A 57,671-nucleotide genomic window follows, 5' to 3' on the forward strand; every position below is an offset into this window, starting at 1 on the left:
TAATATCGGGGGCCCACAGCTTGTGGGCGCCCTCCCCCCCCGCCCCGAGAGCCCCCATTTTGGTGTACTGCCACTTAAGCGGGCGCGGATCAGGGGCATCTACTCACTTCTCGGCGGAGGGTGCCGCGCTAGGCGAGCCCCGCGTCCCGCGCGACGATCGCGGCCTGCATGCGCGTCGTGACCTGGACCTTCGCGAGCACGCGCGACACATGGGTCTTGGCCGTGGCCTCGCTGATGAACAGCTCGTCGGCGATGCCCTGGTTCGACAGCCCGCGCCCGAGGGCCGCGAGCACGTCGACCTCGCGCGGTGTCAGCTCGGCCAGCCTCGCATCGCTCGGCCGCCCGCCCCCAGGGTGCCTGCTGCCCGCCCGTCCCGTGCCCGACGGCGCCGCTCGCCCCGCGAGGTGAGCGGCGCCGTCGGGCCGGGGGCCGGACGCGAACGCCGCCAGCAGGCGGCGCGTGACCTCGGGGGCCAGGACCCCGTCGCCCGCCGCGACCCGGCAGACCGCGTCGATGAGCGCGGCAGGCTCCGCGGTCTTGAGCAGGAACCCTGCGGCCCCGGCGCGCAGGGCCTCGTCGACGTACTCGTCGAGGTCGAACGTCGTGAGGACCAGGACCTCGGCGAGCTTCTCGGAGACGATCGTGCGCGTGGCCTCGATGCCGTCGACGCCGGGCATGCGCAGGTCCATGAGGACGACCTCGGGGCGCAGCGCGCGGGCGTTGGTGATCGCGGCCGCGCCGTCGCCGGCCTCGCCGACGACCTCGATGTCCGGGGCGGAGTCGAGCAGGAACCGGAGCCCGGCGCGGATCGCGGCGTGGTCGTCGGCGAGGAGGACGCGGATCATGCGGGCGCTCCGGGGCGATCGGCGGGACAGGGGGATGCCGGCGCGGCCGAGCGGCCCAGCGGCAGCGTGGCCCGGACCGACCAGGAGTCGCCCGCGGCGTCGGGGCCCGCCGCGAACGTGCCGCCCAGCGCCTCGGCGCGCTCACGCATCGTGAGCAGCCCGGTCCGGGTGCTCAGGCTCGGCGGGAGCGGCCGGGGCTCGTCGGTGAGGGAGCTCGCCACCTCGACCGTGAGGCGGTCGCGGCCCAGCCCGAGCACGACCTTCACGCGCGCACCCGGTGCGTGCTTGGCCGCGTTGGTCAGCGCTTCCTGCACGATCCGGTGCGCAGCCTGGTCGACGGCCGCGGGGAGCGTCGCCGAGCGGGCGCCGTCCGGGTCCTCGACGTCGACCGTGAGCCCTTGCGCGAGCGCCGACGCGAGGACGTCGTCGAGCCGGGCGAGCCGGGCGGGCGCGGCGACGGCCTCGCCCCCGAGCACCGTGGCTCTGCCGGCGGAACCGGTCCGGCCCACGCTCCGGCCACGTCCTGACCGCTGCTCCGTGGCCGTCGAAAGGTCCGGGGCGGCCGACCGGTCCGCGCCGGGCATGCTGCCCCGCGGCGAGACGTCCCGCGGCAGGTCCGAGCGCAGCAGCAGGATCATGGCGCGCATCTCCTCGAGCGACGTGATGCTGCTCGACCGCACGAGCTCGAGCGCGGCGCGGTCCCGCGCCGCATCCGGGGGAGACGCGAGCGCGGCCCCCGAGTGGATCGCGATGGCCGACAGGTGGGACGCGATGACGTCGTGCAGGTCACGTGCCATCGCGGCCCGCTCGGCGCGCACTGCCTCGTGCTGCCCGAGCGCCGCGATCTGCTCGAGGTCGGCCGCGCGCTGGGCCTCCAGGTCTGCCCGCTGCGTCTCGAGGTCGGCCCGCTCGGCGGCGAGGTCGGCGAGGTCCGACTTCTGCCGCACGTTCGCGGCCCACCAGAGCGGGGTCGCGAGGATCGCCGCGACCTGGATGCCGCCGAGTACGAACCCTTGCACGTCCCGGTAGTGCTCGCCCGTGAGCACGGCGACCGCGACGACGAGCACGCCGACGACGACCCCCACCACGGTCCGCAGCCGCTTGCTGCCGTGCAGGCCGCTCGCGTAGAGCAGGTCCCACAGGACCAGGACCATGCCGAGGCTGCCCCCGAACGACAGGTCGACGGCGAACGCGACGGCCCCCACCACGAGAGCGACCGCGGGGTGCTCGCGCTTGGCGGCGAGCGCGACGCACCCGACGAGCAGCGGCAGCACGTGCCACCAGCGCCCGTCGACCGTGACCAGCGGGGGGACCGCCCACACCCGTACGACGTCCACGAGCAGGAGCAGGACCCCGACCACGAACACCCCGACGGCGTTGTAGGCGTCGCCGCGCCTGCTGTCGGTGCGCAGGCCCGTGGTGACGGTGCCCACCGCGCGCCGCACGCGCGAGGCGGGGCGCGACGGGTCCTCGGCCGGTCCGGCCGGTCCGGCCGCCCGGGGACCTGGAGCGTCCGGGCCGCCACCACCGGAGTCGTCGTCGGGCACCGGCGCGGTCACGCCGTCCGACGCGGGAGCGGGCAGGGGATCGGGCACGTTCCCATCTCAGCACAGGGGGCCGGGCCGCGGATCGCCCGAACGATGTACGGCGCGGCGCTGCGTCCGGCAAGGATCGCCCGTCCGCCCGACGACAGGCCGTGCCGCGCGCAAGGAACCTCGTGACATGGAACTCCTTCCCCTCCTCGGCGCGCTCGTGGTCCTGGCCCTGGTCGACTCGACGAGCTTCGGGACCTTGCTGATCCCGGTGTGGCTGCTCATGACCCCGGGCCGGGTGCGGGTCGCGCGCATGCTCGTCTACCTGGCCACGATCGCCGGGTTCTACCTCGTGGTCGGTCTGGTCGTCGCGCTGGGCGCGGGCGCGTTCGCCGACGTCCTCGGACGGGTCGTCGAGACCCGACCGGCCCGCGTCGTCGAGCTGCTGCTCGGCGTCGGCCTGGTCGCGTACAGCTTCCGGATCGATCGCCGGTCCAAGGGGCCGTCCGACGGCCAGGGGCGCGTCCTGCGGTGGCGGGCCCGCGCGATGGGGACGTCGGGCGGGGACGGTGCGGCGCCGTCGGGCCTGCTGCCCCTGCCTGACGGCGGAGCGCACCCCGTGCGCGAGACCTCGCCTCGCGCGGCCGTCGCCACCGCTCCGGAGCCGGGATCCGTGCCGGCCCTCATGGGCCTCGCGCTGGGGGCCGCGGCGATCGAGCTCGCGTCGATGCTCCCGTACCTCGCGGCGATCGGGCTGCTCACCCAGGCAGGCCTGGGGTGGCCCGCGACCGGGCTGGTGCTGGCGGGGTACTGCGTCGTCATGGTGCTGCCCGCGCTCGTCCTGCTGGCCGGTCGTGTCCTCGCCGCCAAGCAGGTGGGTCCGCTGCTCGACCGGCTCAACGCGTGGATGACCAGGAACGCGGCGTCGACCACGGCGTGGGTCGTGGGGATCGTGGGCTTCCTGCTCGCGCGGGACGCCGCGGTGTGGCTCGGCTGGATGGGCTGAATGTCCGTGGAGCTTGCCGGAACGGCAACCTGACTTGCCTCGGACCGGGGTGCGGCCGCAAGGTCGGGAGTGACGGCCGTCCCGGGCCGGCCCCGACCCGAGGAGCGAGCGTGACCCAGCAGCACCACCACGAGGACGACCCTGCCCACGAGCACGGCCACGGCCACCAGCAGCACCACCACGACCAGGCGTTCTGGGACGAGCGCTACGGCTCGGCCGAGTCGGTGTGGAGCGGCAACCCGAACCCGCAGCTCGTCGCGCAGGTCGCGGACCTGACGCCGGGTCGCGCGCTCGACGTGGGCGCGGGCGAGGGCGCCGACTCGGTGTGGCTCGCGCGCCAGGGGTGGGACGTGGTCGGGCTCGACATCTCCCCGGTCGCGCTGGGCAAGGCCGCGGCGCACGCGGTCATCTCCGGTGTCGCGGAGCGGGTCGAGTGGCGCCAGGCGGACCTGCTCGAGTGGGAGCCGGGCGACGAGCGGTTCGACCTCGTCACGGCCCACTTCATGCACCTGCCGGCAGACCTGCGCCGGCAGGTCTTCCCGCGCCTCGCGCAGGCCGTGGCGCCGGGCGGGCGCCTGCTCGTCGTCGGGCACCACCCCGAGGACCACGAGACCGTGCGCAAGGACTTCGACGAGCACTTCTTCTACACGGGCGACGGCCTGCTCGCCGAGCTCGACCTGGACGGGTGGACCGTCGAGACGAACGATGCCCCCACGCGCGACATGGCGGGCCCCGACGGGGAGCCCGTCACGATCCGCGACACGGTGCTGCGGGTGCGGCGCCCCTAGCACCCCGCCGCGTTCCCCCTAGGGTGCGACGCGGAGCGTGATCCCGTCCGGCCCCGCCTCGAGGTCGGTCACGTGGGCCGTCGAGCCGTCGGGCAGCCGCACGACGAGCCGGTCGCTGCCGTTCGAGCGCACGCGCGCGTACTGGAGCCGGGTCGTCAGGTCGTGGATGCCGAGCGGCCGGGTGCCGTCGCCGGCAGCGGCTGGGGGCGTGGCAGGTGCGTCGTGCTGCTCGACGGCGTCGCTCACCGCGGCGGTCGGGTGCGGTGCCCCCTGGAGCGGGGCCGGGGCAGGGCCGGCCTCGTAGGACTGGAGCGTGCTGACGATCGCGTCGATGAGCTCGTCGACCTCGGTGACGTCGTAGCCCTCACGCCACTTCGTGGGCGAGAACCGGACGCTTCGCGCCTCGACCGAGGTGAGCAGTCCCGGGCCGGGACGGCCGCCCGCCTCGTACGCCTTGAGCGTTGCGCTGACGTCGTCGAGGTAGATGTCGACCTGCTCGACGTCGTAGCCCTCGCGGAACTTGGTCGCGGTGAACGTCGTGTCCAGGACCTGCTGGGCGGTCAGCATGCGGGGCTCCGATGGGTGGGGTGGGACGGAGGTCGACGCCGGGCCGGGACCGAGGGCCCCGGCCCGGCGTCAGGAACGTCAGTTGGCAGAGGCTGCCGACGACGTGGACGACCCGTTCGAGGCGGGCTGGCCACCCAGGTGCCCACCGGCCAGCCCGGCGATGAGCTGGTTGATGTCGACACCCGTGAGCTGCTTGATGACCTGCTGCCCCTCGCCCAGGACCGACGCGACGTTCTTGGTGACCGCGCTCGCGCCGTCGGTCGAGATGACGGTCATGCCCTGGATCTTGCCGATGGGCTCGGCCGCGGCGCGGACGATCTCCGGCAGGCGCTCGATGAGCTCCTGGACAAGGGCCGCCTCGCCGTACTTCTTGAGCGCCTCGGCCTTGGCGTCGGTCGCGACGGCCTCAGCACGTCCCTCGGCCTCGACCGCGAACGCGCGCGCCTCACCCTCGGCCTTGATACCGACGGCCAGGGCGACCTGACGGTCACGCTCGGCCTCGCCGGCACGACGGACGGCTGCCGCAGAGGCCTCGGCGTCCTGGATCGCCGCGGTCTTGTTGGCCTCGGCGATCGTGGTGCGCTTGTACGCGTCGGCCTCGGTGGCGGCGTTCGACGAGTCACGCTGGGCGTTGGCTCGCTGGACCTCGGCGTAGGCCGCGGCCTCGGCGGGCTTGCGGATCTCGATGTCGAGGCGCTCCTGCGTCACGCGAGCCTGCTCGGACAGCGCCTCGCGCTCCTCGACCGCGACGAGTCGCTCCTGCTCGGCGCGCGCGAGCTGGCCCGCGGCCTCGGCCTCGGCGTTGGCCTTGTCGGTCTCGGCCTTGATGATGGCGCGCTTGAGGTCGAGGGCCTTCTGGCGCTCGGCGATCTGCTCGGCGGCGTCGATCGCGGCGAACTCGGACGCGCGCTGGGCCTCGGCCTCGGAGACCTCGGCGACCTGGCGGGCGCGGGCGGCCTCGGCACGACCGAGGTTGGCGAGGTAGTCGGAGCCCGGGGTCGAGATGTCCGAGATGTTGAGGAGGTCGACCTGCAGGCCCTGCTCCGAGAGGTCCGTCTTGGTGGACTCGACGACGCGGTCCGAGAGGCCCTTGCGGTCGGAGATGATCTGCTCGATCGTCATGTCGCCCACGATCGAGCGCAGCGAGCCCTCGAGGGACTCCTTGATGATCTCGGTCAGCGTGCCCTGCTGGGACAGGAAGCGCTGGGCCGCGCGACGCACGCCCTCCTCGTCGCCGCGGACCTTGAAGTTGATCGACGCCTTGATGGCGATCTTGATGCGGTTCTTGTCCACGCCCTCGACCGTGATGCCGATCTGGCGCTGCTCGAGCGAGATGGAGAAGCCCTGCTGGAGGATGGGCCACACGAACGTGCGGCCGCCCGTGACGACACGCTGGCCCGTCCCGGCGGCCTCCTTGCGGCCTGCGCCGCGCCCGACGATGATCAGGGCCTCGTTCGGGGGAACGCGGCGGATGCGCTTGGCGATGAACGTGATGATCGCGAAGAACGCGATGATCAGGGCGATCGTGGCGATGATGCCGACGACGTTGGAATCTTCGAGCATGTCGGTACGCGCCTGCGGCGCGACTCCTTTCGGTGGCGGGTCGTGCGAGCGGGTCGTGCGGGTCGTGCCGTGGTGCGGTGGTGCTGCTGGGGTTCCCCGGGGCGTCCGGGTGAGCGCCCCGGACGAACGGGTCAGTCGTTGGGGTAGTGGCGCCGGACGCGCACGCGCGTGCCGGACTGCTCGAGGACCACGACGCGCGCTCCGGTCGGGATGGGCTCGTCGGCCCAGGCGAGGCGTCGTTCGAGCTCGTGCGCTGCGTCGAGCGAGACCTCGCCGGTCGCGGTCGAGATGTCGCTGGTCGCGGTGCCCTGGACACCGACGAGGGACACGGGCACGGCGTCGTCGGACTCGCGCAGCTTCTTGGTGAGCACGTGCACGAGGAGGACCACGAGGACCGCGAGGACCGCGGAGCCGACGTAGGCGAGGACGATCGGCAGGTCGTTCGACACGACGATCGCACCGGTCGCGCCGAACACGATGGCTCCGACGCCGAGCGAGGTGCCCGACACGGCACCGTCGCCGAGCTCGATGAACTCACCGAGGATCATCGAGAACAGGACGAGAGCCAGCCCGACGATGCCGACGACGACGAACGTGATCACCGTGAACCCCCTGGGGTCGGTCACGCCCGCCGTCGAGCACTGGTCGCCCGAGCATTTGACGCGATCGTGAACTTGCCCGAACTCTATCGTGACTCGCAGAGGCCCTCCGACGAGATGGGTACTCCGCACCATGCACCGTGCGGCCCTCGTCGGTCGCCCCCTGGCCGGGGCGCGTCGCGAGTGCCGCGACGGAGTGCGGGCGGCTCGGCTCCGACGGCCGGTCCGTGGCGTCAGCGGGAGATCTGGTCGAGCAGCACGCCGAGGTTCCCCGCGGCGGTGTCCTGGTAGCCCTGGACCCATTCGCCCTGGTAGCCACGCGGGGCGACCTCGGTCACGAGCAGCGCGCTCAGGTATGCGCGGTACAGGAGCAGGCGGACGTCGCCCGCCTCGAGCGTGCTCGCCCCGGGCCTCGCCCGCCCGACGACGTCGCGCCCGTCCGGTGCGCCGCCGTCGGGCCGGATTTCACCCGGGACGGGCAGCGCGAACCACGGCTCGGCGACCGGGAGCCGGCCCCCCGCGTCGCGATAGCCCGCGAGCAGCGCGGGCGGGACCGGGCCGAGCCCGAGCTGGTCGGCTCCTGCGAGCTCGTACAGCGGGTCGCCCCACAGGCTGCGCTCGGTGTCGATCACGCCGCTCAGGCGCAGCATCGACGACGCGTCGGGGGAGAGGAAGAGGTTGCCGGGCCACAGGTCGGTGTGGACGAGCGTGGGGACCGTGACCTCGGTGAGCGCGTCGTGGTGGTCCGCGAGTGCGCCCCGCAGCGCGTCGGCGGGCAGCTCGACGCCCCACGTCTCGGCGTCGGCGAGCAGGGCCTCGACCATGAGGCCGAACGCCTCGGGCCAGGTCGGGGCGCTGAGGCCCGACGCCTGCGCCGGGTACCCGAAGGCCTCGCCCGTCACGGTGTGCAGGCGGGCCATGAAGGCCCCGAGGTCGTGCCGGACGCGGTCGGTCGCGCCGTCGTCGAGCGGGGGCAGGGTGTTCCACACCTCGCCGTCGAGGAACGACACGACGAGCGCGTCGCCGTCGACCAGGGTGCGGCTGAAGTCGCTGTGGACCACGCGCGGCATGAGCAGGTCGGGACGGTCGGCCGTGCGCCGGTAGACCTCCTCCTCGGTGCCGAGGATCCCGTGCTCGTAGCGCAGGAGCCGGGACGTGTCGGCGCTCGTGACCTTCACGACGTAGCGCTGCCCGTCCGTGAGGTCGACGCGGTAGGTCGAGGCGAACATCCCGCCGTCCAGGGGGCTGGCCGAGGCGACCTCCCCGAGCGGGGCGAGCAGGCGGGCGAGCTGGTCGTCGGTGACCGTCATCTTGGTGAGCACGCCCGAGATCGTATCGATTCGACGGGCTGGGCGGAAGGCCCCTCTGCGCGTGGCCCTCGGTGCGCGGCCGGCCGTCAGGAGCGCACCGCGGTATCGACCGGTCCAGCCCTGACGACCAATCTCTTGCCGTGCCGGCAAGTCATCCATAGACTTGCCAGCATGGAAAACGACTTCCGCGAGGACGAGCCTCCGGGTGGTGCGCCCGGGCTCTCCCCGGCGCAGGCGCGGGCAGCGCTCGAGGGGCTCGACGCCGACGGGGCGACGCTCGCGGAGCGCGCGGTCACGCCCTGGTGGTACCACCTGACGCTCGGCGCGATCGTGGCGGTGATCATCTGCACCCAGGCGCTGCCGTCGCCGGCCTCGCTCATCGCGCTGCCGGTCGCCCTGTTCGCGCTGCCGGTCCTCGTCCTCGTCTACCGCCGTCGCTACGGCCTGTGGTTCAGCCAGCCGGCGGGACCGCGGTCGAAGCGCATCTACCAGGCCCTGCTGGCGACCATCGTGCTCTGCTTCGGGGCCATGCTGCTCATCAGGTTCACCGAGATCGAGTACGCGTGGGTGCTGGTGCCGGCGTCTGTCGGGTTCGTCGCGGCGGTCGTGCTCGGCCCGCTGTACGACAAGGCCTTCCGGCGCGAGCTGGCCGGGCAGGGGCGCGAGGACCGGTGAGTACCGCCCCAGCGTTCAACGAGCTCATCCACTCGCCCGTGCGCCTGCGCATCTGCGGGGTGCTCCGTCGGGGGGCGGAGCTCGAGTTCGCGGTGCTGCGCGACACGCTCGGGCTGAGCGACGCGAACCTGTCCAAGAACCTCCGGGTGCTCGGCGACGCCGGGTTCGTCACGGTGCGCAAGGAGAGCTCCCCGGACCGGAGCGACGCGCGCCGCCTCACCTGGGTCACGCTCACCCCGGACGGGCGGCGCGCCGTCGAGGCCCACCTCGCCGCGCTCGCGCAGATCGCCGCCGGCTGATCCCGGGGCCGCTCGCGCGTACCGGCGCTACAGCCGGGGCACGTTCCGCAGGTTCGCCCGGGCCATCGACACGACCTCGCCCATGCCGCCGCCCAGGACCTCCTTGCTCATCGCGACCGCGAAGCCGCGCACCTGCCCGGCCGTGATGGTCGGGGGCAGCGACAGCGCGCGCGGGTCGGTCACGACGTCCACCAGGGCCGGACCCGGGCGCGAGAGGGCCCCGCGCAGCGCGCCGCGCACGTCCTTGGCGCGCTCGACGCGCACCGACGGGATCCCGATCGCGTTCGCCACCGCGGCGTAGTCGATGTGGGGCGACTCGGTGCCGAACATGGGCAGCCCGTCGACGAGCATCTCGAGGCGCACCATGCCCAGGCTCGCGTTGTCGAACAGCACGACCTTCACGGGCAGCTCGTAGGCCTTGATCGTGATGAGCTCGCCCAGGAGCATCGAGAGCCCGCCGTCGCCCGCCATCGCGACGACCTGGCGGTCGGGCTGGGCGGCCGCGACACCGATCGCGTGCGGCACCGCGTTGGCCATGGACCCGTGCAGGAACGACCCGATCACGCGGCGCTTGCCGTTGGGGCTGATGTAGCGGGCGGCCCAGACGTTGCACATGCCCGTGTCCACGGTGAAGACCGCGTCGTCCGCGGCCTCCTGGTCCAGGAGGTCGGCGACGTACTCGGGGTGGATGGGCGAGTGCTTCTCGACGTCCTTGGTGTACGCCCCCACCACGCCTGTCATCGACTTCTCGTGCTTGGCGACCATGCCGTCGAGGAACGAGCGGTTCTTGGCCGTGTTGACGAGGGGCATGAGGAGCCGCACGGTCTCGCCCACGTCGCCGACCACGGCGACGTCGAGCCGCGTCCGCCGGCCCAGGTGCGTCGGGTCGGTGTCGACCTGCGCGGTGCGCACGGACTCGGGCAGGAACTGGTCGTACGGGAAGTCGGTGCCGAGCAGGACCAGGAGGTCGGCCTCCTGCATCGCGTCGTGCGCGGCGCCGTACCCCAGGAGCCCGCTCATCCCGACGTCGAACGGGTTGTCGTACTGGATCCACTCCTTGCCGCGCAGCGAGTGGCCGATCGGTGCCGCGATCTTGTCGGCGAGCGCGATCACGTCGTCGTGCGCGCCGCGCGTCCCGGCTCCCGCGAAGATCGTGACCTTCTTGGCCTTGTTGATCGCGTCGGCCAGCGTCCGCAGTGCGTCGGGGTCCGGGACGATCCGTGGCCTGGCCGGGTGCACCGCGACGTCGATGATCTCGGCCGCGGCGTCGAGGTCGGCGACGTCGCCGGGGATCGTCAGGACCGAGACCCCCGGGGCGCCGTAGGCGTGGTGGATCGCGGAGTTGATGACGCGCGGCGCCTGCTTGGCCGACGAGATCATCTCGGAGTACACCGAGCACTCGGTGAACAGGCGGTCGGGGTGCGTCTCCTGGAAGAAGCTCGTGCCGATCTGCGCGCTGGGGATGTGGCTCGCGATCGCGAGGACGGGCACCTTCGAGCGGTTGGCGTCGTAGAGCCCGTTGATGAGGTGGAGGTTGCCCGGGCCGCACGAGCCCGCGCACACCGCGAGCTTCCCGGTGACCTCGGCCTCGGCCGCAGCGGCGAACGCCGCGGACTCCTCGTGGCGCACGTGCACCCACTCGATGCCCTTGCCCTTGCCCTTCTGGCTGCGCCGCACCGCGTCGACCACGGGGTTGAGGCTGTCGCCCACGATCCCGTAGATGCGTTCGACCCCGGCCTCGATGAGCTGGGCGACGAGCAGGTCGGCGACCGTCCTGTTCCGCTTGTCCTGGGGACGACCGAGACCGAGTGCCATGGGAGAACCTCCGCACGAGGGGAAAGGGGGACCTTTCCATCGTGCGCTCGAAATCGGCAGGATGCAGCCGCTGGGGCCGTTCCGCTCGTCACGTCCGTGCGTCACAGCGCTCGTGCGGACGGTCGCGCGGGCGCGCAGGACGGTGGCCCGACGGCGCCGCTCACCGCGAGCAGTCGGGTCGCCCGGTGCGGTCGTGGCGTCGGGCGGGACGCCCGCCGCGGACGGGGCGCGCACCGCCTGGGGCGCGCGCCGCCGTCGGGCCTGCGGACGGGCCGTCAGGCCGAGACGGGACCGTCCTCCGGGAGGTCCGCCACGCCGGTGCTGTCAGGACCTTCGGTGCTGTCCGAGCCCTCCGAGCCCTCCGAGCCTTCCGTGCCGGGCGCACCCCGGCGCAGGACGCGCGTCGAGGCGAGGACCGCGATCACCGCGACACCCGCGGCGATCATGACGACCTGGAAGCCCGCGTGCGCTCCCGCGGCGTCGATCCGCGACCCCGCGATCGACGCGCCGAACGAGACGCCGACGCCCAGCGACGTGCCGACCCAGGCGAGCCCCTCGGTGAGCTGGTGCGGGGTCACGAGGTTCTGCACCAGGGCGTTGCCGTTGATGAGCGTGGGAGCGATGGTGAAGCCCGTGACGAACATGACGACCGCGAGCACGGGCAGCGACGTGACGACGAAGAACAGGGACACGCCCAGCGCGAGCGCGACCATGCCGATCGTGAACCGCTTCCACAGCGGCGAGACCCAGTGGCGCGCGCCGTACGCGAGACCCGAGATGAGCGAGCCCATCGCGAAGACGCCCAGGATGAGCCCCGACGCCGACTTGGACCCCTGCTCCTCGGCGAACGCGATGGTCGAGACGTCGGTCGCGCCGAAGATGAGGCCCATCGCGACGAACACGACCGCGAGCACGATCATGCCGGGCGAGCGCATCGCCGAGCGGTGCTTGACCCCCGGGACCGCGGGCATGACGGGAGGTTCGGTGCGGCGCTGCGACAGGAACCAGACGCCGCCCACCAGGGCGGCGACCATGGGGACGATGATCCCGGCCGAGTCGGTGACCTCGGTCGCGAGCAGCGTCGCGAGGACCGGGCCGACGACGAAGACGAGCTCGTCGAGCGCCGACTCGAGCGAGTAGGCCGTGTGGAGCTGGCGCGGGTCGCTCACGACGTGGGTCCAGCGCGCGCGGACCATCGAGCCGTACGAGCCGATGCTCGCGCCGGCGACGATCGCGGTCACGTAGAGCCACACCTCGGGCGCCTGGTTGACGGCCGAGAGGACGAGCCCATCCGGCCCAGCGTGCTCACGACGAGCATGGGGCGCATGACCTTGGCCTGGCCCACCCGGTCGACGTAGCGGGCGATCTGCGGCGAGGCGATGGCCTGCGCGATCACGTAGGCCGCGGAGACGCGCCCGGCCAGGGCGTACGAGCCGTAGATGCCCTGGATCATCAGGACGATCCCGATCCCGACCATGGACATCGGGAGCCGGGCCACGACGGCGGCTGCCGAGAAGTTCAGCGCCCCCGGCTTGCTGAGGACGACGCGGTAGGGGTTGCGGGAGTCGTCTGCCGCTGCACGGGGGGAGTCTTGGACCACCGTCTCAGTCTCCCATCGGTTGCCGCGTCGCAGAGCGTCTGCGGGGCGTGATCCTCAGCGCAGTGCCGGCCTGGTCGAGGGCCCCTTCGTAGTGTCACCGCTCGACCGGGCGCGCGCGAACCGCACGAGGCCCGCATGATGAACGGGTGAGCGAGCAGACGCAGGCGATCACGATCGTCGACAACCCGGCGCAGGAGCGGTTCGAGGCACGCACGCCCGAGGGCGACGTGGCGGGGTTCGCGGCGTACGTGCGACAACCCGGTCAGGTCGTGTTCACGCACACCGAGGTCGACGACGTCTACGCGGGCAACGGGATCGGGTCGTCGCTCGCACGCGGCGCGCTCGACCAGGTGCGTGCGTCGGGGGACAAGGTGGTGCCGTTGTGCCCGTTCATCCGGGCGTTCGTGCAGCTCCACGAGGAGTACCAGGACCTCGTCGCGCGCTGACGCCTGCCGTCTCGTGAACGACCGAGCGGGGCAGGACGTCGTCAGTGACGACGTCCTGCCCCGCTCGAGGTCTGCCCGGGTGCTGCGCGCAGGCCCGGATCAGGCGATGGTCGCGGAGAGCGCGACCTCCTGGCGCAGGTCGTGGTTCAGGTCGCCCGCGGCGTCGGCCGGGGTCAGCGTGACCTCGAACTCGATGGGCGAGCCGGGCTGGTGCTTGAAGTTCTCGCCGTACGCGACGGACTGCCCCGGCGCGAGGATGAACGGGGCCTCGCCCGAGCCCGGGGTGATCGGGGAGTCGACGACCCCGGCAGCCTCGAAGAGCGCGCTGTCGACGATGCTGTCCATGCCCTGCATGTAGGGCCAGTCGGCGTAGCGCGCGTCGACGCCCACGATCGAGTAGGTCAGCGGCAGGTCGGCGTCGCCCGTGTTGGTCAGGACGTAGTTGACGAACACGATCGGGTCGCCCGGGTTGAGGATCGGCTTGCCCGACTCGTCGGCGAACTGGCCGGTCTTCGTCGCGACCGCGGTGCTCACCTGGTAGATGTCCACGGTGAAGCCGTCGCCCTCGGCCGTGCCGAGCTGGGTGCCGACGACCTCGTTGGTCGCGGCCCACGCGGGCTTGTCGCCCGTGGCGGCCGGCTCGGCCTCCTCCTCGGACCCGGCCTCGGTGTCCTCCGCAGGGGTCTCCTCGGTCTCCGGCTCGACGCTCGTCGAGGCCGACGTGGTCTCCTCGGGAGCGGTGTCACCCGAGCAGGCGGACAGGCCGAGGACGGCGACGAGGGCGAAGGGCAGTGCGAGGGCTGCTCGTGACGTGCGCATGGGAACTCCAGAGGATCGACGAGGGGACGCTTCGATACTAGGAGTAGAGACGTGAGGTGCACCGTGATTCTGATGGTGAGAACTGCCCATGTGAGATACCCGACGGCGAGGGTCCTGGGCACTGCGGCGTGCTACGTCGACGGGGTGGGGTGCGGGGAAGGCGAGGTGCCCGACGGCGGCGCGCGACGCCGTCGGGCACCTCGCCCCGGGCGTCAGCCGGCCAGGGCGTCCGAGACGACCTGCTTGGCCTCGTCCTGCACCTGCGTCAGGTGCTCGGCCGAGACGAACGACTCGGCATAGATCTTGTAGACGTTCTCCGTGCCCGAGGGGCGCGCCGCGAACCACGCGTTCTCCGTGGTGACCTTGAGGCCGCCGATCGCCGCGCCGTTGCCCGGCGCCGTGGTCAGCTTCGCGGTGATCTCCTCGCCCGCGAGCGTCGTCGACGTGACCTGCTCGGGGCTCAGCCTCGCGAGCGCCGACTTCTCCTCGAGCGAGGCCGGGGCGTCGACGCGGGCGTACCAGGACTCGCCGTACTGCTCGACGAGCCGGGCGTGGTGCTGGGACGGGGTCTTGCCCGTGGTCGCGAGGATCTCCGAGGCGAGCAGCGCGAGCAGCAGGCCGTCCTTGTCCGTGGTCCACACCCCGCCGTTGGTCCGCAGGAACGAGGCGCCCGCGGACTCCTCGCCGCCGAACCCGACCGAGCCGTCGAGCAGGCCCGGCACGAACCACTTGAAGCCCACCGGCACCTCCTCGACGCGGCGACCGATCCCCGCCCCCACCCGGTCGATGAGCGACGACGACACGAGCGTCTTGCCGATCGCTGCGTCCGGGCGCCAGCCGGGACGGGCCCCGCCGTACAGGTAGTCGATCGCGACCGCGAGGTAGTGGTTGGGGTTCATGAGGCCCGCGTCCGGGGTCACGATCCCGTGGCGGTCCGAGTCCGCGTCGTTGCCCGTCGCGATGTCGAACGTCGACGTCGCGTCCGGGTCCGTCATCTTCTGCACGAGCGAGGCCATGGCGTACGGCGACGAGCAGTCCATGCGGATCTTGCCGTCCCAGTCGAGCGTCATGAAGGCCCACCGCGGGTCCACCTGCGGGTTCACGACCGTCAGGTCCAGGCCGTAGCGCTCGCCGATCTCTCCCCAGTACTCGACCGAGGCCCCGCCGAGAGGGTCGGCGCCGATCGCGACGCCCGCGCCACGGATCGCCTCGAGGTCCAGGACCGAGGCCAGGTCGTCGACGTACGCCGTGAGGAAGTCGTGGCGGTGCGTGGTCTCGGCCGTCAGCGCACGCTCGAGCGGGACCCGCTCGACCTGCCCGACGCCCGCGCGCAGGATCTCGTTCGCACGGTCCGCGATCCAGCCCGTCGCCTCCGAGTCGGCGGGACCGCCGTGCGGCGGGTTGTACTTGAAACCGCCGTCGCGCGGCGGGTTGTGCGACGGCGTCACGACGATCCCGTCCGCGAGCTCGGGGCCCGAGGTGCGGACCCCGGCCTCGGTGGCCGCACCGTTGTGCAGCAGGATCGACTGGGACACGGCCGGGGTCGGGGTGTAGGAGTCGCGCGCGTCGATGTACGTCTGGACGCCAGCGGCCGTCAGGACCTCGATCGCGGTCTGCCACGCGGGCAGCGACAGCGCGTGCGTGTCGCGACCGATGAAGAGAGGGCCGTCGGTGCCCTGGGCGCGCCGGTACTCGACGATCGCCGCGGTGATCGCGAGGATGTGCGCCTCGTTGAACGCGTGGTCCAGGCTCGACCCGCGGTGGCCCGACGTCCCGAACACCACCTTCTGCGCCGGGTCGTCGACGTCGGGGGAGAGGTCGTAGTAGGCGCCGACCACGGCGTCCACGTCGATGAGGTCCTGGGGCTGGGCGAGGGTTCCGGCGCGGGGGTCCATGCGACGATCCTGCCACTGGTCAGGGCGTCGCGGGAGGTCTGTCCCGGGAGGGGAGACCGGCGCGGCGCACGACCACGATCCGACGACGGCGCGTCAGAAACGTAGGCTGGTCACCATGTTCCCGCCCCAGGTACCCACGACCGACGTGTCCGAGCTCGACGCCGAGCACCCCGTGCCCGAGGGCGTCGTGCTCCTCGACGTGCGCGAGCAGGACGAGTGGGACGCGGGCCACGCGCCCGACGCCGTCCACATCCCCCTGGGCGAGCTGCCCGTCCGCTGGGGCGAGCTCGACCCCGAGGTCCCGATCCTCGTGATCTGCCACTCGGGCGGACGCTCGGCGCGCGCCGCGGCGTGGCTCAACCAGGGCGACTTCGACGCGACCAACCTCGACGGCGGCATGGTCGCGTGGTCGCAGCGAGGGTTCCCGGTCGAGCAGTAGGCCCGCCGGCCCCGCAGCCCGCTCCCACTACACTTTCCCCATGGCCAAGAACTCGACGCCCGACTTCGTGCTGCGCCCCTTCGAGGGGCTCCCCGGCGAGACCGACTGGGTCGCCCTGCGGGAGGTCGTCCCCTCGGCCTCGGCACCTGCTCGCACCACGGAGGAGTACGGCGCTCGCGACGTCCTCGTCGTGACGATCCTCCCGGCCGGCTGGGCCGCGCTGCACCGCCAGGACGGCACCATCCTCCTGGCGCTCCAGACCCTCGCGGGCTCGGGCGACACGAGCCGCGACCTCGCGGCGGTCCTGCTCGAGGCCATCGAGGCCGAGCCGGGCACGTCGATCGAGCTGGGCGAGCTGCCCGGTCCGGGCCCGCGCCTGCAGGACGTCCTGGACCTGTCTGTGCCGTTCGAGGTCACGGTCCACGAGGACTTCTCGTTCTGGCTCGACCCCACGACGGACCTCACGCCCGAGCTCAAGGCGTCGCTCGACCAGGCGTCGGAGTCGATCGTCCCCACGGTCAAGCTCGAGTCGGTCGAGTCGGCCTACTGGTGCTCCATGAGCCGTGAGTTCCTGCGCTGGGCCTGGCCCGTGGGCGAGGAGGAGCTGATCGACGCGATCTCGCGCCTGCACGCCAAGCGCGAGTCGGGCCTGGGCGGCGGCAAGTTCGTCGGCGCGTTCCGGTCGTGCGGCCTGCTGGTCCCGGTCTGGGAGCTCCCGCGCGGCACGGAGGCCGCAGACCTCGAGGAGCCCGCCAAGGAGCTCAAGGCCAAGATCGACGCAGCGCTCGCGGTCACCGAGCCGCTCGACGCCAACGAGCGTCGTGCGCGTGCGGGCATCGTGTCCCGCCAGGTCACGCTCCGCTGACGAGCCCCTCACCACGGGCAGCACACCGGCACCACCAGCACCACAGCACCACCAGCACGACCCCGAGACCGACGGGCGGCGGCATCGCAGCCCCCGCCCGTCGGCCTCGGGCAGGTCAGGTCCGACGACGAGGAAGTACAGACGCCAGGCTGACCGAGAGATACCTCGGCAAGAACCCGAGAACACCGTTCTCTGGGACATCCCCGTGACTTTGCCACCCCGAGTGTGGCAAACTGCGGGAAACTCTTTGCACTACTAGGCTGGATTGCGTGAACGCGGACCATCGGTCGACCGAGTCAGGACTGAACACCGAAACCACCCGGGACGTGTCGGGCGTCCCCGCCAACGGGACGCACGCGCTCCCGGTGGCGAAGACCCCGCGCCCGGCCCCGCTGCACGGCGGTTCCCGGCAGAAGCAGCGCGTCGCGGTGATCATCCCCGCCAAGGACGAGGCGCGTCGCATCGCGGCCACGGTCCGTGCGGCCAAGGCCATCCCGCACGTCGACCTGGTGCTCGTGGTGGACGACGGCAGCGAGGACACCACGCAGCACGTCGCCCGTGAGGCGGGCGCCGTGGTCGTGCGCCACTCCCACAACCGCGGCAAGGCGGCGGCCATGGAGACGGGTGCCGCGGTCGTCGCGATGCGCGACGTCGCCGACCGCCCCCCGCGCCTCCTGCTCTTCATCGACGGCGACCTGGGCGAGACCGCGGTCAACACGGCCCCGCTCGTGCCCCCCGTGCTCGACGGCCTGGCCGACATGTCCATCGCCCTGCTCCCGCCGCAGCCCGGCGCGGGCGGTCGCGGGATCGTCGTGGGTGCCGCGCGGCGCGCCATCCAGTCCATGACGGGCTGGACGCCCACGCAGCCGTTGTCGGGCATGCGGTGCCTGACGCGCGAGGCGTTCGAGGCCGCGACGCCGCTGGCCCGCGGCTGGGGCGTCGAGACGGGCCTCACGATCGACCTGCTCCGCAAGGGGTACGTCGCGGTCGAGGTCCCGTGCGACCTGCGCCACCGCCCCTCGGGGTCGGACCTCAAGGGGCAGATCCACCGCGCCAACCAGTACCGCGACGTGCAGCTCGCGGTCGGGGCGCGTCGCGTCCGCAGCGCGCTCGACGCGCTCGGCGGGCACAAGCACTCCGGGAAGTAGCTCTTCGCACGAGGGGCCCGGGCGGACTCCGCCCGGGCCCCTCGTCGTCTACCTGCCGGACGCGGCGGGTTCCGCCGCGTCGTCGGGCGAGCCTCCGCGGTCGGGCAGGGAGGGCAGCGGGACGGACGGCTCGTCGTCCGTCCCGGAGGACGTCCTGCCCGACGGCGCCGCTCCCGTCCCCGAGACCGTCTCGCCCTCCGCGTCGGAGACCTCGCCCGGGCTGCCCGGTGTCGCGCGCAGCGCGGTGAGCACCACGAGCGGCACGGCCGCGACCAGGGCGATCATCGCGATCCGGACCCCGAAGTCGTTGACGAGCGAACCGCTCACGGACATGACCCAGATCGCGAGGATCGCGGGCCGGAACAGGGGCCACCCCGCCTCGGACCGCGCGAACCAGGCCGGGGTGAAGCGGCGCGGCGCGAACAGCACGAGCGCGAACCAGACCAGCACCACGAGCGTGATCCACACCGGGACCCCGCCCAGCACCGAGCGCGCCGCGTAGCCGGCCTTGCGCCAGAGCATCTCCCACGCGTCGCCGTCGACGACCTGGCCCACGAAGCGCCCCAGGTGCGAGCGTGCGGCAGGCGGGCGCAACCAGTCGAGCACGCCGATGAGCGCGACCACCCCCACGCCGGCCAGACCGATCGTGAAGAACCGCCTGAACGTCAGGCGTGCGCCCGAGGCCGCGAGCAGCAGGATCGCGAACGTCGGGACGAGGACGAGCCCGCCACCCAGGTCGGCACCGAGCGTGGGCCACACGTCGACGGCCATCGCGACCACGCCGATCACCCCGACCACGAGCGTGGCCGTGCGTCGTCGACCACGCAGCACGAGCCACTGGGCGACCCCGGCGGCGGCGAGGACCCCCGCGACCGCGAAGACCGAGAACGTCGGGTTGCCGAACCCGTAGAAGCGAGCCCCGAACGTCGGCGCCGAGCCGAGCGGGCTGGCGCGGTTGAACGGTGTGCCCAGCAGGGCGTCGAGAGTCAGCACCGCGAACGTGATGCCCGCGACCAGGGCGGGGCCCGCCCAGACGGGTCGTCGGGGCGCGAGCGCCCCGAGGCCGGCGACCACGACGGTCGAGCCGATCGACATGGCGACGGCCGCGAGCATCGGGTTCTCGAACCGCCACCACGAGGTCATCGACGAGACGAACGCCGCGGCGGGCAAGGATGCGAGGACCAGCGCGGCACCCTCGGCGACCCGGCGCCCGATCCGCCAGCCTCGTGAGTCCTTGCGGCGGGCGACGGGCGCCAGCAGCAGGCAGCCGGCCGCGAGGACCAGGCCCGCGTACCCCGCGTAGTCGACGAAGTACGGGTAGATCTGGCGCCGGACCTGGTCGCGTGAGGTCAGGTCGGCCAGGGCGTCGGCGGCGGACGCCGCGTCGAGGGGCCGGGGCGAGCCGTAGGTCATGACCGACGTGTCGATCCCTGCCGGGACCTCGACGCCCAGGGCGCCCAGGATCGTCGGAGGCACGTCGAGCAGGCGGACGATCCCGTCGGAGCGCGTCGCCGAACTCGTGAGGAACCGGGGCTGGTCCGAGTCGATCGAGGTCGAGGACCGGACCATGGTCACGCCCAGCGCAGGACGGGCGCCCGGGTTGTTGACCACGTCGACCACGAGGACCGTCGCCGAGTCCGGCACGGCGTCCAGGACCCGGCCGACCGTCGCGTCGACGTCGGCGACGAGCGCGGGCCGCTCGGTGCGGTAGCGGGCCGAGCGCTCGGCCGCCGTCTCGCCCGGGATCGTCGCCAGCGCTGCCGGGGTCGCGTCTCCCGCGTCGATCACGGTCAGCGCGCAGCCGAACGTGTCGTTGACCGGGGCCAGGGCCGCGGGCAGGTCCTGGTAGCGCGCGACCGTCCCGTCGCTGTCCGCGAGGGCGAGCGCCGCGCGCGGCCCGACGGCCGTCGCGCAGATGCCCGCGTCCGAGATCGCCTGGCCCAGGGTGCCGAGCTCGACGGTCCGGGACTGAGCGTCCACCATGTCCTGCCACCCCTGGACCTGTACCGACGTCGCGGGGGTCGCGACGCGCGACGAGGCGACCGTGTCGACGGGCTCGTCCGACGAGGCCGTCGTCCCGTCCGTCGCGACCGTGGTGACGGGGGCGCACGACGTCGTGCCGTCGTCGAGCAGGAGGGGCTCGTGGCGCACGTACTGCCCCGCCGAGAGCGCGAGCCACCCCGACGCGGGGCACCGGCTCGCGGCCCCCGTGGGGAGCGAGTCGCCCGCGGCGCCCGCCCCCTCGGTGAGGAGGGTGCGGAGCTCGGGGGCCGTCCCGGACGCGACGTCGGGCCAGCGGAGCCCAGAGGTGCCGATCACGACGAGGCTCTCGCCCTCGGGTGCGACGGGCGCACCCGTCCCGCGACGGACCTCGTCGCCCGCGACGGCCGCGCCGCTCGTCGGCACGACGGCCGCGGCGAGCAGCAGCGAGAGGAGCAGGCCGCCGCCCACCGCGAGGATCGTGGTGGGCATGCGGCGGATCGTGCCCGAGTCGGTCGAGAGCCCCGCGATGCGCGGCGCGCGGGGCTTTCGTGCGGTCGGTGACGCTGACGGGACGGGGGTGTCTGCGGGGACGGCTGCGGGGACCGCCGCCGCGACCGTGACCGACGACTCCGAGAGGAACGAGGCCACGACGGTCGCGATCGCCACGACGACGAACATGACCGCGATGATGACGCCCGAGTCGTTGAGGACCGAACCGATCCCGGCCGCGACCACGAGCGAGATCACGAGGGACCGGAGCTGGGGCCACGCGCGGTAGGCGGCGGCGACCTCGGGCAGGCGGCAGACGTCGGGGCGCAGGGCGGCGAAGGCCGTGGCCACGACGGCCACGGTCGCCAGGACGCCGGGCACGCTCGCGACCGTCGCCCACGCCCCCGCGGCCTTGGTCGCGATCATGCTGAGCGCGTCCCCGTCGAGGAACCGCTGGACGAACCCGCCCAGGTGCGAGCTGGTCCCCGGGATCGCCCAGTCGACGACCGACACGACCACGACCACGCCGATCGTCGCGGCCGCGACCGCGAGGATCCGCCGCACGGTGATGCGCACCTGGGCGACCAGCAGGGCGAGGATCGCGAACGCGGGGATCAGGGCGAGGATCCCGCCGAAGTCGGCACCGAACGCGGGCCAGCCGTCGACGACCGTCGTCACGACCCCGACGCCGACGACGACCGCGAGGCTCGCCCGCCGCCTGCCGTGCGCCGCGAGCTGGGACGCGATGCTCCCGGCGAGCAGGAGGGCGGCGGCGCCGTAGACCGCGAACGTCATGTTGTTGAAGCCGTAGAAGCGCGCCCCGAGCACGGGGGCCGGGCCCAGGAGCGAACCCTGCTGGAGCGTCGTCCCGGTCAGGCCGTCGACCGTCAGGACGAGCCAGGTGACTCCCGAGACCGCGGCGGCCAGGCGCCAGGGGCTGCGAGGCAGGACCCGGCTCACGAACCACGCGACGAGGGCGACCACGACGGTCGCCACGCTGACCGAGAGGATGAGCGCGAACGTCGGCGCGGGGGAGACCCACCACCGGGCGAGCGTGCTGAGCGACGACGCCGCAGGGGCGGAGGCGACCAGGAGCAGGACTGCCGACAGGACCCGGCGGCCTCGGGGGCTCGGGGGGAGCGGCGCCGTCGGGCCGGAAGGGGACGCTGCCACGCGCCGCTCCGCCGCGCGACGCGACCACAGCGTGGCCCCGACCGCGATCACGAGCGCACCGATGAGCAGGCCCACGAACGCCGGCATGAGGTTCGGGGCGGTGTCCGACAGGACACCGAGGTATCGACGGTTCTCGACCGTCCGCGAGATGCTCATGCGACGGTCGTCGCCCGACTCGAGCGGGGCGCCCCCCTCGAACGCGGCGGTGCTGATCCCGGCGTCGGCCGCGAGCGTCGCGGTGAGGTCCGTGAGCTGGACGAGACCCTTGAAGCGCGTCGACTCCGACTGGAGCCAGCCGTGCGCCGAGCCCGAGGCCGTCCAGTCCACGACGACCTGCAGACCAGGCTTGGCGCCCGGGGTGTCGGCGATCCCCGCCACGAGGACACGTGAGTCGCGCGGCAGGTCGGAGGTCAGGCGCTCGAGGACCTGGTCGAGCTCGCGCAGGGCCTCGGCCCGCTCGGGCGACGACTCGGGCAGCTCGCCCTGGTCGATCACGACCGTGTCGCACGCCGCGAGCTCCTGTTGCGAGAGGGCGTCGAGCGTCGGGACGTAGCGCGAGACCGCGCCGGTCGAGTCCGCGAGCGTGATCGCACCGCCCGGGCCGACAGCGGTGCTGCACACGCCCGCCGCCGCGAGCTCGGTGCCGAGCGCGCCCGGCCCGCGGGGCACCACGGCGCCCGTCTCGGGATCGACCGTGGTGTCGGCCGGCTCCTCGACCAGGTCCTCGGGACCGGTCGTGAGCGTGGACCAGCCCGGCACCGACGACGAGCTCACGCCCGTCCCCGCGTCGATCGTGGGCAGGGGCTCGCAGTCGACCGTGGACGTGACCTCGGCCGGGTCCGCCGGGTCGTCCGTGGGCACCGGCTCGACGACCGGGGGAGCGCTCGACTCGCGCTGCCCCGCGGACAGCGTGAGCCACGCGTCGAGCGAGCACGTGACCGGGCCGGCGCCCGTGCGGACGTTGATCGACCCGACCGAGCTCGACCCGATCATGCTCCACAGGTGCGGCACGGTCGTCGGGTTGACGTCCGTCCAGCGCAGCCCGGCGACACCGACCAGGACGGTCGGGCCCTCGGGTGAGGAGTCGGCGGTGGTCTCGGTGGTGGTCGTCGAGGTGGTCGCGGGAGCGGCCGCGGCGGGCAGCGCCGGGCCGACGAGCGCGCCGATCGCGAGGAGCAGCGCGGCGAACCCCCGACGACTGGTGCGACGAGGGGTCTGTGCGGGGGCCGGATTCGTCACCGGTCCAGCCTACGGGGGGTCACGTCGGCGGCCCGTCGACCGGGCTGCGCGGCCACAGATCCTCCACGAGGTCGGCGCAGCAGGGACGGAAGTGGCTCAGGTGGTCGGGCGGTCCGGCTCGTCGCCGTCGGGACCGTCCGAGGCCGCACCGGTGCTCGCCTCGACCGCCAGCGCTCTCGTGGAGGCCGCCGGCGCCTCCTCCGGGGCCTTGGCCCTCGCCGGTGCCGGCTCTGCGGGCGGCGCCCCCGACGCGTCGCCCGACAGGTAGCGCAACCAGCCCGAGTCAGGGTCCCCCTCGATGATCAGCGCCCGGGTGAGGAGCGTGAGCGGGATCGCGAGGATCGCGCCGAGCGGGCCGATCACGAGGGTCCAGAAGACGACCGAGAAGAAGCTCAGCGTGAGGCTCAGGTTCACGGCGTCGGCCACGAACTTGGGCTGCACGAGCACCTGCAGGACCACGTTGACCACGCAGTAGACCGCGACCACCCCGAGCGCGAGCGGCCAGCCGCCCACGACGAGCGCCATGACCGTGGGAGGGACCACGCCGAGCACGAACCCGATGTTCGGGATGAAGTTGGTGACGAACGCGAGGATGGCCCAGACGGCGGGCGCAGGGACCCCCATCCACCACAGGGCCACGCCGTCGATCACGGCCACGACCGCACCGAACGAGGCGTTGACGACGAAGTAGCGACGCACCCCGGAGTTGTACGCCGTGATCCGGGCGAGCGTCGCGGGGCGCGTCGCCCCGAAGCGGGCGCCCGCGTCCTGGTAGCGCCCGGCGTCCGCGGCCATGAAGATCACGTACGCGAGCACGAAGAAGAAGGCGGTGAGCACGGTCATGGCCGTACCGCCCACCGTGGCCGCGAGGCCCGCGATGGTGCTCGGGTCGAGCCACGACGACACCGCGTCCGCGACCTGCCCCTCGACGCCGAACGACTCGAGCCACGCCGTGACCTGGTCGACGGTCTTGGCGAGGTCGTCGAGGTACTGGCTCACGAGGTTCGCGAACTGGACCCCGGCGAACGCGAGGAGCGCGGCGAGCGCTCCGAGGATCAGGTAGGCGACGACGATCATCCCGGTCGTCGCGGCCCATCGTGGCCAGCCGCGGCGCTCGAGCGGACCGCGGACCGGCTGCACGATGATCACGACGACGGCCGCGAGAGCGAGCGGTCCGAACAGCCCGCGCGCGAAGTACACGCCCGCGAGGACGATCACGGCAGCGGCCAGGCTGATCAGGGTCCGGGTCGACGGCGCCAGGCCACGGTGCGGAGAAGCGTCCTGCGGTGCGGTCATCTAGGGGGTGCTCCTCGGTGGTGAAGTTCGGGCGTCAGGTCGAATGATGCCTGCCGGTCAGGCCGTGCGCACGACCAGCCCGCCCGGCTCGACCCAGGCCTCGAGCTCGACGGCCCGTCCCAGGAGGTCACCGTCGACCTGCGCCTGCTCGCCGCCCTCGACCCGGACGCGGACGCGCTTGGCGCGCGCGTGGTCGATCCGGCCGATCTTCGCGGGCAGGTCGTTGGTCACGCCGAACCCCTGCATGACGACGTCGCCGAAGAGCTGGGCCCAGCCCACGACCCCGCCCCGGGTGTCGATCGCGGCGATGTCGAGGATGCCGTCGTCGAGCACCGCGTCGGGCAGCAGCGTGATGCCGCCGGGCAGCTTGCCGCAGTTGCCGACCATGAGGGTGCGCAGCTTGGCCTGGACGGGAGGTGCGTCGTCGAGCTGGATCTGGGCGCGCAGGCGGCGGCCGTGCAGGTGCCGGATCCCCGCGACGAAGTACGCGACCCAGCCCACCTTGGCCTTGAGGGTCGCGTCGGCGTCCGCGACCATCGCGGCGTCGAACCCGAGCCCCGCGATCACGAGGAAGATGTGCGCGGTCTCGGTGTCCCGGGCCGCGAGCGTGCCCTCGGGCTGCTCGACCGAGGTGGCGGAGGTGTCCTTGCCGTCAGAGCCGGCGGCCGTGCCGGCGTCCTCGTCGCCCGTGGCGTCCGCACCCCCCGCGTCCGCGCCCGTGGCGCCGGTCCGCGCGGGGCCGCGCGCGCCGCCGTCGGGCTCCGCGTACTCCAGGACGCGCGCCCAGCCGACGTCGATCACGCGGTCCGCGCCCGCGACGACGATGCGCAGCGCCTCGTCCGGGTCGGTGATGGGCAGGTCGAGGTTGCGCGCGAGCAGGTTGCCCGTGCCGATGGGGATGAGGCCCATGGGTGTGCCCGTGCCGACCATGGCCTCGGCGACGGCCCGGACGGTCCCGTCGCCGCCGACCGCCACCACGATGTCGGCGCCGCGCGCGAGGGCCTCGCGGGTCTGTCCCACACCCGGGTCCTCGATCGTGGTCTCGAACCACAGCGGGTCGGGGAGGTCGGCCTCGGCGCACACCTGGCGGACCGTGCGCTCGAGGTTCGCGGCCGCGGGCTTGGACGGGTTGGCGACGAACGCGATGAGCTGGCCGGTGTCGTCGGAGGGTGCGTCGGCGGGGACGACGGGAGGGTCGAGGCGTCGTCGGCGTCGCTGCTGCGACCAGACGGTCATCGCGACCGTGAGCGCGACGGCGGAGATGGCGACCGCCGCGACTCCCAACCACATTTCCCAACCCATGTCGGACACGGTAGCGCTCGGGATGCCGGGGGCGACGGTCGTGCCCGCCGAAGGTGACGTACCCGACCGTCGAGGCCCGTCCGGCTCAGCGCTCGCCCGATCCCCGTTCCCACGCGGCCCACAGCCGCGCGTACTGCCCGCCGGCCGCGCGCAGCTCGTCGTGCGTCCCCGACTCGACGACCCGCCCGGCATCCATGACGACGACCCGGTCGGCTGCCGCGGCCTGGCTCAGCCGGTGCGCGATCACGACCGCGGTCCGCCCCGCCAGCGCGGCCCGGGCCGCCCGGTCGAGCGTCGCGGCGCCGTCGGTCCCGACCTCGGCCGTGGCCTCGTCGAGCACCACGACCGCGGGGTCCAGGAGCAGGATCCGAGCGAGCGCGAGCTGCTGCGCGCGGTCCGGCGAGAGGTCGAGGCCGCCCGCACCCACCGCGGTCGCGAGGCCCTCGGGCAGGTCGGCGACCCAGCGCGCCTCGACCGCGTCGAGGGCCGCGTGCAGCTCGGCGTCGCTCGCGCGGGGCGCGGCGAGCCGCAGGTCCTCGGCGAGGGTCCCGCTGAAGACGTGGACCTCCTGGCTCACCATGGCCGCGTCCGGCCGGGGGGCGGGCAGCCCCTCGTCGGCGGCGGCCCGACGGCGTCGCCCCGGCGTCGCGCCCAGGACCTGCACGGCGCCGCGCGTCGGGCGGTGGATGCCCATCGCGAGCTTCGCGACCGACGTCTTGCCGGCCCCGGACGCCCCGACGAGCGCGACGTGCTCGCCCTCCGCGACCTCGAGGTCGACGCCTGTGAGGACGTCGCGCCCGGGGGAGTAGGCGAAGGTCACGTCCCGGAGCACGACGGCGGAGCGTGGCCCCGGCACGTCGGCGGCGCTCGCGGGACGGTCGCCCTGGGCGGAGCGATGATCGGCCGGGTCGGAGGGTCCGCCACCCTCGACCGGCCACGTGGTCGCGGTCGTCACGCCCACGAGCCGTGCGAGCCCGGCCCCCGCCTTCTGGATCTCGTCGAACTCGCCCAGGACCATCCCGATGGGCCCGAACAGCCGGTGGAAGTACAGTGCCGCGGCCGTCGCGGCGCCCACGGTCACGGCGTCCCCCGAGACGAGCCAGAACCCGACCGCGAGCACGGCCCCGAGGCCGATGAGCTCGGCGATGTTGAGGCGGTTGTAGAACCGGGTGAGGAGCGCGATCCCGGTCAGCGACAGGTCGATGGCCCGGATCGAGGACTGCGCCACGAGGTCCTCGTGCCGCTCGCCGTGCCCCAGGGTCGTGACGGTCGTGGCCCCCGCGACCGTCTCGATGACCTGCTCGGTGCGCTGGGCCTCGGCGACCCGGACCTCGCGGTAGACGGGTCCCGAGCGGCGCAGGAACCAGCGCAGCGACACGACCTGCAGGGGGGCGGCGGCCACCGCGGCGAGCGCGAAGCGCCAGTCGAGGGCTCCGAGCCCCACGAGCGTCAGGGCGATCGTGAACACAGCGGACGTGACGGCGGGCAGGACGCCCGAGATCGCCTCGCTCACGGCGTCGACGTCCCCCGAGACACGCGCGACGACGTCGCCGACGCCGGCGCTCTCGACCTGCTCGAGCGGCAGGTCGAGAGCGCTCGCGAGGACGTCCTCGCGCAGGTCGGCGAGCGCGCCCTCGCAGATCCGGGCGAGCAAGGTCTGTCCCAGGTAGCCGAGCACCGCGCTCAGCACCCCTGCTCCGAGGAGCAGCAGGCCGAACCGCACGAGCTCCGACGTCCGGCCGCCCTCGACGACGACGTTGACCATGACCCCGAGCAGGGCCGGAGTGGCGAGGCCCGCGACCGAGCCGGCCAGCAGCACCGCGACGGTCCCGGCGAAGAGCCACCGGCGCCTCGTGAGCATGCGCCACAGCGCGGTGTTGGTCGCGGCGGTCGTGGCGACGGGCAGGATGGTCCGCGCCGGGACGGCGGTGGTTCTCGGGTCGTCGGCGGCCGCGGGACCGGCCTGCCCGGGGTCGGCGGTCACGACGTCGGCGCTCACGAGGCGACCAGCTCACGGTCGGTGCCGGCAGGGGTCGCCACGACCGCGACCGCCGTGACGACCTCGTCGCACACGGCCAGGAGCGTCGGGCTCGAGGTCACGAGCACGAGCGCGCGCTCCGGGAAGCCGCGCAGCGCGGCGGCGATCCTGGCCTCGGTCACGGTGTCGACCGCGGTCGTGGGGTCGTGCAGGACGAGCACGGGTTCGGGCCGGTGCAGCGCACGCCCCAGGACCAGACGTTGGCGCTGCCCGCCGGACAGGTGCTGGCCGCGGCCGACCAGCGGCGTGTCGAGCCCCTCGGCGAGGTGCCCGAGCACCTCGCCGGTCCCCGAGGCGTCGATCGCCCGGTCGTCGAGCGGCCCGTCGGGCGCAAGGTTCTCGCGCACGCTCGTGCTGAACAACGACGCGTCGTGCCGGGCCGCGAACACGAGCGCACGCCCGGCCGAGGGGTCGAGGGCGGCGAGGTCGGTACCGTTCACGACGACGGCTCCGGGCGGGGCGGGGGCGCGGCACCCGAGGACGTCGACGAGCCGGGCCGCGTCGCCGCCGTCGGGCACGACGACTCCCACGACCTGGCCCGCCCGGGCCGTGACGCGAGGCACGACGGACCCGCCGAAGACGCCCGTGATCGTCACGGTCGCGGCCCCGCCGCCGCGGGTGCCCGCGTGCGCGGCGCTCGCCGCCCCGTCCACCGGGCTGTGGACGGTCGGCTCGCCGAGCAGGAGCAGCAGACGCCGCGCGGAGGCCCGCTTCTGCGCGAGCTCGACCCCCAGGAAGCCCGTCCGGGACATGGGTTCCTGGACGAACTGCGCGAGGCCCACGACCGCGACGAGCTCACCCACGGTGATCTGCCCGGCGAGCGCCATGCGGCCCGCGAAGAGCGCGACCGCCGCGAGGAAGACGACCGAGAGCACGGTGCTCACGGCCTGGTACGCGGCCCGGGAGCGCACCGCCCGCAGCGCGGCCGCGAGGGAGTCGCGGCTCGCGCGCCGGTAGCGGTCGGCCGCGGCCTCCTCGGCGCCCAGGCCCTTGAGGACGCGCAGGCCCGTGACGAGGTCGGTCGCGAGGCCCCCGGCGCGCGCCGCGGTCTCCTGCTCGGTCTCGCTGCGGGCCTCGAGCGGCACCGAGAGCCGGTGCATCACGAGCAGCATCACGGGCGTCGCGACGAGGACCGCGATCCCGAGCGGCACCGAGACGAGCAGGAGGCTCACGGCGGTCGTGCCGATCGCGGCGAGCGCGCCGAGCTGACCCGTGACGAGCCACGAGATCCCTGCGACGCGGTTGGTGTCGGAGGACGCGATGGTCAGGGTCTCGCCCGCGGCGCGCTGCCGGGCCATGCCGAGCGGGTCCAGCACGCGCGCGACCGTGAGCTGGCGCAGGTCGTGCGCCGCGAACGAGAAGGCGCGCACGGTCGAGCGCATGCCGATCCGCCACGCCATGGTCAGGACGACGAAGACCGCGGCGAGCACACCGAGCCACAGGCCGAGCGCCGTGCCGTCGCGCGGGACGATCGCACGGTCCACGACCACGCCGATCAGCACGGGCACGAGGGCCTCGGCGACCTGGTGGACCATGAAGCCGCCCGCGCCCACGGTCAGCAGGAGCCAGCGTCGGTTGCCGGCGAGCACGAGGCGGAAGACTCCGCCGACGGTCGTCGGTACGGCGACGCCGGTCCCGTGGGCGGGGCGTGGTCGCCGGTCCGGGCGTGCAGGACGGCGGAGACGGGGAGGCATGCTTGCTAAGGTAATGCTTACCTTCATGAGACGATGTGGGATAGCCTGCCGGATCATGTCGCTCATCGGCCAGGCGCCTCCCTCCGTCCCGTTCGTCCCGATCGTCATGCCCGACGGCGTCCGCCCCGCTGACGCCCAGTGTGCGCAGCAGCACGCCGAGGACGTCGCGATCGTGGCCGCGGCCCGCGAGGTCCGGTCGGTCTCGACGTCCCACTTCCCGCCCAGCACCCCGGGCCTGTGGCCCGTGCACGTGCACGCGTTCCACGAGCTCCTGTGGGGCACGCAGGGCGTGCTCACGGTCGAGACCGAGCACGGCTTCTTCGCGGTCCCGCCGACGATCGGGCTGTGGATCCCGGCGGGCGTCGCGCACGCGGTACAGACCGCGGGCGGCACGGGGTTCTACTGCACCTACGTCGACGCGGACCTGTCGGCGCCGTCGGCCGAGCGGGCCGCCGAGCAGCCGGCCGGGCGACCCGGCGAACGGCCCGGCCCGCCCGGTGCTGCCGCCTCCGCGGAGGACACGTTCGTCGCGGTCCTCGACCGCGCGCACCGCACCACGGCGGTCTCGGTCCCTCCGGCGGCGCGCGAGCTCATGGTCCACCTGTTCAGGCACGGCATGGATCCCGCGGCCCGACGGCGCAGCGAGCGTGTCGTCGTCGACCTCCTGTCTCCCGTGGACGTCACGCCCATGGTGCTGCCCATGCCCTCGGACGCGCGTCTCGAGTCGGTCGCCCGGCGGCTGCTCGACGACCCGGCCGACACGCGTTCCCTCGAGGCGTGGGCGCGCGAGGTGTCGGTCAGCGTGCGCAACTTCTCGCGGCTGTTCCATCGCGAGACGGGCATGACGTTCGCGCAGTGGCGCATCCACGCGCGGGTCCGGGTCGCGATCGGCCTGCTCGCGGGCGGCATGCCCGTGGGGACCGTGAGCCGCCGGGTGGGGTACCGGACGCCGAGCGCGTTCGTGCAGTCCTTCCGCAGGGTCCTCGGCCACACCCCGGGCTGGTACGTCGCGTCGGTCAGGGCCGATGCGGAACATCCCCTGGCCTCTGGCAGCGACGATCGGCCAGTTTCCGCCGTCCCGACGTGGTTAGGGTAGGGATACCTAACTGCCTCTGACGGGGACCGTCGTGTCGCCGTCGCTCGACCGGGAGACCTCGTGACCCTCGTCCTGACCGCCCGCCCCGACACCCCTGCGGACCCTTCGTCCATCCCGGTCGGCGACGACCGGTGGCAACGGGTCGTCGCGGCGATCACGCGCCGCGACTTCCTGATCGGCGCCGGGGCGCTCACGGTCGCGGGGCTCCTCGCCGCGTGCGGCGACGGGTCGGGCCAGGCGGCAGGAACACCTGTCGGCGGCGAGACCATGCCGTTCGAGCACGACGGCTACCGCACGAACCTGCCCCTGCACCCCGAGCGGGTCGTCGTCCTGGAGGCCCGGGCGGGGCTCGAGTTCGCGATCCTCGCCGGGCTGCCGATCGTGGCGACCGAGTGGTCCGACGAGAGCCACCTCATGGCGCACCTGCCGCTGGGCGTCGAGCACCTGGGCGGCTCCAACATCGAGCCGAACGCCGAGTCGATCCTGTCCCACTCGCCCGACATGCTCGTGGTCGGTGCGGGGTGGTGGACGTACTACCAGGAGAACGAGCTGCTGGCCGAGGGCATCGCTCCCGTCCTGGTCGTGGGTGACGACGACCCCGACTGGAAGGCCTCGCTGCGGCGCCAGCTCGCCGCGTTCGGCCGCGAGCAGCAGGCGACCGAGGCGATCGACGCCTACGACGCCACGGTCGCGGACGTCGCCGCCGAGATCGCCCCGCTCGTGACCGGCCGCAAGGTCGTCATCGCGGGAGCCGACGAGGAGGGCTTCTGGATCCAGGAGCCCGACAGCTACTGCTCGGGCATCGCCCGCGACGTCGGCATGGACCTCGTGCTCCCGGCCGCCGGGCAGAGCAACGGCTCGGTGTCGAGGTACTCGTTCGAGAACCTCGACGTCTTCCACGAGGCCGACCTGATCATCCTCCAGAACCCCGACGACCCCGCGGCGTCCAACCCCGCGTGGCTGGCCGTGCCCGCCGTCCAGGCGGGGCGCGTGGCCGAGCTCCGCTACGACCGCAACTTCGGGCTCGCCCTGACGGCCCAGGTCTTCGCCGAGGACCTGCGCGAGGCCGCGCACCTGCTCTGAACCGGGGCCGCGGGCGCCCGGCGCCCCGACCCGGCTGCTCCCACGGCCGATCGACGCCCGCGACCGCGGGCTCCCACGACGGCTCCGTCCCCCGCCGCGACCTCGCGGCCACACGAACCAGGAAGTCCCATGACCACACGCACCACCCGCTGGTCCACCCTGCTCGCGACCGCCTCGGCCGCCACGCTCGCCCTGCTCCTGGGCGCGTGCGCGTCGGGCACCGACGCCGGGGACGGCGGCGGCACGAGCGGCGCCGACACGAAGGAGGCCGGCACCCGCACGGTCCAGAGCGCGTTCGGCGAGACCACGATCCCGGCAGACCCGCAGGCCGCGCTCGGTGTGTACACGACCGACCTCGACATGCTCATCACGCTGGGCATCCCGCTCGCCGGGTCGCAGCCCATCCGCTCGCAGGGGTACACGACCTTCCCGTCGTTCTTCGACCAGGAGGCGCTCGAGGGCATCAAGACGTTCGAGAACTTCCCCGAGTACAACTACGAGGAGATCCTCGCCGCCCAGCCCGACGTGATCCTCAACGGCCTGGGCTACGACGACGAGCTCGTGACCAAGCTTCCCGACATCGCCCCGACGTACAGCTTCAACGGGTTCGACGGCCGTGACTGGCGCGAGAGCTTCGCCGAGGTCGCGGAGGCGTTCGACAAGGTCGAGGAGCACGACGCCTGGACCGCGAAGTACCAGGCCAAGGTCGACGACGTGAAGGCCCGCCTCGCCGAGGCCGGCATCGACCCGGTCGTCGCGCCGGTCGGCTACGGCGACGGCGAGATCATCGTGTCCTGCTACGGCACGCCCTGCCTGGTCTTCAACGACCTGGGTCTGAAGATCTCGCCGCTCGTCGAGCCCGAGGAGGGCACCACGCTCGGCACCGAGCAGCTCGAGCAGCTCGCGGGCATCGACTGGGCCTTCACCTCGACCGCGCCGGACGAGAAGACGGGCGAGCTCGACGACCCGTTCGCCGAGCTCGCGGGCAACGGTCTGTGGGCCGCCCTGCCGTTCGTCACGAACCAGCACGTCGCGGTCCACGACCTCGAGATGGTCTACGGGTCGCCCAGCGGCCAGTACGCGTTCCTCGAGGTCGTCGAGAAGGCGCTGCTGCCGTGATGCGCATCCACCGGGCCGAGGTCGTGGCGGTCGAGCGCCTGACCCCCGGCATGATCCGGGTCACGCTGGGTGGCGAGGGCCTCGCCGACTTCGAGTCGACGGGCGTGGGAGACGAGTACCTGCGCGTCTTCCTGCCCGCCCCGGGCGAGACCGAGCCGGTCCTGCCCTTCGCGACCGAGACGTCGTGGGACTACCCCGAGGGCGTCGAGCCCTCGCCCATGCGGACCTACACGGTCCGGGCCGTGCCCGAGCCCGGCCAGGTCGTGATCGACTTCGTCGTGCACGAGGGCGGGGTCGCCGCGACCTGGGCCCGGCGGGCGAGGCCGGGCGACGTCGTCGGGCTCAACACGCCCCACGGGCTGTACGACCCGCCCGCGGACCTCGCGTGGCAGATCCTCCTCGCGGACGCGACGGGCCTGCCCGCGGTCGGGCGCCTGATCGAGCAGGCCCCGGCGGGCGTGCGCACGCGCGTGGTCGTCGAGGTGCCCGACGCGGGCCACCGCCAGTCCTTCCCCGTGAACCCCGACGTCGAGATCGCGTGGGTCTACGGCGGCAACGGCCACGGGCCGTGCCGGCTCGAGGAGATCCTGCGGAGCATCGAGCTGCCCGACGGCGTCGGGTACGTCTGGTTCGCAGGGGAGACCAAGGTGCTGCGTGCCGTCCGCAAGTACCTGCGCCACGAGCGCGGGCTGCCCGTCACGGCCTACAAGACCATCGGGTACTGGACCGCGAAGGCCGAGGAGTGGGAGGAGCGCTGGGAGAACCTCGACCCGAGCGTCAAGGCGTGGATCGACTCCCTGTGGGCCGACGAGGAGCGCGACGAGGAAGAGATCACCGACGCGTACTTCGACAAGCTCGAGTCGTTGGGGCTGTGAGATGACGACGACCGAACGTGCCCCCGCGGGGGCGGCCCCGAGCGGCGCGTCGCACGACGCGACCGCCGGGGGTGGTCCGGCCGCCCCCGCGCAGGCCCCGACCGCGGACAGGACGCCCGGTCTCGCCGCGACCAACGCCTCGCGGACCGCGTGGCTGCTCGTCGCCGTCGGCGTCCTGGTCCTGATGCTCTTCGTGAGCCTCGTCGTGGGCTCCAAGACGATCCCGCTGGCCTCGGTGTGGTCGGCGCTCGTCGGAGCCCCCGGCGCCGACCCGAACGACGTGGTCATCCTGCGCGACCTGCGCCTGCCCCGCACGGCCCTCGGCCTCCTGGTCGGGGTCGCGCTCGGCCTCTCGGGCGCGCTCATCCAGGCCCTGACCCGCAACCCGCTCGCCGACCCCGGCATCCTGGGCGTCAACGCGGGCGCGGGCTTCGCGGTCGTGATCGGGGTCGCGACGTTCGGCGTCGTCAACATCCAGCAGTACATCTGGTTCGCGTTCCTGGGGGCGATCGTCACGACGGTCGTCGTGTACCTCATCGGCTCGCTCGGGCGCGGGGGCGCGACGCCCGTCCGGCTCACGCTCGCGGGCATCTCGATCGGGGCGGTGCTGGGCGGGATCTCGTCCGGCATCACGCTGCTCAACCCGCAGGTCTTCGACAAGATGCGCTACTGGGGGGCGGGCACCCTCAGCAACCGCTCGTGGGAGATGGTCGGGACGGTCACGCCGTTCATCCTCGTGGGCGTCGTGCTCGCGGTCGTCGCGGCGCGCCCGCTCAACGCGGTCGCGCTGGGCGACGACCTGGCCCGGTCGCTCGGCGCCCACATCAACCGGACCCGCACGATCGTCGTGATCGCCGTGACGCTCCTGTGCGGCGCCGCGACGGCGGCCGCGGGCCCCATCGGGTTCGTGGGGCTCATGGTCCCGCACGTCGCACGCTGGATCGTCGGCCCGGACCAGCGGTGGATCCTGTCCTACACGCTCGTCCTGTCGCCCGTCCTTCTGCTGGTGTCCGACGTCGCAGCGCGCCTGGTTCTGCGGCCCGCCGAGCTGCAGGTCGGCATCGTCACGGCGTTCGTCGGCGCCCCGGTCCTCATCTGGCTCGTGCGACGCAGGCAGGTGAGCGGGCTGTGACGGCTCCTGTGCAGACCCCGGCCCCGGTCACCGACCGCGCTCAGGCCGAACGGCTCGACTTCGGTCGGCCGACCCGCGTCCTGCGCTCGCGCCGAGGACGGTTCTCCGCGCGCCTCGACGTGCGCGCCGCCGTCGTGACGCTCGTGCTGGTGCTGCTCGCCGCGGCGGTCGGCGTCGTGGCGCTCGGCGTGGGCGACTACGCCGTGGCGGTCCCCGACGTGCTGCGCGCCCTGACGGGCGAGGCCTCGGACGTGGTCCGCATGGTCGTCGTCGAGTGGCGGCTGCCACGCGTCCTGCTCGCGATCCTGCTGGGCGGCGCCCTGGGGATGAGCGGCGCGATCTTCCAGTCGCTGACCCGCAACCCCCTCGGCAGCCCCGACATCATCGGGTTCAACACGGGCGCCTACACCGGTGCGCTCGTCGTGATCCTGGTCCTCGGCGGCTCGTACGGCGCGGTCGCGGCCGGGGCCATGATCGGCGGGCTCGCGACCGCGGGCATCGTCTACCTGCTCGCGTACAAGAACGGCGTGCAGGGCTTCCGGCTCATCATCGTGGGCATCGCGATCAGCGCGATGCTCGCCTCGGTCGACACGTGGCTCATCCTCAAGGCCGAGCTCTCGCGCGCCATGGCCGCCGCGACCTGGGGAGCGGGCAGCCTCAACGGGCTGTCGTGGACCCAGGTCCTGCCGGTCGTGCTGATCCTCGCGGTCCTCGTGCCCCCGCTGTTCCTCCTGGGGCGACGCATGAACGTCCTCGAGATGGGCGACGACGCCGCGCAGGCCCTCGGGGTCCGCTCCGAGCGCACGCGGCTCTCGCTCGTCGTCGTGGGGGTCGCGCTGACCGCGCTCGTCACGGCGGCGGCCGGACCGATCGCGTTCATCTCGCTCGCGGCCCCCCAGCTCGCACGGCGTCTCACGCGCGGCGCGACCGTCGGCCTCGCGTCCTCGGCCGCCATGGGCGCGGCGCTGCTCGCCGCGAGCGACCTGGTCGCCCAGCGGGCCTTCGCACCCACCCAGCTGCCCGTCGGCGTCGTGACCGTGAGCATCGGCGGCTGCTACCTCGTGTGGCTGCTGGCCCGGGAGGCGAGGCGACAGTGAGCACCTGGACCCGACCCGCGACCCGCGGGCCCGCGACCCGCACGAGCCCGACCGCACCGGCCGCCGACGCACCCCCGACCAGCCCCACCCCTCCCGAGGAGACGGCGATGACCGCCACGACGCACCCGGTGACCACGATCCCGGCCGAGGCCGACGCGCCCGCGGCGAGCCCCGCCGTCGGGCAGGGAGCCACTCCCCAGGCCGCCCCCGCGGCCCCGGGCGAGCCCCGGCTGCGCGCCGAGGGCCTCAGCATCGGGTACCACGAGCGCATCGTGTCCCAGGGGCTCGACGTCGCGATCCCCGACCGGTCCTTCACCGTGATCGTCGGGCCCAACGCGTGCGGCAAGTCGACGCTGCTGCGCGCGCTGTCGCGGCTGCTCACCCCGAGCGCCGGGCAGGTCGTGCTCGACGGGAAGACCATCACGTCCTACAAGGCCAAGGAGGTCGCGCGCCGGCTCGGGCTCCTGCCCCAGACGTCGATCGCGCCCGACGGCATCACGGTCGCGGACCTCGTGGCGCGCGGCCGCTACCCCCACCAGAAGCTCCTGCGGCAGTGGTCGCGCGACGACGAGGACGCCGTCGTGCGGGCGCTCGCGGCCACGCAGGTCACGCCCTTGTCGGCGCGGCCCGTCGACGAGCTGTCGGGCGGGCAGCGCCAGCGCGTGTGGGTGTCCATGGTGCTCGCGCAGGAGACCGAGCTGCTGCTGCTCGACGAGCCCACGACGTTCCTCGACATCGCCCACCAGATCGAGCTGCTCGAGCTGTTCGGTGACCTCAACCGCGAGGGGCGCACGCTCGTCGCGGTGCTGCACGACCTCAACCACGCCTGCCGCTACGCGACGCACCTGGTCGCGATGAAGGACGGCGCCGTGGTCGCGCAGGGGGCTCCCGGGGAGATCGTGACGGCCGAGCTCGTCGAGGAGGTGTTCGGGCTGCGGTGCACGATCATCGACGACCCGGTCACGGGGACGCCGCTCGTGATCCCGCTGGGCCGCCGGGGGTGAACGGTCTGCCCGCCGGACGTGCCGTCGGCGGGCCCCGTGCCGCGCCCTCCCGCACGTTGGATACCCTCTAGTGGTGATCGATCTTCGACTTCTGCGCGACAACCCCGACGTCGTCCGCGCCAGCCAGGTGGCTCGCGGCGACGACCCCGCCCTCGTGGACCAGGCGCTCGACGCCGACTCCCGCCGTCGCAGCGCGCTGACGGACTTCGAGCAGATGCGGGCCGAGCAGAAGTCCCTGGGCAAGAAGGTCGCCCAGGCGCAGGGCGAGGAGAAGACCGCCCTGCTCGCGCACACCAAGCAGCTCGCCGAGGGCGTCAAGGCCCGCCAGAAGGACGCCGACGACGCCGAGGCGCAGCTCAAGGACGTCCTCTACAAGATCTCCAACGTGATCGAGGGGGCCCCTCCGGGCGGCGAGGACGACTACGTCGTGCTCCGCGAGGAGGGCACCATCCGCGACTTCGCGGCCGAGGGCTTCACGCCCCGCGACCACCTCGAGCTGGGCGAGGGCCTGCGCGCGATCGACACCGAGCGCGGCGCCAAGGTGTCGGGCGCGCGGTTCTACTACCTCACGGGCATCGGGGCGCGCCTCGAGCTCGCGCTGCTCAACGCCGCGATGGACCAGGCGTTCCAGGAGGGCTTCACGCCCGTCATCACGCCCACGCTCGTGCGTCCCGAGATCATGCAGGGCACGGGCTTCCTGGGCGCCCACGCGGACGAGATCTACCGTCTCGAGGCCGACGACCTGTACCTGGTCGGCACGAGCGAGGTCGCGCTCGCGGGCTACCACTCGGGCGAGATCCTCGACCTGTCGGACGGCCCCAAGCGCTACGCGGGCTGGAGCGCGTGCTACCGCCGCGAGGCCGGCTCGTACGGCAAGGACACGCGCGGCATCATCCGCGTGCACCAGTTCCACAAGGTCGAGATGTTCAGCTACATCGACCCGGCGGACGCCGAGGCCGAGCACCAGCGCCTCCTGGGCTGGGAGGAGGCCATGCTGCGCAAGTGCGAGCTGCCGTACCGCGTGATCGACACGGCCGCGGGCGACCTGGGGTCGAGCGCTGCCCGCAAGTTCGACTGCGAGGCCTGGCTGCCCACGCAGGAGCGCTACCTCGAGCTGACGTCGACCTCGAACTGCACCACGTTCCAGGCCCGCCGCCTGGGCGTGCGCGAGCGCGTCGAGGTGGACGGCAAGACGGAGACCCGCACGGTCGCCACGCTCAACGGCACGCTGGGCACGACGCGCTGGATCGTCGCGATCCTCGAGAACCACCAGCAGCCCGACGGCTCGGTCCGCGTCCCGGAGGGCCTGCGGCCCTACCTGGGCGGGCTCGAGGTCCTCGAGCCGGTCGCGCCGCCGGCCTCCTCGGGGGGGTCGTCGAAGGGCTCCTCGAAGGTCACGGAGTGACGGGTCCGCAGGAGGGCCTGGACGTCACCAGCACCACCCGGCCCGACGGCGCGGCGCCCTCAGGTGCGTCTCCGTCCCCGGGCGAGGTGGCGCCGTCGGGCACGGACCGTGCTCCTGGTGACGGTGCCGCGACGGCTGCCGCGACGCCGGGCCCGGGTCGGACCACCGGTCCTGACGCTGCTCCGACCGTGAACCCGGCCCGTCCGGGGGAGGGCCCGCTGCTCGTCGCGCTCGACATCGACGGGACCATCCTGAGCCACGACGACGTCCTGAGCGACGGCGTCGTCGAGGCCGTCGCGGCCGTTCGTGCGGCCGGACACCACGTGATGCTCTCGTCGGGACGCTCGCTCATCGCGGTCCTGCCCGTCGCCGAGCGCCTCGGCCTCGCCGAGGGGTACATGGTGTGCTCGAACGGTTCCGTGACGGCTCGTTTCGACGACGCGTCGCCCACGGGCTACGTGGTCGACGAGGTCATCACGTTCAACCCCGAGGGCGCGCTGCGGCTCCTGCGCGACGAGCTGCCCGACGCGCTCTTCGCGGTCGAGGACGTGGGCGTCGGCTTCCGCATGAACGACCTCTTCCCGCACGGCGAGCTCGACGGCGTGCACCGGGTCGTGGACTTCGAGGAGCTGTGGTCGGGCGAGGTCACGCGTGTCGTGGTGCGCAGCCCGGGCTCGACGAGCGAGGAGTTCAGCGAGCTCGCGCGGTCGCTCGGGCTGAGCGACGTGACGTACGCGGTCGGCTGGTCGGCGTGGATGGACATCGCGCCGCTGGGCGTGACCAAGGCGAGCGCGCTCGAGCGCGTGCGCGGTCTGCTGGGTGTGGCGCCGGGCGCGACCGTGGCCGTGGGCGACGGCAGCAACGACATCGACATGCTGCGCTGGGCCGGTCGCGGGGTGGCCATGGGCCACGCCGATCCCGAGGTCAAGGAAGCGGCCGACGAGGTCACGGGAAGCATCGACGAGGCCGGGGCGGTCGCGGTGCTGCGGAGCCTGGTCTGAGGACCTGAGGACCTGAGGACCTGAGGACCTGAGGACCTGAGGACCTGAGGTCTGCGGGCTGACTGCTGACTGCTGACTGTGGACCACCCGCCACCGACCGCGAGGTAGAACGTCCTGTGCGAGGTAGAACGCAGGGCGTTCTACCTCGCACAGGACGTTCTACCTCGGCAGCGAGCCGGCGGAGGAGCGGTCAGTCGCGCGCCGTCAGGACGAGCGGCCCGTCCTCCGTGATCGCGACCGTGTGCTCCGAGTGCGCACCGCGCGAGCCGTCGGCGCTGCGCAGCGTCCAGCCGTCGGGGTCGGTGAAGATCTCGTCGGTCGTCTCGAGGAACCACGGCTCGATCGCGATCACGAGACCCGGCTTGAGCGGGAACCCGCGGCCCTTGCGGCCGTCGTTGGGCACGTGCGGGTCGCCGTGCATGGTGCGGCCCACGCCGTGCCCGCCGAAGTCGGTGTTGATGCGGTAGCCGGCGCCGTGCCCGACGGCCGCGATCGCGGCCGAGATGTCGCCGATCTTGTTGCCCGGCTGAGCGGCCGCGATGCCCGCGGCGAGCGCGTCCTGCGTCGCCTCGATGAGCTTGCGGTCGGCGGCACCGCGGTCGCCCCCGCGCGGGTTCCCGACGACGAACGACACGGCGCTGTCGGAGACCCAGCCGTCGACCGAGGCCGCGAAGTCGAGGCTCAGCAGGTCGCCGTCCTGGAGGCGGTAGTCGAACGGCAGGCCGTGCAGGACGGCGTCGTTGACCGAGGTGCAGATGACCTTGCCGAACGGGCTCGCCCCGAACGAGGGGTGGTAGTCGATGTAGCAGGACTCGGCGCCCCGCTCCTTGATCATCCGGTGGGCCAGGGCGTCGAGCTCGAGCAGGTTGACGCCGACCTTCGCGGCGGCGGCGACCTGCGTGAGGACGTCCGCGACGAAGCGGCCGGCCGGGCGCATCTGCTCGATCTCGCGGGGGGTCCTCAGCTCGATCATGGTGTTCCTCTCGGTGCGTGCTCGGGTGTGCCGGGGCCGATGCGGGGTTCCGCGGGGCTCTCCGACCTGCTCCCAGGGTGTCACGGGAGGGCAGGCGGGGTGCAACTCCCGGGGTGCGGCGGGTGCCGGCGCAGTCCGGTCGCAAGACGGTAGGCGCCTGGGCGGGGCGCGCGCGAAGGATGCCTGCGCGGTGTGCGCATGCCGGGCGCGAATCGCTTCTGGCCCCCGCGCGGGGGAGAATCGCTCCTCGTGGCAGGAATCGACGAGGTAGCGCAGGCGGCCGGGGTCTCGACGGCGACCGTCTCGCGAGCGCTGCGCGGGCTGCCGAACGTCTCGGCGGCGACGCGCGCACGGGTCCGGGCCGTGGCCGAGGAGCTGGGGTACGTGCCGTCGCCGTCGGCGGCCTCGCTCGCGACGGGCCGGACGCGGACGATCGGTGTGATCACCCCGTGGGTCAGCCGGTGGTTCTTCGCCAACGTGATCGAGGGCGCCGAGCGCGCGCTGCGCTCGGTGGGCTACGACGTGCTGCTCTACACGTTCGAGGTGGGCGAGGACCGGCCGCGCCGCAAGGTCGACCCCACGGTGCTGCAGCGGCGGGTCGACGGGACCCTGGTCGTGGGGCTCCCGCTCGACGACGCCGAGGTCCGCTCGCTCGTCGACCTGGGCACCCCGCTCGCGTTCGTCGGCTCCGGCCCCGCGGACCAGGTCACGGTCCGGCTCGACGACGTCCGCACGGGCTCGCTCGCGACCCGGCACCTGATCGACCTGGGGCACCGGGTCGTCGGGCACGTCACCGGTATGCCGGACCTGGTCTCGTCGTGGTCGCCGCCCGTCGAGCGCTCGACGGGCTACGAGCGCGCGCTGGTCGCCGCGGGCCTGGAGGTCTCGGCCGACCTCGTGGCCAACGGGGGGTTCGACGTCGAGGGCGGCCGTTCGTCGACCAGGGAGCTGCTGCGCCGTCGACCCGATGTCACAGCGATCTTCGCGGCCTCGGACGAGATGGCGATGGGTGCGATCCTCGCGGCCCGGGACCTGGGCCTGGACGTGCCGGGAGACCTGTCGGTCATCGGGGTCGACGGACACGACCTGGGCGAGCTGGTCGGGCTCACGACGATCGGGCAGGACGCGTACCAGCAGGGTGCCGACGCCTCGATGCTGCTCATGGAGATGATCAACGGCGCGCCCGTCCCGGAGAGCCTGACGTACCCGACGCACCTGGTCCGACGGACCTCGACCGCCCGTCCTCGCTGACCCCGGTTCCGCGGCGTTCCGGGCTTTCGCAGGTCACGGTGGTGGGAGCGCGACCACTCTGGGCGGTTGCGAGGCGTCATGAGTAACGGAATCGTTACTGAAGTGACCCCTGCTTGTGCTTGCGCAACCGGGATGTAAACGCTTGCATGAGCAGTGGGGCAGTCGCGTCGTGGCCGACGTGACTGCGACACCTGCGGGCCGACCGCGATGTCAGCACCACAACGTTGTGGAGGAAAAGTCATGGCAAGAAGCACCCTGTCCATCAAGCGCCGCGCACTCGCGGCCGTCGCCGGTGGAGCCAGCCTCGCCATCGTGCTCACCGCCTGCAGCAGCAGCGGTGACGGAGGAGACGCCGGAGACACCGAGGCAGCGACCGCGGACTGTGCGGCGTACGAGGAGTACGGCGACCTCTCGGGCAAGACGGTCTCGGTCTACACGACGATCGTCGACACCGAGGCCGAGCAGCAGCAGGAGTCCTACAAGCCGTTCGAGGACTGCACGGGCGCCACCATCAAGTACGAGGGCTCCAAGGAGTTCGAGGCGCAGCTGCCCATCCGCATCCAGTCCGGCAGCGCGCCGGACATCGCCTACATCCCCCAGCCGGGCTTCCTCAAGAGCCTCGTCCAGGACTACCCGGACGCGATCCTCCCCGTCGGGGACGCCGCGTCGGCCAACGTCGACGAGTTCTACACCGAGTCGTGGCGCGACTACGGCACGGTCGACGGGACGCTCTACGCGACCCCGCTCGGCGCCAACGTGAAGTCCTTCGTCTGGTACTCCCCGGCCATGTTCGAGGACGCCGGCTACGAGATCCCGACCACCTGGGACGAGCTCATCGACCTCTCCGACCAGATCGTCGCGGACAACCCGGACGGCGAGATCAAGCCCTGGTGCGCCGGCATCGGCTCGGGTGAGGCCACGGGCTGGCCCGCGACCGACTGGATGGAGGACGTCGTCCTCCGCACGGCCGGACCCGAGGTCTACGACCAGTGGGTCAACCACGAGATCCCGTTCAACGACCCGCAGATCGCCGACGCCCTGGCCACGGTCGGCACGGTGCTCAAGAACGACGAGTACGTCAACGGTGGCATCGGCGACGTCTCGTCGATCGCGACGACCGAGTTCACCGAGGGTGGCCTGCCCATCCTGGACGGTCTCTGCTACATGCACCGCCAGGCGTCGTTCTACCAGGCCAACTGGCCCGAGGGCACCACGGTCGCGGAGGACGGCGACGTCTTCGCGTTCTACTTCCCGGGCAACGACACCGAGGCCAAGCCGGTTCTCGGCGGTGGCGAGTTCGTCGTCTCGTTCGCGGACCGTCCCGAGGTCCAGGCCTTCCAGGCGTTCCTCACGAGCCCCGAGTGGTCGAACGCCAAGGCGACCGCGACCCCTCAGGGGTGGATCAGCGCCAACAAGGAGCTCGACAAGAGCCTCCTGCAGTCCCCGATCGACCAGCTCTCGTACGGTCTGCTGACCGACGACAGCTACGTGTTCCGCTTCGACGGCTCGGACATGATGCCCGCCGCCGTGGGAGCAGGGTCGTTCTGGACCGAGATGACCGAGTGGATCGCGAGCGACAAGTCGGACACCGCGGTGCTCGACGCGATCGAGGCGTCGTGGCCGACGTCCTGACCGTTCGCTGACGCCTGACCTACGATCCACAGATGGGGGCCCGCCACCATGGCGGGCCCCCATCGCACGAAGGAGTGCTCCATGGACTGGCTACTGACGCCCGACGGTCCGGCAGGAAAGTTCGCGGTCATGCTGTTCGCGATCCTCCTGTTCGTCATCGTGATGGGCGTGATCCTCTTTCTCGCGGACCTTCCCAAGCGGGTCCCCAACTGGGTGATCGCCGCGGTCTTCGCCGGCCCGGCGCTCCTGCTCATCGGGTTCGGGCTGCTCTACCCGGGCATCAAGACCGTCCGTGACTCGTTCTTCAACCGCACCAGCACGGAGTTCGTCGGCCTCGACAACTACATCACCGCGCTGACCCGTGACGAGTTCCAGGTGGTCCTGCGCAACACCGCGATCTGGGTCATCGTGGTCCCGCTCGTCTCGACGCTGCTGGGCCTGATCTACGCCGTCGTGATCGACAGGTCGCGCTTCGAGAAGTTCGCCAAGACCCTGATCTTCCTTCCCATGGCCATCTCCATGGTCGGGGCGGGCATCATCTGGAAGTTCATGTACGAGTACAAGGCCGACATCGGGAACATCCAGCAGATCGGGCTCCTGAACCAGATCCTGGTCTGGGTGGGCCTCGAACCCCAGAAGTTCCTGCTCGACGCCCCCTGGAACACGTTCTTCCTCATCATGGTCATGATCTGGATCCAGGCCGGGTTCGCCATGACGATCCTCGCCGCGGCCATCCGCGCCATCCCCGACGACATCGTCGAGGCCGCCCGTCTCGACGGGGTCTCGGGCATGCGCATGTTCCGCTACATCACCGTCCCGAGCATCCGTCCCGCGCTCATCGTCGTCCTCACCACGATCGCGATAGGCACCCTCAAGGTCTTCGACATCGTCAGGACCATGACGGGCGGCCGGTTCGACACCTCGGTCGTCGCGAACGAGTTCTACACGCAGGCCCTGCGACAGGGCGAGAAGGGCCTCGGCGCCGCGCTCGCCGTGATCCTGTTCATCCTCGTCATCCCGATCATCATCTACAACGTGCGCCAGCTGCGGGCGTCGGAGGAGATCCGATGAGCATCCCGATCCCCGACACCACGATCGTCGACGAGACCCCCGAGGAGGGCAAGGGCGTCGGCAAGCTCGACAGGCTCGACCGTCGAGCGGGTGCCGTCCGGCGCCGCGCGAGCTCCAAGAGCGCGTCGGCCATCGCGATCGTCCTCGCGGTCCTGTGGACCATCCCGACGTTCGGCCTGCTCGTCACGTCCTTCCGCCCGGCCGCGGACATCCGCCGCACCGGCTGGTGGACCGCGTTCAGCAACCCCGAGTTCACGCTCGAGAACTACCAGGACGCGCTCTTCGGCAGCTCGACCAACTTCGCGAGCTACTTCGTGAACTCGGTCGTCATCACCCTGCCGGCCGTCATCATCCCCATCACCCTGGCGCTCCTCGCGGCGTACGCGTTCGCGTGGATCGACTTCCGGGGCCGCAACCTCCTGTTCGTCGCGGTCTTCGCGCTCCAGATCATCCCCATCCAGGTCACGCTCGTGCCGCTGCTCTCCCAGTACGTGAGCTGGGGCATCGACGGCTCGTTCTGGCCCGTCTGGCTCTCGCACACGATCTTCGCGCTGCCGCTCGCGATCTTCCTGTTCCACAACTTCATGAAGGACATCCCGCGCGAGCTCGTCGAGGCCGCACGCGTCGACGGCGCAGGGCACGTGCGGATCTTCTTCACGGTCCTCATGCCGCTCCTGGTCCCGGCCATCGCGGCGTTCGGGATCTTCCAGTTCCTGTGGGTGTGGAACGACCTGCTCGTCGCGCTGACCTTCGGCTCGGCGCTCGACGTCGCGCCCCTCACGGTCCGCATCGCCGAGCTCTCCGGGTCACGAGGAGCCAACTGGCACCTGCTGCCGGCAGGAGCGTTCATCTCGATGGTCGTGCCCGTCATCGTCTTCCTGGCGCTCCAGCGGTACTTCGTCCGAGGTCTCCTGGCGGGTTCCGTCAAGGGGTGACTCTCGGTACTCCGCCGTCGGGCGGGGCAGTTCGCACGGCCCTCCGGGAGGCCAGGCCACGGCCACGCGAACGGCCCCGCCCGACGGCGTCGCGCGTCACACCACGTCGGGTGCTGCTGGTCCCGTGGTCGGCAGGGGCCGACGTAGGGTCGTCGGGTGCTCTCTGGTCCCAGCCGCGCGCTGGCTTCCGCTGCGGGGCGGGTCCCTCCACCCGCCCTCTTCGTCGTCTCCGGGTTGACCCAGTACCTGGGCGCCGCGATCGCGGTGGGGTTGTTCGCCGTCGTCGGCGCACCCGAGGTCGCCTGGCTGCGCATCGTCGTGGCCGCCGTGCTGCTCCTCGCCTGGCGCCGACCTTGGCGGCAGCGATGGACCCGGCGCACTCTTGCCTGGGCCGCGGTGTTCGGTGTGGCGCTGGCCGCCATGAACGTCACGTTCTACGTCGCGATCGACCACCTGCCCCTCGGGTCGGCGGTCGCGATCGAGTTCATCGGCCCCGTGGCGGTCGCGGCGATCACGGGGCGAGGGTGGCGTGAGCGCGGAGGTATCGCCGTCGCCGCGGTGGGCGTCGTGCTCCTCGCCGGTGTCACGCTCACGTCCGACCTGCCGCGCGAGGACGTCGTGATCGGGTTGGTCGCGATCGGTCTCGCGGCGGCGTGCTGGGCCGCGTACATCCTGCTGGGCCGGCGCGTGGCTCTGGCCGGGTCCGGGGTCACGTCGCTCTCGGTCGCGATGGCCGCGGGGGCCCTGGTCTTCGCGCCGTTCCTCGCACCGTCCTCCGGGGCCGTGCTCGAGGACTGGAAGCTGCTCCTCGCGGTCGTGGGGATCGCGGTGTGCTCGTCGGTCGTCCCGTACGTGCTCGAGCAGCTCATCCTGCGCAGGGTCAGCGCAGCGACGTTCTCCGTGCTCCTCGCGATGCTGCCCGCGACCGCGGTGGTGATCGGCGCCGTCGTGCTCCAGCAGGTCCCCTCGTGGCTCGAGCTCGTCGGCCTGCTCCTGGTGTCCGGGGCCATCGCCATGACGGCTCAGCGCACGGACCCGCCGCCCGCCTAGCCCGTGCACGGCGGGGCAGAACGACCCCCGCGAGGTCTTGCGCGGTACGTCAGAGGTACTGGCCCGGCGAGGGGCGCCCGTCGTCGCCCTCGCGCGGAGCGCCCGGCTGCGGGGGCTGCCCGGGGTGCCCGGGCATGCCCGGGACGGGGATGGTGCCGGGCGGCAGCGCACGGCGGATCTGCGAGAGCTGGGCCTGCGCCGCCATCTGCTGGGCCACGAGGGCCGTCTGGATGCCGTGGAACAGTCCCTCGAGCCAGCCCACGAGCTGGGCCTGCGCCACGCGGAGCTCCGCATCGGACGGCACCGCGTCGTCGGTGAACGGCAACGAGATGCGGTGGAGCTCGGCGACGAGGTCGGGGGAGAGGCCCTCCTCGAGCTCCTTGAGGGACCTCTCGTGGATCTCCGCGAGGCGGCTGCGTGCCGCCTCGTCGAGCGGCGCGTCGCGGACCTCCTCGAGCAGACGCTTGATCATGCCGCCGATCCGCATGACCTTCGCGGGTTCCTCGATGACCGCGCTCGGGTTGCGGTCCTCGTCGGTCGAGTCGTCGCTCGCGACGACCGAGACCCTCGTCCCGTCCGGCCCGACGACCGTGACGCGCTGGGCCTCGCCCTCGTTCCCCGGGGTGTCCCCGGCGTCCTCACGATCCTCCGGGGGAGCCGTCCGTCCGGGCTCGGTCGGGTCGGGGTTCTGGTCGGTGCGCGGCTCGTCGCTCATCGCCCCAGTCTGACCCGAACAGGCGCCCGGCGCGAAGGTTCGGGCCCGCCCCGCGTCAGGGAAGCAGCAGGACCTTGCCGAACACCTCGCCCGACTCCAGGAGCCGGTGCGCGTCCGCAGCACGGTCCAGGGGAAGCCGGGCGTGCACGACCGGCCGGACACGCCCGCCGGCGACCAAGGGCCAGACGTGCTCGAGCACGTCGCGCACGAGCCGGGCCTTCTCCTCGGCCGGCCGCGCCCGCAGGGTCGTACCGCTCACCTGGGCGCGCTTGGCCAGCAGCATCCCCAGGTCGAGCTCCCCGCGACGTCCCTTCTGCATCCCGATCACGACCAGCCGTCCGCCCGTCGCGAGCGCCCGGAGGTTGTCGGGGAGGTACGCGGCCCCGACGACGTCGAGCACGACGTCCGCGCCCGCGCCCCCTGAGGTGTCGCGCACGGCGGCGACGAAGTCCTGGGTCCGGTGGTCGACGGCGGTCTCCGCGCCGAGCGTGAGGCAGCGCGCCGTGCGCTCGGGCCCACCTGCGGTCGCGATCACCCGGGCGCCGAGTGCGGCCCCGATCTGCGTGGCGACCGAGCCGACGCCACCGGAGCCGCCGTGCACGAGGAGGACCTCGCCGCGGGCGAGGCGCCCGACGTCGACGAGGTTGCTCCACGCGGTGCACACCGCCTCGGGCAGGGCGGCCCCGTCGACGAGTGCGACGCCGTCGGGCAGGGGGAGGACCTGGGACGCGCGGACGCGGACCTTCTCCGCGTAGCCCCCGCCGTCGAGGAGGGCGACGACCTCGTCGCCCACGTCCCACCCTGTGAGACGCGGGCCAACCGCCGAAATCACCCCAGACACCTCGAGACCCGGCCATACCGGGGCGCCGGGCGGTGGAGGGTAGTGACCGGCGCGTTGTAGCAGGTCAGCAGGGTTCACGCCACTCGAAGCGACGTCGATCACCACCTCTCCGGGACCCGGTTCGGGGTCGGGGAGTGTGGACATGGTGAGTTTCTCTGGCCCGCCCGGGGCCGCTATCGTGACGGCTCGCACACAAAAGACACTACGTCCTCGTCGACGAGGACTCGTGTCGGTCAGCGGAGAGCCGCGGCTCGACGTATCGCCTTGCCCCGGATGACCGGATTAGGTCTGTGGGGCAAGTGCACCGATAGTTAGTACGCACGTCTGGCGCGTGGGGGACGGTCGGAGGCGACCGGGACCCACGAACTTCCGCTGGTTACAGGGTTTGGAGAGAGGTTCGTATGCTCCGCAGGTTGAGCGTTCGCGGGAAGATCCTTGCGGCACTCGCGCTGCCTGTCCTCGTCCTGTTCCTGGCCGCGACGATCTTCTCGGTCCAGGCGATCAACGAGGCGCGGGTCGCCCAGCAGACGCAGGCACTGGTCAAGGCGTTCGCGACCCAGGACGTCGCGGGCAAGGCGGTCGCCGCCGAGCGAGCCGCCGAGATCCAGCGCGTCCGCGGGGTCGAGAACGGTGACGCCCTCGTCGAGGAGGCCCGCCTCGCGACGGACAAGGCCCTGGACCGGCGCGACGCGGTGTACGCAGACCTCAACATGTCGATGCTCGACCAGCGCGTGCGTAACGCGGTCGACGCGACGGTCAAGGACCGTGCGGAGCTCGCGGACATCCGCAAGAAGATCGACACTAACGCGCTCCAGGAGCTCGGGTTCACCTCGAAGTACAACACCCTGATCGACGATGCGCTCGACGTCCCGCGTGTCCTCGCGGACACGTCCGACGACCGCACCCTGGCGCAGTTCCTCGACGCGTACGTCGACACCAACGTGCTCATGAGCCAGGTCGCGCTCGAGCTGCCCGTGGCGCAGTTCCTCTTCGACGACATCCAGGCCAACCGCGAGAACCCCGGCGCCCCGAAGAACCTCGACAACGCGTCGCTCCGTGTCGCGCGACTCATCAGCGAGGGCGACACGAAGGCCGTGCAGGCGCGCAAGGCCGTCCGAGAGCTCCGGATCGACCAGGTCATCCCGTCGCCCATCGGCACCTACGTCGGTCTGCGCTCGGGCCTCGCCGCGAACGGTGCGACGGGTACCACCGCCCAGCAGGACTGGTCGTCGGCCTCGTCCAACGACCTCAAGAACATCACCCCGGTCCGCGACAAGGTCCTCGCCGAGACGGGCGAGATCGCCTCGGACAACGCGACCGCCGCCGTGACGCGAGCCGTCATCACGATCCTCGTGACCCTCCTCGCGTTCGGCGCGACGATCGCGGTGGCCGGTGCCATCGCCCGCCAGATCGTGAACCCGCTGCGTCGTCTGACCGACGCAGCCCAGGACGTGCGTGACCAGCTGCCCCGCCTCGTCGAGCAGGTGTCGATCCCCGGTCAGGGCCCCGGCATCAGCATCCAGCCGATCGAGATCGAGTCGACCGACGAGGTCGGCCAGCTCGCCAACGCGTTCAACGACGTGAACTCCACGACCATCCAGGTCGCGAGGGAGCAGGCCGCTCTCCGTGGCTCGATCGCCGAGATGTTCGTCAACGTCGCGCGCCGTGACCAGGTCCTCCTCAACCGTCAGCTCGCGTTCCTCGACGACCTCGAGCGGTCCGAGGAAGACGCGAACACGCTGTCGAACCTGTTCCGCCTCGACCACCTCGCGACGCGGATGCGTCGTAACGCCGAGTCGCTCCTGGTCCTCGCGGGCATCGACTCGGGCCGACGCGTGCGCCAGCCCATGCCGGCCTCCGACGTCATCCGTACGGCGTCGTCCGAGATCGAGCTGTACGACCGTGTCCGCCTGAACCTGGTCGTCGACCCGCTCATGCTGGGGCACAACGCCCTCAACGCGGCACACCTCATCGCCGAGCTTCTCGAGAACGCGACCATGTTCTCGGAGCCGCACACCCCGGTCGAGGTCAGCACGGGGCGCGACGAGCGCTTCGTCAAGATCATCATCCGCGACCACGGGCTCGGCATGACTCCCGAGGAGATCGGCGAGGCGAACCGCAAGGTCAACGCGCACGCCGCGTCGGACGTCGTCGGGTCGCAGCGTCTGGGCCTGTACGTGGTCGGACGCATCTCCGACCGCCTGGGTGCGCGCGTCACGTTCGAGCGCGCCCCCGAGGGTGCGGGGACGCTCGTCACGGTGAGCTTCCCGAACGTCCTGTTCGTGCCCGACTCCAACGTGCCGCTGCCGATGCCGACGGACCCGCTGGACAACCGCACGCAGGTCGCGGCGGACCAGATCTCGGCGCCCGCCCCGCAGCCGACCGCACCCGTGTACTCGGGACCGGCCACGACCTCGACCCCGCAGATCGACCACGAGGCCCCGGTCGCCGTGGCCGTCGACCTCGCCGCGCTGACCGACGGTGCCACGTCCACGGGCATGCCCCGCCGCCGTTCGCGCGGCATGGACCCCGCCGGGTCGGCACCCAGCGCCTCGTTCGTCCCCGGTCCGCAGACCGGCTCGATCATCCTGCCGCCGTTGGCCACCCCGTCGCTGCCCCTGGACCTGCCCGCGGCCCCCGACGCGTGGTCACCGCCGGAGGGTGTCGCTGCCACGGGCAACTCGCTGCCGAGCCGCGCTCGCGCCTCGAGCCCCGCAGATTCGACCGGCGTCATGCCGCCCGTCCAGCCTGCTTCCGCCGAGATCCCCGTCCTGGACGTGAGCACGCGGTCCGCGATGTTCTCGAGCTTCCGGGCCCTGGGCACGACCGACCCGAGCACCGCCGAGCAGCAGGCCGTCGAGCTCGACGCAGCCCCGGACGTCTCGGCGACCGACATCTCCGTCCCGGACTTCGTGCCCGACGACGGCACCTGGGCCCCGCAGTTCGCGATCGAGCCGCTCGGTGCGTCCGAGGCCGACGCGGCGCCCGCGGAACAGCCGATCGCCGTAGCACCGGTCGCGCCGGTCGCGGAGGCTCCCGTCGCCGACGCTCCTGCCGCTGCGCGGGAGGTCCAGGCCGTGGAGCCGCAGGCTCCCGTACCCGACCTTCCGCAGCGCAACGCGCCGGCGGCGGCCGAGGCCCCGGTCCAGCAGTTCGCCCCGCCCGTCGTGGCGTACGAGGCTCCGGTCGCGGCTCCTGCGGCGAGCTTCGAGCCCCCGGTCGTGCAGGCGGCTCCGCCCGTCGTGGCGTACGAGGCTCCGGTCGCGGCTCCTGCGGCGAGCTTCGAGCCCCCGGTCGTGCAGGCGGCTCCGCCGTTCGCGGCTCCCGCCGCGCAGGCCGCTCCCGTCGCGCCGCTGCACCGGGAGGAGATCCCCGAGGAGCTCTCGTTCGAGGCTCTGCCGAAGTTCGAGGACCTCATGGCCGACCTGCCGACGCGCCGGTCGCTGCGTGAGAGCCAGGCGCGCAAGCGCGGGATCTTCAACCGTCGCCCGCGGACGGGCACCCTGCCCGTCATCCGGCCGTCGTCGGCAGCGCTCGCCTCGCAGCCCGCCGGCACGGACCAGCAGGCTCCCGCGGCCACGTACCAGCAGCCGCAGGCTCCTGCCGTGCAGCAGCCCGCTGCCGTCGGGTACCAGCAGCCGCAGGCTGCGCCGGTGGCCTACCAGCAGCCGCAGTCCGCACCGCAGCCCGTCGCCTTCGCTGCCCCGGCCGCGCCGACCTCGTTCGCGCCGCCGACCGCGGCGCAGCCGCAGGTCGCCGCGCCCGCGCCCGTGGCCTCGGCACCGCTGGTCCGCCGACCGGCCCAGGAGCCGATCGAGCCCCTCGACCCGACCTACGTGTCGGACTCGGTCGAGGCGCGGTCCGACTGGATCGCCTCGGCCGTGCTCTACGAGGAGATGTCCACGCTGCTGCGCAACGGGCCCGAGGTCCAGGGCAAGGCGTTCGCGGAGTCCGCGGGCACCTACAGCCCCCAGGCCCAGTCCGACGTCACGGCGTCCGGACTGACGCGGCGCGCACGGACGGTGAACCGCGAGGAGTACGTCGACCGGTTCACCGCGAAGATCGATCGCGACCCTGAGCAGCTGCGAGCCCGTCTCGCGGCCTTCCAGTCGGCGACGGCCCGGGGACGGGTCGAGGCCGACGACGAGACGGGGTCGACGGATCTGTCCTCGCACGGGAATGATGTCCCTGACTCAGCGCCGCAGTCGCGGTAACGAACAGCTCGCCGTCTGTGGCAACTGACAAGGAGGAAGTGTGAACGCGCTCAGCACCGAAGCAACCAATTTCGGGTGGTTGCTCGACAACTTCGTGCGGACCGTCCCGGGAAGTCGGCACACCCTGGTGGTGTCGGCGGACGGCCTGCTCATGGCGATGTCCGACCAGCTGGACCGCACGAGCGGTGACCAGCTCGCCGCGATCGTGTCCGGCATGTCCAGCCTGACCCGTGGGGCGGCACGCCAGCTCAACGGCGGCAACGTCCGGCAGTCGATCGTCGAGATGGACAACGGCTTCCTCTTCCTCATGAACGTGTCGAACGGATCGGTCCTCGGCGTCGTCGCGGAGTCGACGTGCGACATCGGACTGATCGGCTACGAGATGGCACTTCTCGTCTCCCGTACCGAGGCCACCCTGACGCCTCAGCTGATCTCGGAGATGCGCGGTAGCCTGCCTGTTGACGGAGCAACACGAGCCCCGGTGGGATGAGGTTAGGTCGATGACGAACGCACCTTTTGGCAGCTTGGGAGCCCACAGCTCGGACTCGTACGAGGCCGCGACGGTCCGTCCGTACGCGGTCACCGGCGGACGTGTCCGTTCGGCGACCTCGGACCTTCCGCTCGAGGCCCTCGTCGAGGTGATGCCGGGTGCTGTGAACAGCTACGGCCTTCCTCCTGAGAAGCGCGCGATCCTCCAGCACGCTGCTCACAACTACGTGTCGATCGCCGAGCTCTCAGCGCTGCTGCGGATGCCCCTCGGCGTCACCCGCATCCTCGTCGCCGACCTCGCCGAGGACAACTACCTGACGGTTCACACGTCGACACCGTTGAACGTCCACACCGGCCACGGCGGCAGCAACTCGGGACTGTCCCTGAGCATCTTGGAGAGTGTTCTCAATGGCATTTCCACCCTCTGACGCTGCCTCGGCCGGTCAGCCGCAGCCCGGCGCCGGTCCGGCCGTCACGGGCCCGTCCTGGGCTCCGGTCGCGCCCGTCGGCGGAGGTGCGCCCACCGTGCAGGCTCCTGCCGTGCAGGCGCCGGCCCCGGTCCGGCAGAGCGTCCTGAGCCCCCAGGGTGCAGCCGCTCCGGCGGCCGCGCAGCACCACCCCGCCCCGGTCGCTGCGCAGCAGGCCCCGACGGTCCACCAGACGCCGCCCGTGCAGCAGACGCCTGCCCCGGCCGCCGCTGCGGCTCCGCAGCCACAGCAGCCGGCACCCGCTCAGCCCGCAGCGGCTCCTGCTTCTGCTCCCCAGGCGACGCGGACCGCGCCGACGGTCGTCAAGATCGTCGTCGCAGGTGGCTTCGCCGTGGGCAAGACGACGTTCATCGGGTCCATCTCGGACATCGAGCCGCTCAACACCGAGGCCGCGATGACGGAGCACTCGGTGGGGGTCGACGACGCGGGTGGCGTGAGCGACCGCAAGATGACGACCACGGTCGCGATGGACTTCGGTCGTATCGAGCTCCCGGGCTCGCTGTGGCTCTACCTGTTCGGCACCCCGGGACAGGACCGCTTCCTGTTCATGTGGGACGACCTGGTGCGCGGTGCGATCGGTGCCGTCGTGCTGGTGGACACCGACCGCCTGGAGCAGTGCTTCCCGGCGATCGACTACTTCGAGTCGCGCGGCATCCCGTTCGTCGTGGGCGTCAACTGCTTCGACGGCGTCGCCAAGCACAAGCTCGAGGACGTCCGTGAGGCGCTGCAGATCCCGGCGCACGTGCCCATGCTCTACACCGACGCGCGTTCGCGTGCGGCGACCAAGCAGACGCTGATCTCGCTCGTCCAGCTCGCGATGCGCCAGCTGCGCTCGGGCGCGGCCTGACGCGTACCTCGTGCGGGCCGGGCAGCCCGCTGCTCGACGACCACAGCACGACGGCGGGTCCCCTCCACGGGTGACCCGCCGTCGTCGTGCCGGCTCCGTGCCGGTCGACGGCACCTCCCCACGCCGGACGGTCGGTCGGGGCCCGCACGGCGCCCGTCGGCGCCAGCAGCTGCCCCGACGTGCCAGAATGTGCGTCGGAGCATCCCAGGAGGGCTGACAGAGCGGCCTAATGTGACGGTCTTGAAAACCGTTGTTGCGCAAGCAACCGGGGGTTCGAATCCCTCGCCCTCCGCCCTCACGAGAGGCCCCGGACCACCCAGGTGGACCGGGGCCTCTCCGCGTGGCGCGGGATCCGCGGCACGCCGGACGCGTGGACCGGACCGTCTCACCGGGTCGCCCGTGGGTGCACCGGGGGGACGGACGGGACATCATGACGGGGTGACAGCAGAAGCGACCGACGAGCCGGGCCTGGGCCCGAGCGAGCTCGTCCGACAGTCCGGGACGGTCCTGCGGGTCGGGCGCCTCGCGCTCTCTGCGGGGACCGGCAGCTACCGCGTGAAGTCGCACATGACACGCGTGGGCCGGGCGCTGGGCCTGGACCGTACCGCCGCGCACGTGACGCTCACCGAGATCACCGCGACGTCCTACCGTGACCGGAACTTCCGCACCGAGGTCTCCGAGGTCCGCGCGGTCGGCATCAACTCGGACCGTCTGTCGGAGCTCGAGTCGTACGTGGGGGACCTGCCCGAGCACGTCACGGCCGCCGACGTCGACGCGGAGCTCGAGAGGATCGCCGCCAAGCCCCTGCTCTACGGAGCGTTCCTCAACGCCCTGTGGGCCGCGATCGCGTGTGCGGCGTTCGCGTTCCTGAACAACGGCGGCGTGATCGAGTGCGGCGCGGTGTTCGTCGGTGCGTTCCTGGGGCAGATGGTGCGTCGGGCCATGCTGCACAAGGGGATCAACCAGTTCGGGACCACGATGCTCGCGGCGACCGTGGCGGCGTCCGCGTACCTGCTGGTCGTCCTGGCCTTCGAGAACGTGCTGGGTCTCTCCGGCGGGCACGAGGCCGGCTACGTGTCCGCGGTCCTGTTCCTGGTGCCGGGGTTCGCGCTCGTGACGGCGGCCCTGGACCTGGCCAAGCTGGACTTCTCGGCCGGGATCGCGCGCATGACCTACGCGCTGATGATCCTGGCGTCGGCGGCCCTCGCGGTGTGGGCCGTGTCCGCGATCGCGGGTCTCCAGCCGGACCGGCTGCCGCCGCCCGCGCTCGACGACACCCTGTTCCTCGCGCTCCGGCTGCTGGCCAGCTTCGCGGGCGTCCTGGGCTTCGCGCTGATGTTCAACAGCCCGTGGAAGATGGCGGTCGGTGCCGCGTCGATCGGCATGATCGCCAACGTGGGTCGTCTCCTGATGATCGACGCGGGGTTCGCGTCGCAGGCCGCTGCTGCGGCGACCGCGCTCGTCGTCGGTGTCCTGGCGGCCTACATCGCCCCCGCGATGAACGTTCCTCGCATCACCCTCTCGGTGCCTGCCGTCGTCATCATGGTGCCGGGGGTCACGGCGTACCGGGCCGTCTACCAGTTCAACAGCGGGGCCACGGTCGACGCGCTGGCGTCGACCGTCGAGGCGGGGCTCGTGATCATCGCGCTGTCGATCGGGCTCGCGGTCGCCCGCATGCTCACCGACAAGAACTGGACGTTCGAGCGGTAGGTACCAGGGTCGGCGCGATTGCTTCACAGACCCCTCACCAAGCTAGTTGCACCGAGTGCATCGACGTGCCTAGCGTAGGAACATGTCCCTCGTCACCGGAGATCGTCGTGCTGCGCTCAAGGCGCGCCACCGGCGTGCGATCGTGGACGCCGCGTCGGCCCTGATCGGCGAGTCGGGCGGCACGGACTTCTCGGTCGACGTGCTCGCGGACCGTGCCGACGTCTCGCGGCGCACGGTCTTCAACCACTTCGCGTCGCTCGACGACGTCGTGACCGAGGTCTGCAGCGAGGTCGTCGGTGCGGCGCTCGGTCGTCTCGACGCGCTCTCGACGAGCGCGGACCCCGTGCAGGCGGACGCGGGGCTGTTCGACGAGGTCGCGGACGCCCTGCGTGCGACCGACTTCGTGACACCGCTGACGTACCTGACCCGGGTGCTCGGGGGCGAGGGGGGACCCTCGCCTCGCAGAGCCCTGACGCTGATCAAGGTCTTCGCCGAGGTCAGCACGCGCCTCACCGCGGGCCTGGCCACGAGCCATCCCGACGCCGACCCGTTCGACATCGAGCTGTTCGTCGGCTCGACCATGAGCGGGCTCATCGTGATCTACCTCCACTGGGTCGAGGTCACGGGGGCGGTCGACGACGTCGACTCCCGCGCGACCTGGTCGGCCCTGCTCGAACGACTCCTCGACGCGACACGGACCGGGCACGCCTCGGTCGCGTCGTCCCGCCGGGCCCCCTGAACCCTGCTCATCGCGTACTCGCGCGCAACCGAAGGACTCCCATGGCTGAATTCCTCTATCGCGTCGGCCGCTGGTCGGCGCGCCGAGCAGGGACGGTCCTCGTCGCGTGGCTCGCGGTCCTCGTCGCGGCGGGCGTCGCGTTCGCGCTCGGCGCGGGCACGCTCGCGACCACGTTCTCGATCCCCGGCACCCCGACCGCCGAGGTGACCGACCGTCTCCAGAGCGACTTCCCCGACGCCTCGGGCGGTACGGGCACCGTCGTCGTCCAGACCGAGGACGGCGAGCCGTTCACGGCCGAGCAGGAGGAGGCCGTCGCCGGGCTCGTGGCCGAGGCCGCCGCGGTCGACGGCGTCACCGCGGTCATGGACCCGTTCCAGACCGAGGCGGACCGCGCCGCCCAGGCGCAGCAGGTCGAGTCGGGCCGTACCCAGATCGAGGACGGTCGGGCGCAGCTCGACGCGGGACAGGCCCAGCTGGACGCAGGTCGTGAGCAGCTCGAGGCGGGTCAGGCGCAGCTCGACGCCGCGCGGGCCCAGGCGGAGGCCGCGGGCATGCTCGCGCAGGTCCAGCCTCAGCTCGACGCGCAGCAGGCCGCGCTCGACGAGGGGCTCGCGGCGCTCGACGCCCAGCAGACGACCCTCGACGACGGCCGCGCGACGCTCGAGGAGCAGGAGGCCCAGCTCGAGCAGGGGGCAACTCTCCTCGACATGGCCTCGGAGATCCGCATGGTCTCGGAGGACGGCACCGCGGCGATCGTCATGGTCTCGTTCGCCGACCCGCAGATGGAGATCCCGCAGGAGACCAAGGACGCGCTCGTCGACGTCTTCGCGGACGCTCCCGAGGGGCTGCAGATCGACCTCTCGTCCGACATGACCATGGGAGCCCCGAGCATCATCGGTGCCGGAGAGATCGTGGGCCTCCTGGTCGCCGCGGTCGTCCTGGTGATCATGCTCGGCACGCTCATCGGTGCAGGCCTGCCGATCCTCACGGCTCTCATCGGTGTGGGCATCGGCGCGCTGGGTGCGCTGTCCCTGTCCGGCGTCGTGGAGATGGCGTCCGTGACCCCCGTGCTCGGCCTCATGCTGGGCCTGGCCGTCGGGATCGACTACTCGCTCTTCATCGTCAACCGGCACCGTCGCCAGCTCAAGGCGGGCGACGAGCTGCACGAGTCGATCGCGCTCGCGAACGGGACCTCGGGCAACGCCGTGGTGTTCGCGGGGACCACGGTGCTCGTCGCACTGCTGGCACTCAACGTCACGGGCATCCCGTTCCTGGGGCTCATGGGTACGGTCGGTGCGCTGTGCATCGCGATCGCGGTGCTCATCGCGGTCACGCTCACGCCTGCCCTGCTGGGGCTCGTGGGCCTGCGCATCCTCAGCAAGAAGGAGCGCGCTCAGCTCGAGGCCGGCGCGGGGACCGGGGGAGAGGTCGCTGCGGCCCCCGCCGCCGCGTCCGCCGCGCCCCTCCGCCCCATGTCGA

The 57,671-nt window shown here is 72.5% G+C and carries 48 protein-coding genes and 1 tRNA gene (1 of these 49 only partly in view); 30 read left to right on the plus strand and 19 right to left on the minus strand.

The features are described from left to right. Positions 1 to 128 precede the first annotated feature (128 nt). Positions 129 to 845, minus strand: a complete 717-nt coding sequence (locus ACFWGN_RS17405; RefSeq protein ID WP_377618592.1) for a response regulator — start codon at positions 843 to 845, stop codon at positions 129 to 131. Beyond that, on the minus strand, positions 842 to 2,440 hold the full coding sequence (locus tag ACFWGN_RS17410; protein WP_377618594.1) for a sensor histidine kinase: 1,599 nt from the start codon (positions 2,438 to 2,440) through the stop codon (positions 842 to 844). The genes ACFWGN_RS17405 and ACFWGN_RS17410 overlap by 4 nt, the downstream gene beginning before the upstream one ends. Before the next feature lie 127 nt (positions 2,441 to 2,567). Between ACFWGN_RS17410 and ACFWGN_RS17415 the strand changes: the two genes are divergently transcribed. Together ACFWGN_RS17415 and ACFWGN_RS17420 are read left to right on the plus strand one after the other, a co-directional pair. Beyond that, positions 2,568 to 3,383: a GAP family protein gene (locus ACFWGN_RS17415; RefSeq protein WP_377618596.1), complete on the plus strand. Its 816-nt coding sequence runs from the start codon at positions 2,568 to 2,570 to the stop codon at positions 3,381 to 3,383. Positions 3,384 to 3,493: 110 nt separating this feature from the next. Next, the gene (locus tag ACFWGN_RS17420; protein WP_377618598.1) at positions 3,494 to 4,171 is read left to right on the plus strand and encodes a class I SAM-dependent methyltransferase; all 678 of its coding nucleotides are present in this window, start codon (positions 3,494 to 3,496) and stop codon (positions 4,169 to 4,171) included. 18 nt (positions 4,172 to 4,189) lie between these two features. On the opposite strand, the gene ACFWGN_RS17425 is transcribed toward ACFWGN_RS17420, so the two are convergent. From ACFWGN_RS17425 to ACFWGN_RS17440, 4 genes are all read right to left on the minus strand, one after another. Beyond that, complete coding sequence (locus ACFWGN_RS17425) at positions 4,190 to 4,738, minus strand: DivIVA domain-containing protein (protein ID WP_377618599.1); 549 nt, start codon at positions 4,736 to 4,738, stop codon at positions 4,190 to 4,192. Between the two features lie 78 nt (positions 4,739 to 4,816). Then, positions 4,817 to 6,301, minus strand: coding sequence for a flotillin family protein (locus ACFWGN_RS17430; protein ID WP_377618601.1), 1,485 nt, complete (start codon positions 6,299 to 6,301; stop codon positions 4,817 to 4,819). A 131-nt stretch (positions 6,302 to 6,432) separates the two neighbouring features. Then, complete coding sequence (locus ACFWGN_RS17435) at positions 6,433 to 6,927, minus strand: NfeD family protein (RefSeq protein ID WP_377618602.1); 495 nt, start codon at positions 6,925 to 6,927, stop codon at positions 6,433 to 6,435. A gap of 206 nt (positions 6,928 to 7,133) precedes the next feature. After that, a complete protein-coding gene (locus ACFWGN_RS17440) occupies positions 7,134 to 8,222 on the minus strand; it encodes a phosphotransferase family protein (protein ID WP_377618604.1) in 1,089 nt (362 codons plus the stop codon). Between the two features lie 159 nt (positions 8,223 to 8,381). Between ACFWGN_RS17440 and ACFWGN_RS17445 the strand changes: the two genes are divergently transcribed. After that, positions 8,382 to 8,885: a hypothetical protein gene (locus ACFWGN_RS17445; protein ID WP_377618606.1), complete on the plus strand. Its 504-nt coding sequence runs from the start codon at positions 8,382 to 8,384 to the stop codon at positions 8,883 to 8,885. Beyond that, on the plus strand, positions 8,882 to 9,184 hold the full coding sequence (locus ACFWGN_RS17450) for a transcriptional regulator (protein WP_377618607.1): 303 nt from the start codon (positions 8,882 to 8,884) through the stop codon (positions 9,182 to 9,184). Before ACFWGN_RS17445 ends, ACFWGN_RS17450 begins: the two co-directional genes overlap by 4 nt. Positions 9,185 to 9,211: 27 nt before the next feature. On the opposite strand, the gene ACFWGN_RS17455 is transcribed toward ACFWGN_RS17450, so the two are convergent. The 3 genes from ACFWGN_RS17455 to ACFWGN_RS17465 all read right to left on the minus strand — a co-directional run bounded on the left by ACFWGN_RS17455 (position 9,212) and on the right by ACFWGN_RS17465 (position 12,599). After that, complete coding sequence (locus tag ACFWGN_RS17455) at positions 9,212 to 10,999, minus strand: pyruvate dehydrogenase (protein ID WP_377618609.1); 1,788 nt, start codon at positions 10,997 to 10,999, stop codon at positions 9,212 to 9,214. A gap of 275 nt (positions 11,000 to 11,274) precedes the next feature. Continuing rightward, the gene (locus ACFWGN_RS17460; RefSeq protein ID WP_377618611.1) at positions 11,275 to 12,240 is read right to left on the minus strand and encodes an MFS transporter; all 966 of its coding nucleotides are present in this window, start codon (positions 12,238 to 12,240) and stop codon (positions 11,275 to 11,277) included. Then, positions 12,237 to 12,599, minus strand: coding sequence for a hypothetical protein (locus tag ACFWGN_RS17465; protein WP_377618613.1), 363 nt, complete (start codon positions 12,597 to 12,599; stop codon positions 12,237 to 12,239). The genes ACFWGN_RS17460 and ACFWGN_RS17465 overlap by 4 nt, the downstream gene beginning before the upstream one ends. A gap of 146 nt (positions 12,600 to 12,745) precedes the next feature. Between ACFWGN_RS17465 and ACFWGN_RS17470 the strand changes: the two genes are divergently transcribed. Then, positions 12,746 to 13,045, plus strand: coding sequence for a GNAT family N-acetyltransferase (locus ACFWGN_RS17470; protein WP_068623464.1), 300 nt, complete (start codon positions 12,746 to 12,748; stop codon positions 13,043 to 13,045). Positions 13,046 to 13,144: 99 nt separating this feature from the next. On the opposite strand, the gene ACFWGN_RS17475 is transcribed toward ACFWGN_RS17470, so the two are convergent. Both ACFWGN_RS17475 and pgm read right to left on the minus strand, forming a co-directional pair. Beyond that, entirely contained in the window at positions 13,145 to 13,864 is a 720-nt protein-coding gene (locus ACFWGN_RS17475) for a hypothetical protein (RefSeq protein WP_377618615.1), read from the minus strand. Positions 13,865 to 14,076: 212 nt separating this feature from the next. Beyond that, on the minus strand, positions 14,077 to 15,759 hold the full coding sequence (pgm, locus tag ACFWGN_RS17480) for a phosphoglucomutase (alpha-D-glucose-1,6-bisphosphate-dependent) (protein WP_377618617.1): 1,683 nt from the start codon (positions 15,757 to 15,759) through the stop codon (positions 14,077 to 14,079). Positions 15,760 to 15,874: 115 nt separating this feature from the next. On the opposite strand from pgm, the gene ACFWGN_RS17485 reads away from it, so the two are divergent. From ACFWGN_RS17485 to ACFWGN_RS17495, 3 genes are all read left to right on the plus strand, one after another. Next, positions 15,875 to 16,198, plus strand: coding sequence for a rhodanese-like domain-containing protein (locus tag ACFWGN_RS17485; RefSeq protein WP_377618618.1), 324 nt, complete (start codon positions 15,875 to 15,877; stop codon positions 16,196 to 16,198). Positions 16,199 to 16,238: 40 nt separating this feature from the next. After that, positions 16,239 to 17,063 (plus strand): DUF5926 family protein, encoded by an 825-nt coding sequence (locus ACFWGN_RS17490; RefSeq protein WP_377618620.1) that lies wholly within the window; start codon positions 16,239 to 16,241, stop codon positions 17,061 to 17,063. 365 nt (positions 17,064 to 17,428) lie between these two features. Then, the gene (locus tag ACFWGN_RS17495; RefSeq protein WP_056653537.1) at positions 17,429 to 18,211 is read left to right on the plus strand and encodes a glycosyltransferase; all 783 of its coding nucleotides are present in this window, start codon (positions 17,429 to 17,431) and stop codon (positions 18,209 to 18,211) included. A gap of 48 nt (positions 18,212 to 18,259) precedes the next feature. Here the strand turns inward: ACFWGN_RS17495 and ACFWGN_RS17500 are convergent, their stop codons facing one another. The 5 genes from ACFWGN_RS17500 to ACFWGN_RS17520 all read right to left on the minus strand — a co-directional run bounded on the left by ACFWGN_RS17500 (position 18,260) and on the right by ACFWGN_RS17520 (position 29,425). Then, complete coding sequence (locus ACFWGN_RS17500) at positions 18,260 to 23,095, minus strand: hypothetical protein (RefSeq protein WP_377618621.1); 4,836 nt, start codon at positions 23,093 to 23,095, stop codon at positions 18,260 to 18,262. 96 nt (positions 23,096 to 23,191) lie between these two features. Further along, on the minus strand, positions 23,192 to 24,391 hold the full coding sequence (locus ACFWGN_RS17505; RefSeq protein ID WP_377618623.1) for an AI-2E family transporter: 1,200 nt from the start codon (positions 24,389 to 24,391) through the stop codon (positions 23,192 to 23,194). Between the two features lie 57 nt (positions 24,392 to 24,448). After that, positions 24,449 to 25,693 carry a diacylglycerol/lipid kinase family protein gene (locus ACFWGN_RS17510; protein ID WP_377618625.1) on the minus strand — a complete coding sequence of 415 codons (1,245 nt, stop codon included), beginning with the start codon at positions 25,691 to 25,693 and terminating at the stop codon, positions 24,449 to 24,451. A gap of 85 nt (positions 25,694 to 25,778) precedes the next feature. Next, the gene (locus ACFWGN_RS17515; RefSeq protein WP_377618626.1) at positions 25,779 to 27,692 is read right to left on the minus strand and encodes an ABC transporter ATP-binding protein; all 1,914 of its coding nucleotides are present in this window, start codon (positions 27,690 to 27,692) and stop codon (positions 25,779 to 25,781) included. Continuing rightward, entirely contained in the window at positions 27,689 to 29,425 is a 1,737-nt protein-coding gene (locus ACFWGN_RS17520; RefSeq protein WP_377618628.1) for an ABC transporter transmembrane domain-containing protein, read from the minus strand. Before ACFWGN_RS17520 ends, ACFWGN_RS17515 begins: the two co-directional genes overlap by 4 nt. A gap of 55 nt (positions 29,426 to 29,480) precedes the next feature. Here ACFWGN_RS17520 and ACFWGN_RS17525 point away from each other — a divergent pair, with 55 nt between their 5' ends. From ACFWGN_RS17525 to ACFWGN_RS17565, 9 genes are all read left to right on the plus strand, one after another. Further along, the gene (locus ACFWGN_RS17525) at positions 29,481 to 30,521 is read left to right on the plus strand and encodes a helix-turn-helix domain-containing protein (protein ID WP_377618630.1); all 1,041 of its coding nucleotides are present in this window, start codon (positions 29,481 to 29,483) and stop codon (positions 30,519 to 30,521) included. Between the two features lie 60 nt (positions 30,522 to 30,581). Further along, positions 30,582 to 31,604, plus strand: a complete 1,023-nt coding sequence (locus ACFWGN_RS17530; RefSeq protein ID WP_377618632.1) for an ABC transporter substrate-binding protein — start codon at positions 30,582 to 30,584, stop codon at positions 31,602 to 31,604. Positions 31,605 to 31,733: 129 nt separating this feature from the next. Continuing rightward, complete coding sequence (locus tag ACFWGN_RS17535; RefSeq protein ID WP_377618634.1) at positions 31,734 to 32,723, plus strand: ABC transporter substrate-binding protein; 990 nt, start codon at positions 31,734 to 31,736, stop codon at positions 32,721 to 32,723. After that, positions 32,723 to 33,598 carry a siderophore-interacting protein gene (locus ACFWGN_RS17540; RefSeq protein WP_377618704.1) on the plus strand — a complete coding sequence of 292 codons (876 nt, stop codon included), beginning with the start codon at positions 32,723 to 32,725 and terminating at the stop codon, positions 33,596 to 33,598. Before ACFWGN_RS17535 ends, ACFWGN_RS17540 begins: the two co-directional genes overlap by 1 nt. A gap of 1 nt (position 33,599) precedes the next feature. After that, positions 33,600 to 34,730 carry a Fe(3+)-siderophore ABC transporter permease gene (locus ACFWGN_RS17545; RefSeq protein WP_377618635.1) on the plus strand — a complete coding sequence of 377 codons (1,131 nt, stop codon included), beginning with the start codon at positions 33,600 to 33,602 and terminating at the stop codon, positions 34,728 to 34,730. Continuing rightward, the gene (locus ACFWGN_RS17550; protein WP_377618637.1) at positions 34,727 to 35,827 is read left to right on the plus strand and encodes a FecCD family ABC transporter permease; all 1,101 of its coding nucleotides are present in this window, start codon (positions 34,727 to 34,729) and stop codon (positions 35,825 to 35,827) included. Before ACFWGN_RS17545 ends, ACFWGN_RS17550 begins: the two co-directional genes overlap by 4 nt. A 107-nt stretch (positions 35,828 to 35,934) precedes the next feature. Beyond that, entirely contained in the window at positions 35,935 to 36,831 is an 897-nt protein-coding gene (locus ACFWGN_RS17555; RefSeq protein WP_377618639.1) for an ABC transporter ATP-binding protein, read from the plus strand. A gap of 73 nt (positions 36,832 to 36,904) precedes the next feature. Further along, positions 36,905 to 38,236 (plus strand): serine--tRNA ligase, encoded by a 1,332-nt coding sequence (gene serS / locus ACFWGN_RS17560; protein ID WP_377618641.1) that lies wholly within the window; start codon positions 36,905 to 36,907, stop codon positions 38,234 to 38,236. Then, positions 38,233 to 39,237, plus strand: a complete 1,005-nt coding sequence (locus tag ACFWGN_RS17565; RefSeq protein ID WP_377618643.1) for an HAD family hydrolase — start codon at positions 38,233 to 38,235, stop codon at positions 39,235 to 39,237. Before serS ends, ACFWGN_RS17565 begins: the two co-directional genes overlap by 4 nt. A 190-nt stretch (positions 39,238 to 39,427) precedes the next feature. Here ACFWGN_RS17565 and map read toward each other — a convergent pair whose 3' ends face one another. Further along, positions 39,428 to 40,210 (minus strand): type I methionyl aminopeptidase, encoded by a 783-nt coding sequence (gene map, locus ACFWGN_RS17570; protein ID WP_377618645.1) that lies wholly within the window; start codon positions 40,208 to 40,210, stop codon positions 39,428 to 39,430. A 249-nt stretch (positions 40,211 to 40,459) separates the two neighbouring features. Here map and ACFWGN_RS17575 point away from each other — a divergent pair, with 249 nt between their 5' ends. The 5 genes from ACFWGN_RS17575 to ACFWGN_RS17595 all read left to right on the plus strand — a co-directional run bounded on the left by ACFWGN_RS17575 (position 40,460) and on the right by ACFWGN_RS17595 (position 46,149). Next, on the plus strand, positions 40,460 to 41,461 hold the full coding sequence (locus ACFWGN_RS17575; protein ID WP_377618647.1) for a LacI family DNA-binding transcriptional regulator: 1,002 nt from the start codon (positions 40,460 to 40,462) through the stop codon (positions 41,459 to 41,461). 240 nt (positions 41,462 to 41,701) lie between these two features. Beyond that, positions 41,702 to 43,093 carry an ABC transporter substrate-binding protein gene (locus tag ACFWGN_RS17580; RefSeq protein ID WP_377618649.1) on the plus strand — a complete coding sequence of 464 codons (1,392 nt, stop codon included), beginning with the start codon at positions 41,702 to 41,704 and terminating at the stop codon, positions 43,091 to 43,093. An 81-nt stretch (positions 43,094 to 43,174) separates the two neighbouring features. Then, positions 43,175 to 44,164, plus strand: a complete 990-nt coding sequence (locus ACFWGN_RS17585; RefSeq protein ID WP_377618651.1) for a carbohydrate ABC transporter permease — start codon at positions 43,175 to 43,177, stop codon at positions 44,162 to 44,164. Next, a complete protein-coding gene (locus ACFWGN_RS17590) occupies positions 44,161 to 45,099 on the plus strand; it encodes a carbohydrate ABC transporter permease (protein WP_377618653.1) in 939 nt (312 codons plus the stop codon). Before ACFWGN_RS17585 ends, ACFWGN_RS17590 begins: the two co-directional genes overlap by 4 nt. 156 nt (positions 45,100 to 45,255) lie before the next feature. Further along, on the plus strand, positions 45,256 to 46,149 hold the full coding sequence (locus ACFWGN_RS17595) for a DMT family transporter (RefSeq protein ID WP_377618655.1): 894 nt from the start codon (positions 45,256 to 45,258) through the stop codon (positions 46,147 to 46,149). 49 nt (positions 46,150 to 46,198) lie between these two features. Here ACFWGN_RS17595 and ACFWGN_RS17600 read toward each other — a convergent pair whose 3' ends face one another. Beyond that, complete coding sequence (locus ACFWGN_RS17600) at positions 46,199 to 46,864, minus strand: bacterial proteasome activator family protein (protein WP_377618657.1); 666 nt, start codon at positions 46,862 to 46,864, stop codon at positions 46,199 to 46,201. A gap of 55 nt (positions 46,865 to 46,919) precedes the next feature. Then, on the minus strand, positions 46,920 to 47,897 hold the full coding sequence (locus ACFWGN_RS17605; RefSeq protein ID WP_377618659.1) for an NAD(P)H-quinone oxidoreductase: 978 nt from the start codon (positions 47,895 to 47,897) through the stop codon (positions 46,920 to 46,922). Between the two features lie 221 nt (positions 47,898 to 48,118). Here ACFWGN_RS17605 and ACFWGN_RS17610 point away from each other — a divergent pair, with 221 nt between their 5' ends. The 8 genes from ACFWGN_RS17610 to ACFWGN_RS17645 all read left to right on the plus strand — a co-directional run. Further along, positions 48,119 to 51,919, plus strand: coding sequence for an ATP-binding protein (locus tag ACFWGN_RS17610; RefSeq protein ID WP_377618661.1), 3,801 nt, complete (start codon positions 48,119 to 48,121; stop codon positions 51,917 to 51,919). A 40-nt stretch (positions 51,920 to 51,959) separates the two neighbouring features. Next, a complete protein-coding gene (locus ACFWGN_RS17615; protein WP_030151141.1) occupies positions 51,960 to 52,409 on the plus strand; it encodes a roadblock/LC7 domain-containing protein in 450 nt (149 codons plus the stop codon). Positions 52,410 to 52,419: 10 nt separating this feature from the next. Beyond that, on the plus strand, positions 52,420 to 52,836 hold the full coding sequence (locus ACFWGN_RS17620) for a DUF742 domain-containing protein (RefSeq protein ID WP_056652781.1): 417 nt from the start codon (positions 52,420 to 52,422) through the stop codon (positions 52,834 to 52,836). Between the two features lie 367 nt (positions 52,837 to 53,203). Next, on the plus strand, positions 53,204 to 53,743 hold the full coding sequence (locus ACFWGN_RS17625; protein WP_157257694.1) for an ATP/GTP-binding protein: 540 nt from the start codon (positions 53,204 to 53,206) through the stop codon (positions 53,741 to 53,743). A 207-nt stretch (positions 53,744 to 53,950) separates the two neighbouring features. Then, positions 53,951 to 54,035, plus strand: a tRNA-Ser gene (locus tag ACFWGN_RS17630). 146 nt (positions 54,036 to 54,181) lie between these two features. Beyond that, a complete protein-coding gene (locus tag ACFWGN_RS17635) occupies positions 54,182 to 55,453 on the plus strand; it encodes a threonine/serine exporter ThrE family protein (protein WP_191801050.1) in 1,272 nt (423 codons plus the stop codon). Between the two features lie 82 nt (positions 55,454 to 55,535). Further along, complete coding sequence (locus ACFWGN_RS17640) at positions 55,536 to 56,192, plus strand: TetR/AcrR family transcriptional regulator (protein ID WP_377618663.1); 657 nt, start codon at positions 55,536 to 55,538, stop codon at positions 56,190 to 56,192. Between the two features lie 41 nt (positions 56,193 to 56,233). Then, on the plus strand, positions 56,234 to 57,671 hold the 5' portion of the coding sequence (locus ACFWGN_RS17645) for an MMPL family transporter (RefSeq protein ID WP_377618665.1). It continues 1,163 nt past the right edge of the window; 1,438 of the gene's 2,601 nt are visible here — the first part of the coding sequence; the start codon lies at positions 56,234 to 56,236; its stop codon lies off the right edge, out of view.

The sequence above is a fragment of the Oerskovia sp. NPDC060338 genome, from assembly GCF_042726295.1.
GTDB lineage: Bacteria > Actinomycetota > Actinomycetes > Actinomycetales > Cellulomonadaceae > Oerskovia > Oerskovia merdavium.

Bases quoted from the DNA above. Each gene is read 5' to 3' on its own strand.
- ACFWGN_RS17640 (WP_377618663.1), top strand. From the start codon at position 55,536: ATGTCCCTCGTCACCGGAGATCGTCGTGCTGCGCTCAAGGCGCGCCAC.
- ACFWGN_RS17585 (WP_377618651.1), top strand. From the start codon at position 43,175: ATGGACTGGCTACTGACGCCCGACGGTCCGGCAGGAAAGTTCGCGGTC.
- ACFWGN_RS17485 (WP_377618618.1), top strand. From the start codon at position 15,875: ATGTTCCCGCCCCAGGTACCCACGACCGACGTGTCCGAGCTCGACGCC.
- ACFWGN_RS17620 (WP_056652781.1), top strand. From the start codon at position 52,420: ATGACGAACGCACCTTTTGGCAGCTTGGGAGCCCACAGCTCGGACTCG.
- ACFWGN_RS17540 (WP_377618704.1), top strand. From the start codon at position 32,723: ATGCGCATCCACCGGGCCGAGGTCGTGGCGGTCGAGCGCCTGACCCCC.
- ACFWGN_RS17405 (WP_377618592.1), bottom strand. From the start codon at position 845: ATGATCCGCGTCCTCCTCGCCGACGACCACGCCGCGATCCGCGCCGGG.
- ACFWGN_RS17535 (WP_377618634.1), top strand. From the start codon at position 31,734: ATGACCACACGCACCACCCGCTGGTCCACCCTGCTCGCGACCGCCTCG.
- ACFWGN_RS17415 (WP_377618596.1), top strand. From the start codon at position 2,568: ATGGAACTCCTTCCCCTCCTCGGCGCGCTCGTGGTCCTGGCCCTGGTC.
- ACFWGN_RS17555 (WP_377618639.1), top strand. From the start codon at position 35,935: ATGACCGCCACGACGCACCCGGTGACCACGATCCCGGCCGAGGCCGAC.
- ACFWGN_RS17520 (WP_377618628.1), bottom strand. From the start codon at position 29,425: ATGCCTCCCCGTCTCCGCCGTCCTGCACGCCCGGACCGGCGACCACGC.
- pgm (WP_377618617.1), bottom strand. From the start codon at position 15,759: ATGGACCCCCGCGCCGGAACCCTCGCCCAGCCCCAGGACCTCATCGAC.
- ACFWGN_RS17425 (WP_377618599.1), bottom strand. From the start codon at position 4,738: ATGCTGACCGCCCAGCAGGTCCTGGACACGACGTTCACCGCGACCAAG.
- ACFWGN_RS17525 (WP_377618630.1), top strand. From the start codon at position 29,481: ATGTCGCTCATCGGCCAGGCGCCTCCCTCCGTCCCGTTCGTCCCGATC.
- ACFWGN_RS17580 (WP_377618649.1), top strand. From the start codon at position 41,702: ATGGCAAGAAGCACCCTGTCCATCAAGCGCCGCGCACTCGCGGCCGTC.
- ACFWGN_RS17590 (WP_377618653.1), top strand. From the start codon at position 44,161: ATGAGCATCCCGATCCCCGACACCACGATCGTCGACGAGACCCCCGAG.
- ACFWGN_RS17430 (WP_377618601.1), bottom strand. From the start codon at position 6,301: ATGCTCGAAGATTCCAACGTCGTCGGCATCATCGCCACGATCGCCCTG.
- ACFWGN_RS17510 (WP_377618625.1), bottom strand. From the start codon at position 25,693: ATGGGTTGGGAAATGTGGTTGGGAGTCGCGGCGGTCGCCATCTCCGCC.
- ACFWGN_RS17455 (WP_377618609.1), bottom strand. From the start codon at position 10,999: ATGGCACTCGGTCTCGGTCGTCCCCAGGACAAGCGGAACAGGACGGTC.
- ACFWGN_RS17475 (WP_377618615.1), bottom strand. From the start codon at position 13,864: ATGCGCACGTCACGAGCAGCCCTCGCACTGCCCTTCGCCCTCGTCGCC.
- ACFWGN_RS17600 (WP_377618657.1), bottom strand. From the start codon at position 46,864: ATGAGCGACGAGCCGCGCACCGACCAGAACCCCGACCCGACCGAGCCC.
- map (WP_377618645.1), bottom strand. From the start codon at position 40,210: ATGATCGAGCTGAGGACCCCCCGCGAGATCGAGCAGATGCGCCCGGCC.
- ACFWGN_RS17490 (WP_377618620.1), top strand. From the start codon at position 16,239: ATGGCCAAGAACTCGACGCCCGACTTCGTGCTGCGCCCCTTCGAGGGG.
- ACFWGN_RS17545 (WP_377618635.1), top strand. From the start codon at position 33,600: ATGACGACGACCGAACGTGCCCCCGCGGGGGCGGCCCCGAGCGGCGCG.
- ACFWGN_RS17505 (WP_377618623.1), bottom strand. From the start codon at position 24,391: ATGACCGCACCGCAGGACGCTTCTCCGCACCGTGGCCTGGCGCCGTCG.
- ACFWGN_RS17445 (WP_377618606.1), top strand. From the start codon at position 8,382: ATGGAAAACGACTTCCGCGAGGACGAGCCTCCGGGTGGTGCGCCCGGG.